Origin of the sequence: Bifidobacterium catenulatum subsp. kashiwanohense JCM 15439 = DSM 21854 (genome assembly GCF_001042615.1) — a bacterium.
Lineage (GTDB): Bacteria > Actinomycetota > Actinomycetes > Actinomycetales > Bifidobacteriaceae > Bifidobacterium > Bifidobacterium catenulatum.
The window spans coordinates 2,249,183-2,306,853 of record NZ_AP012327.1 but is presented as its reverse complement, the minus strand read 5'-3'; the positions used below and the strand labels follow the sequence as shown (position 1 = coordinate 2,306,853).

The following is a 57,671-nucleotide window of genomic DNA, read 5'->3' as shown; positions in this document are numbered from 1 at the left end:
CGTGCGGCCGTTCGGAGGCCGTTTTCGACACGCCGAGGGATTGTTGTGTTTCCAACGTTTCCCGGCGGTTTCCGCATGCCCGGGTTGCGTGGGTGGCCGGTTTCGTGTAAATTGACTCTTCGCTGCCGCTCGGCGAGTGGTTCCCTGGTTGGGGTTCCGTGAGGTGGGTGAGTGGTGGTGGTTTGAGAACTCAAGAGCGTATTTGTACTACTTCTTTATAGTCAATGATTGCCAGTCCGTCTTACGGCCCGCGCGTGTTGTTCGCGTGTGGGTGCCGGGAGGCCGGTCAAACGGGACGGGGTTTTTGCGGACAGTCCGTTTTCCTTATAAACGGATGTCAATTTTCTTATTTGAGAGTCACATGTTGGTTCTCTTCATGAAAGGTTTTTTGTGGAGGGTTCGATTCTGGCTCAGGATGAACGCTGGCGGCGTGCTTAACACATGCAAGTCGAACGGGATCCCAGGAGCTTGCTCCTGGGTGAGAGTGGCGAACGGGTGAGTAATGCGTGACCGACCTGCCCCATGCACCGGAATAGCTCCTGGAAACGGGTGGTAATGCCGGATGCTCCATCACACTGCATGGTGTGTTGGGAAAGCCTTTGCGGCATGGGATGGGGTCGCGTCCTATCAGCTTGATGGCGGGGTAACGGCCCACCATGGCTTCGACGGGTAGCCGGCCTGAGAGGGCGACCGGCCACATTGGGACTGAGATACGGCCCAGACTCCTACGGGAGGCAGCAGTGGGGAATATTGCACAATGGGCGCAAGCCTGATGCAGCGACGCCGCGTGCGGGATGACGGCCTTCGGGTTGTAAACCGCTTTTGATCGGGAGCAAGCCTTCGGGTGAGTGTACCTTTCGAATAAGCACCGGCTAACTACGTGCCAGCAGCCGCGGTAATACGTAGGGTGCAAGCGTTATCCGGAATTATTGGGCGTAAAGGGCTCGTAGGCGGTTCGTCGCGTCCGGTGTGAAAGTCCATCGCTTAACGGTGGATCTGCGCCGGGTACGGGCGGGCTGGAGTGCGGTAGGGGAGACTGGAATTCCCGGTGTAACGGTGGAATGTGTAGATATCGGGAAGAACACCAATGGCGAAGGCAGGTCTCTGGGCCGTTACTGACGCTGAGGAGCGAAAGCGTGGGGAGCGAACAGGATTAGATACCCTGGTAGTCCACGCCGTAAACGGTGGATGCTGGATGTGGGGCCCGTTCCACGGGTTCCGTGTCGGAGCTAACGCGTTAAGCATCCCGCCTGGGGAGTACGGCCGCAAGGCTAAAACTCAAAGAAATTGACGGGGGCCCGCACAAGCGGCGGAGCATGCGGATTAATTCGATGCAACGCGAAGAACCTTACCTGGGCTTGACATGTTCCCGACCGTTCCAGAGATGGGGCTTCCCTTCGGGGCGGGTTCACAGGTGGTGCATGGTCGTCGTCAGCTCGTGTCGTGAGATGTTGGGTTAAGTCCCGCAACGAGCGCAACCCTCGCCCTGTGTTGCCAGCACGTCATGGTGGGAACTCACGGGGGACCGCCGGGGTCAACTCGGAGGAAGGTGGGGATGACGTCAGATCATCATGCCCCTTACGTCCAGGGCTTCACGCATGCTACAATGGCCGGTACAACGGGATGCGACACGGCGACGTGGAGCGGATCCCTGAAAACCGGTCTCAGTTCGGATTGGAGTCTGCAACCCGACTCCATGAAGGCGGAGTCGCTAGTAATCGCGGATCAGCAACGCCGCGGTGAATGCGTTCCCGGGCCTTGTACACACCGCCCGTCAAGTCATGAAAGTGGGTAGCACCCGAAGCCGGTGGCCTAACCCTTCGTGGGATGGAGCCGTCTAAGGTGAGACTCGTGATTGGGACTAAGTCGTAACAAGGTAGCCGTACCGGAAGGTGCGGCTGGATCACCTCCTTTCTACGGAGTTTTTTTTCAGGACGCCGGCTTGGCGTCCGTCGTGCGGCCCATGCGTCGGGAACGGTTCCCGGTTTCGCGTGGGCGTGCTGGTGTGGAAGAGATCGTTGGCTTCGCGGGTTCCTTTTGTGGGTCCGGGGAGTGGTGCGGATATGCTTTTGGGTTCCCGGACCGCCACCCGCGACTTGGTCGCGCGCGGTTTTCCGGGTGTCCCCTTGGGGCGGTCGGCCGGCCGGTGTGCCGTGTCCGGATCGTTTCTTGGGTGCGTGGTGGTTTGAGAACTGGATAGTGGACGCGAGCAATGCGATGGCATGTTTCTTGCCGTCGTTTGCTTTATCGCGATTTCGCCAGGCTCTTCTTTTTGGAGTCTGGTTTCGAGATCGATCGTTTTGTGATCATTGTTTACAGTGTGATGATCTGTCGTCTGGCGTGGAGAAGCTTATCATCAGGTTTTTTCGGGGCGTGTGCCGCCCTGAAGGGCGTATGGTGGATGCCTTGGCAGACAGTACCGATGAAGGACGTTTGAGGATGCGATAAGCCTCGGGGAGCCTCCAACATGGCTTCGATCCGAGGATTTCCGAATGGGGCAACCCGCCGGCCGTCATGGGCCGGCACGGAACCGTGTTGTTCCGGGGGTACGCAGGGAAGTGAAACATCTCAGTACCTGCAGGAAGGGATACTCCGTGAGTAGTGGCGAGCGAAAGCGGATCAGACCAAACCATGGGCGCGTGATACCCGTCGGGGGTTGCGTTCGTGGTGTTGTGGGAGCGTGTGTCCCGGTTCCGACGGACCGGGCGGGAGTCATAAAACGGCTTGCCAGGGGAACAGGCTTGAAGGCCTGGCCGCAGAGGGTGCCAGCCCCGTACCTGGAAGCTTGCCGTCTTCCGATCATGCGTCCCAAGTAGCGCGGGCCTCGTGGAATCCCGTGTGAATCGGCCCCGACCGTGGGGTAAGTCTAAGCATACCTGTCTGACCGATAGCGTACCAGTACCGTGAGGGAAAGGTGAAAAGCACCCCGGGAGGGGAGTGAAAGAGTTCCTGAAACCGTGCGCCTACAATCCGTCGGAGCCTCCTTGTGGGGTGACGGCGTGCCTATCGAAAAATGAGTCTGCGAGTCAGTGGTGCGTGGCGAGGCTAACCCGTCGTGGGGGAGCCGTAGCGAAGGCGAGTCTCAAAAGGCGTTTTGAGTCGCGTGCCCTGGACCCGAAGCGGGATGATCTAGCCCTGGGCAGGTTGAAGCGCGGGTAAGACCGCGTGGAGGACCGAACCCACCTGGGTTGAAAACCGGGGGGATGACTTGGGGCTAGGGGTGAAAGGCCAATCAAATTCCGTGATAGCTGGTTCTCTCCGAAATGCATTTAGGTGCAGCGTCGGTTGATTGCATCGCGGGGGTAGAGCTACTGGATGCTTGCGGGCCCGTGTGGGGTACCAATAGCAGCCAAACTCCGAATACCGTGGATGTGTATTCCGGCAGTGAGTCGGCGGGGGATAAGCTCCGTCGTCGAGAGGGAGACAGCCCAGATCGTCGTCTAAGGTCCCGAAGCGTGTGCTAAGTGGGAAAGGATGTGGAGTCGCATAGACAGCCAGGAGGTTGGCTCAGAAGCAGCCATCCTTGAAAGAGTGCGTAACAGCTCACTGGTCTAGTGGTTCCGCGCCGACAATGTAGCGGGGCTCAAGCACACCACCGAAGACGCGGCAACGGCCTTTGTGGCTGTTGGGTAGGAGAGCGTCCCCCGAGGGGCGAAGCGGCGGCGCAAGCCGGCCGTGGACTTCGGGGGAGTGAGAATGCAGACATGAGTAGCGAGAGACGGGTGAGGATCCCGTCCGCTGGATGACCAAGGGTTCCGGGGCCACGTTCGTCGTCCCCGGGTGAGTCGGGTCCTAAGGCGAGGCCGACAGGCGTAGTCGAATGGATGAACGGGTGGATATTCCCGTACCGGCAGCGAACCGCAAGAGCCGAACGGATGAGTACTAACCTCCGGTCGCGTGGCGTCGTTCCCTTCGGGGTTCGGGGCGCGCGGTCGTTGGGAATGTAGTCCTGGTAGGTTAGCGCACAGGGGTGACACGGAATGGGAGCCGGCCGCGGAGGTGGTTTTCCGTGGTCAAGCACGCAGCCCGTCCCATAGGCAAATCCGTGGGACATGTAGGGTGAGGTGCGATGATGGGCGCCTTTTTGGCGCGATATCCGGTGGTCCAGGCCGTCGAGAAAAGCCTCGGCGCGAGGGGCGTTGCCGCCCGTACCCCAAACCGACACTGGTGGTCAGGTAGAGAATACCAAGGCGATCGAGCGAATCCTGGTCAAGGAACTCGGCAAATCACTCCCGTGCCTTCGGTATAAGGGAGACCCCTGATGGTGATGGAACTCGCTTCCGGAGCTTTCGGGGGTGGCACAGACCAGGGGGTAGCGACTGTTTACCAAAAACACAGGTGCATGCGAAGGCGCAAGCCGCTGTATATGCACTGACGCCTGCCCGGTGCCGGAAGGTTAAGAGGATCCGTCAGCCCTCGGGCGAAGCGGTGAATTCAAGCCCCGGTAAACGGCGGTGGTAACTATAACCATCCTAAGGTAGCGAAATTCCTTGTCGGGTAAGTTCCGACCTGCACGAATGGCGTAACGACTTCCCCACTGTCTCGACCAGGAGCTCGGCGAAATTGCAGTACGAGTAAAGATGCTCGTTAAGCGCAGAAGGACGAAAAGACCCCGGGACCTTTACTATACCTTGGTATTGGCGTTAGGCGCGGATTGTGTAGCATAGGCGGGAGGCTTCGAAGCGGTGGCGCCAGCCATCGTGGAGCCGCAAGGTGAAATACCGCTCTGTTCTCGTTTGACGTCTCACCTCGAACAGTGATCCTGTTCAGGGACAGTGCCTGGCGGGTAGTTTAACTGGGGCGGTTGCCTCCCAAAGAGTAACGGAGGCGCTCAAAGGTCCGCTCAGCCCGGTTGGCAATCGGGTTTCGAGTGTAATCGCACAAGCGGGCTTGACTGCGAGGACGACGGTCCGGGCAGGGACGAAAGTCGGAGATAGTGATCCGGTGCCGGCGCACGGGCGCGGCATCGCTCAACGGATAAAAGGTACCCCGGGGATAACAGGCTGATCATTCCCAAGAGTCCATATCGACGGGATGGTTTGGCACCTCGATGTCGGCTCGTCGCATCCTGGGGCTGGAGCAGGTCCCAAGGGTTCGGCTGTTCGCCGATTAAAGCGGCACGCGAGCTGGGTTCAGAACGTCGTGAGACAGTTTGGTCTCTATCCTCTGCGCTCGTTGGAATCCTGAGGAGGCCTGCCCATAGTACGAGAGGACCTGGGTGGACGGACCTCTGGTATGCCGGTTGTCGCGCCAGCGGCATGGCCGGTTGGCTACGTTCGGGAGGGATAACCGCTGAAAGCATCTAAGCGGGAAGCCTGCTCCAAGATTAGGATTCCTTGACGCTCCTCGGAGCGTCCGAAGCCCGCATGTTGAACACGTGTTCGATAGGCCGGGGGTGGAAGTCCCGCGAGGGATGGAGCCGACCGGTACTAACGGGCGAACGCGGCACACTTTCCGATCCATGTCTGGTGGGTTGGGTCTCGTCCTGTGGTGGTTCTTCTCGTTGGATGGCGGGGAATGCTGTTTCCTGTGGTCACAATGACGATGATCGGTAAGGCGTTTGATTTGCTTCGCGTCCGTTGTCCGGTTCCCGGACCGCCACGATGGAATCGTGGTCGGTTCCGTTCCCGGCCGATCCGTGGGGTCGGCCGTTCAGAGTGGTTTTGCGGTGGTCATGGCCCAGGTGAGACGCCCGGTCCCTTTCCGAACCCGGAAGCTAAGGCCTGGCTGCGGCGATGGTACTGCACTCGAGAGGGTGTGGGAGAGTAGCGCGCCGCCGCATTGAATTTAGGAATATGAGGATCCCCGGTGGAGCTTGGCTCCCGGGGATCTTTTCGTATTTCCGGGCGGATGATCGCCATTCCAATTAACCGCCCGGCATGGCAGGACGGCGGCTTGGCAAAGCCGGACCAGAAAAGGGAAGGCCGGGAACGGCCGCGAATCCGTGCCATGGTCCATTGCACGAAACGATAGTACGGCAACGCAAGATGACGAGAACATCTCCATCAATCTTATTTTTTATCTGCTTGCGTTCCGGTCTTCGGGGTTACGGGCCTTCCCGGCGGGAGGATCGTTCTGGCCACTGAAAGTTCCAGTACGCCGACAGATCTCAGGAATGTTAAGGGACCTTCTTGCGCTTATCCGATGGTTGAATAGACTGAAGAACTATGCATTATTTCGTACCCAAACGCTGTGTCGAATCGAACAAAATCATGTATCACGACAAAGCAACAGCTCAGCAGGCCGCTGACCAAAGTTGGCGTGAACGCGGCACCGAACTTTGGGTATATCGGTGCGAATTCTGCGGAACCTGGCATCTCACGCATCGCGATCCACAATCCAGCTATACGTATGTTCCATTTAATCAGCAGATTAAACCGCATTCCCGCAAAAAAGGCTACAAACCACGTCGTAAGTAGCCGTACCGTCCCGATTCCTCCACTCGCTGGAGGAATCAGTCCTCTTGCACGTCTTTAAGCGTCTGAAAACCTCCACCCACTGGAAGAAAACCCCCGCCTACAAGCCTTGTAGCGTCCTAATCTTTCCACCGACTGGAGGTTTATGGACGTTTAGAGGTCTGTAGGCGGGGGTTTTCTTCCACCGACTGGAGGAATCACCCCGCTCGCCTGCTTCCTAGCGTCCCGATTTTTCCAGTGAGTGGGATTTTGGGACTCCCAGAGACTGTGAGCGGGATGATTGTTCCACTGACTGGAAGTTTTGCTCGGGCGGAGCGCATGGGGGCAGTTCGTCGAAGCCGTAGTTCTGTTAGCGTTCGAGGCGGAAGCCTTGGCGCTTGGCGTTTGGAGCCACGGTCTTGCTGGTCACACCGGAATCGACCGCATTTGATGCGATCTGATCGCTGAACGTATCAACCGGGCGTTCAGTATTGCGCAAATCGTAATACTGATGCACTTCCTCGTCGAAATCCCGCAAACCGGCAAGCAACGTCTCATTGTTCGACGGATACTCATTCTCAAAGAACTGCATGGAACGTGGCATACGCGGCTTGAGTGCAGGATCCTGATCGGGCTTGCCGATCGCAAGTCCCAGCACAGGGTACGTGTATTCCGGAAGATTCAGCAGATCAATCAAAGCTGAAACATCGTTAAGCAGCGAGCCGAGAATCACGCAACCAAGGCCGAGTGAATAAGCGGCAGTTTCCATTGCATGAAGTGCCAAAACTGCGTCATTCTGCGCCTGAGTGTAACGATAGCTGCCATTCAACGTAAACTCGTCGGAAGCGGTCTCAACGCCCTTGGAAGCTGCGATGGCCGCATTGCGATGCTCATCAAGCACAAACACGTACAGCAGTGGCGCGGTCGCGATATATGGCTGCCCACCGATTTCGGCAAGACGCTTCTTTGTGGCCGGATCGGTGATGCGGATTGCCGACCAGTCGTTCAGGAATTGGCTGCTTGCGGCGTGCTGGGCCACGGTTTCGAGCGTTTCGACGATATCGTTGCTCAGCGGCTTCGGCTTGAATTTACGGATTGAACGACGCTCCAGTAGAGTGTCAACGGTTGCATTATGCAGAATATTGCTCATGTTGCCTATTTTTATCCTATCCGCGTAATTACGCAAGCAATTTCGCCCACAAGCGCACTTCTTTCCAATCACAGTTTTGCGCAGTTTCGTGCAGTTCCAATCGTGGCTTCAATTACAGATTTGAATCGCAAACTGCGAAATGCGGAAGTTGGAGTGGATTGTTTGGGGATTCGGCGTGACTTGCTTTTATTTGCAAATCCAGCGGATTTCGCAGTTCTAGCGGATTTCGCGTGTTTGTCGTGAGTGTCGGCGGTCGACCAGCGCCTGTGATCCACGGTCGGACAGTTGCGACACTAGCGCGCCGAAACCTGCAGAAGCTACGCCGAATACTAGACTCAGTGCCAGTTCCTTGCGCTTGTCGGTGGTGCCGTCCGGTAACACGGCTTTGCGACCGACCGACTTGCGCCATGCCAGTTCGAACAGTTTGCCGAACACGAGTCCGGCTAGTGCGGGGGCGGCCGCCTTGAACATCTTGTCGCAAAGATCGTCGGGATCGTTGATTCGCTGTTCGCGCAAGGCGTTCACTTTCTCGTCGACGTTGTGCAGCGACGCTACGATGCGGTCTGCGCTGGATTCCTGGTCAGGCATTTCACTCATGGTTTCCAGTGTAAACCGTGCCGTCGGATTTCGGTTGGATTTCGTTGGCGCGTGCGTGCGTTGCGAAGCGCTTAAGACACATGGTGGAAGATTGCTGGTGAAACGCTTTTCGTCGGCTAGAGTAGGAGTATGACAGATACTCAAGTCGGAAGCAAGGATGCTTCTTCAATCGCGCCCGGCCGTCTGGTTCTGCTGCGTCATGGCCAGACTGTGTGGAGCGAATCGGGCCAGCATACTGGCCGCACCAATATTCCGTTGACCGATACCGGTTGCGAGCAGGCCCGTGCGGCGGGCGAGCGTCTTCGTGAGGCGTTCCCTCAAGGGTTCGAGCCGGGCTGCATGTTCGCAAGCCCCCTGCGCCGCGCCCAGCAGACTGCGCAACTGGCTGGTTATGGCGATTTCAAAGTGCTTGACGAGATCGCGGAATGGGATTACGGCCGTGCCGAAGGGCGTACACGCCAGGAGGTGAGCGAGGCCGGTGGGTTTCAATGGGATGTATGGCGTGACGGTCCGCGTTCTCTTCCTGAATCGTTGGAAGGTGACTGGGTTGAGACGTTGCCAAGCGGCGAGCAGGTTCCGGTGCACAATGGCCCGGGCGAGACGGTTGAGGAGGCTGCCGCGCGCACCCGCGATGCGATCGACGCGGTGATGCCGCTGCTCAATGCCGGTCATGACGTGCTGTTGGTGGCGCACGCGCATGTGTTGCGCATCCTCACCTCGCAGTGGCTGGACGTCGATCCGCATTTCGCGCGTTTGCTGCGTCTCGACACCGCGCATTATTGCGTGCTGAGCCAATATAAGGGAGACAATGTTATCGAGCATTGGAATTGCTAGGCGCATTGCGCTGGGCTGAACGTCGGTAGTTTGACATCGTTTACAAACTGCCGACGTTTTTTGTTGCCGTAAGGCGTCAAGTTTGCGATCTACTGCGATTGTTGCCGTATGATATGGAGGGTGTGTCGCAAACGGTTTCATAAAGATGATATGGTGAAAACCGTTGAAAATAAAGGTTTTTGAGAAAAACTTGCGATCGTGAAATCGCCCTAAAAATTGTTTTTTCTGCTTACGTTTGCAAAAATGGGAGAAATGCGGCACAATAGTGCATGTCAGGAATCGTGAGGAAGCGATTTCACAGGATGTTGACCAGCGAGGTGCTGGGAAACAGGAATGGAAGAGAAAGGTTCGATGATGAATCGTACTATCAAGGCAGCAGTTGGAATGGTCGCCATCGCGGCAATGTCCGTAGGCACGTTGGGTGCTTGCGGATCGAGCTCCAGCTCCGACAACGGCAAGGGCAAGGTCTATTACCTGAACTTCAAGCCGGAATCCAACGACGAATGGCAGAAGCTGGCCAAGGATTACACCAAGGAAACCGGTGTCGAGGTCAAGGTTCAGACTGCTGCTTCCGGCACCTACGAGCAGACTCTGAAGTCCGAGATTGCCAAGTCCGAAGCCCCGACCCTGTTCCAGGTCAACGGTCCGGTCGGCTATCAGAACTGGAAGTCCTACACTGATGACATGACGGACACCGAGCCGTACATGCAGCTCATCAACAAGGACGTCGCCCTCAAGGATGGGAGCAAGGTCGTTGGCGTTCCATACGCTATGGAGACCTATGGCCTGATTTACAACAAGGATCTGCTGGCCAAGTACATCGCTACCGATGGTGCCAAGATCAAGGACGTCAAGGATATCGACAATTTCGATACCCTGAAGGCTGTGGCTGATGACATCCAGGCCAAGAAGGACCAGCTCGGCGTCAAGGGCGCATTCACTTCCGCTGGTTTCGATTCCAGCTCCGATTGGCGTTTCAAGACCCATCTGGCCAACCTGCCGCTGTACTACGAGTTCAAGGATGACAACATCACCAAGCAGCCGGAGACCGTCAAGGGTACCTATCTGCCGGAGTATAAGAACATCTTCGACCTGTACCTGAAGGATTCCACCACCGAACCGACCCAGCTGAGCTCCAAGACCGGTGATGACGCCACCTCCGAGTTCTCCCTTGGCGAGGCCGTGTTCTATCAGAACGGCACTTGGGCATGGACCGATCTGCAGAAGAACGGCATGAAGGCCGAGTCCGTAGGCATGCTCCCGATCTACATGGGCGCCAAGGGCGAGGAGAACCAGGGCCTGGCCACTGGCTCCGAGAACTACTGGTGCATCAACTCCAAGGCCTCCGACGCCGATAAGAAGGCCACCAAGGACTTCCTGAAGTGGGTCGTCACCAGCAAGACCGGCATCAAGGCCCTGTCCAGCGCCATGGGCTTCACCACTCCGTTCAAGTCCTTCAGCGATGTCAAGTCCGACAATCCGCTGGTGCAGGCCGCTGTTGAAGATCAGAACTCCGGCAAGACCGCAGTCTCCTGGAACTTCACCATGATGCCGTCCGAAGAGTGGAAGAACAAGCTTGGTTCCGCCCTCCTTGAGTACGCTCAGGGCACCGGAGATTGGAATGCTGTCAAGACCGCATTCGTGGACGGTTGGAAGACCGAATACGACGCCGCTCACTGATCTCGCATCAGCAGGCTGACGAAATTCGGCCAATTCGGCAAAAGCAAAATCCAACAAACGACATGTATTGCGAATACGGTTCGAACATCGCATAGTGCGGCTGTTACGATCGCAATCAGCATGTCAATCGAATAACTCAATAACCGAATAAACAGCGAGCTGCAATCGGAAGTCCTCTTCTCCTTTCCTGATTGCAGCTCGTTTTTTTTCTTTAAAAACAAAAGATGACGGCGAATCAGTGGACACGCCGTGTGTGGCGAGATTGCGCCGCAATAATGAAAGCGCTATCATATTAACAACAAACAGAGAAGATGTTGATTTAAAAATGTTCTTATCTGCAGTTTGGGAAAATGTAACCGCTGTCATTTTGCGACGATGCGAACGAAAGTGAAAACATATGATGCAACAAGAAATTGATACTTCAGATCCGGCTCTATGGTGGAAGCAGGCTGTGGTCTACCAGGTGTACCCGCGTTCTTTCAAGGACTCCCGTGGTTCTGGCCTGGGTAGCATCGCCGGTGTCACCGAGAAGATCGACTATCTCGCCGAACTCGGTGTGGATGCCATCTGGCTGAGCCCGTTCTACCCGTCCCAGCTCGCCGATGGCGGCTACGACGTGGATGACTACCGCAACGTCGACCCGAAGCTCGGCACCATGGACGACTTCGACGAGCTCTCCAGGGCCGCCCACGAGCGGGGCATCAAGGTTGTGGTCGACATCGTGCCGAATCACAGCTCCAACCTGCACGAATGGTTCAAGGCCGCCCTCGCCGCCGCCCCAGGCTCCCCGGAGCGCGACCGCTACATCTTCCGCGACGGCAAGGGGCCGAACGGCGACCAGCCGCCGACTGATTGGATCGCAAGCTTCGGTGGCTCTGCGTGGACGCGCGTGCCCGATGGCCAGTGGTACCTGCACATGTTCACCAAGGAGCAGCCCGACTGGAACTGGAAGAACCCCGAGGTGCGTGCCGACTTCATCAAGACGCTGCGTTTCTGGCTCGACCATGGTGCGGACGGCTTCCGCGTGGACGTGGCGCACGGCCTCGCCAAGGACCTCGACCGCGACAATCTTGAAAGCTACAAGGTCTGCGAGCATCTGCTTCCCTCGGATGGGTCGCACCCGTTGTATGACCGTGATGAGGTGCACGACATCTACCGCGAGTGGCGCAAGGTGTTCAACGAGTACAATCCGCCGGCATTCGCTGTGGCCGAAGCGTGGGTCAATCCGGATCGCCAGCATCTGTACGCATCGACCGAAGAGCTCGGGCAGGTGTTCAACTTCGAGTTCGCCAAAAAGGATTGGATCCGCGATGACATGCATCTGGCCATCGAGGAAGGTTTGGAAAGCGCGGAACGTTCCGGTTCCTCGGCAACCTGGGTGATGAGCAACCACGACGTGCCCCGCCACGCCAGCCGTTATGGATTGCCGCAGGTTCCAGCCTTGTCGCACCATCAGTTGGCCAAGGATTGGCTGCTTCGCGACGGCACCACCTATGAGGAGAACCGCGAACTGGGCGCCAAGCGCGCTCGTGCCGCGATTCTTATGGAACTTGCCTTGCCTGGATCCACCTACATCTACCAGGGAGAAGAACTGGGATTGCCGGAAGTCGCGGATATTCCCTGGGATGAGCTGGAGGATCCCACCGCGTTCAACAGCGTGCGCGGGCAAATCGAAAAAGGCCGTGACGGCTGCCGTGTGCCGCTGCCTTGGGTTGCTGCCGATGCGCCGAAGCTCGATAATCCCGATGACGAATTCGGCCATGGTGGCTCCTTCAGTTTCTCTCCTGCGGGCGCCGAGCATGATCCGCACCTTCCACAGCCGAAGTGGTACAAGGATTTCGCCGTCGACGTGGAGGACGCCGACCCGAATTCCATGCTGAACCTGTATCGCAAGGCGCTGTCGTTGAGGCATAACCTGATGCCGCAGGACACCGTGCTGCAGTGGCTGGACGAGGACCGCCCCTCCGATATGCGTGACGGCGCGGATGGGCAGCGTGGTGGAGTCATTGCCTACCGTCGTTCCAATGGTTGGGCGAACATCACCAATTTCAGCGAACGTCCAGCCGAACTGCCGCAAGGCGAAGTCATCCTCGTATCGGGCGAACTCACTGCGGACGGGCGTTTGCCGCAGGACACCACCGCTTGGCTCCAGCTATAACGCGGCGACCAGAGGCGCTACCAATACCAGCGCACATAGGAATAACAACAAATCCAACGAAGGAGATAAGCAATGAGGCAGGGAATCATCACCAAAACGTGCGCGGTCGCCGCGGCGTTGGCCATGGGTGTATCGTTGGCGGCTTGCGGCGGCGGCAGCGCCGATTCCGACAAGGGCCATGTGTATTTCATGAACAACAAGTCGGAAGTCGTGGACCAATACAAGCAGCTCGCCGAAATGTATACCGAAAAAACCGGTGTGCAGGTGGACGTGCAGACCGGTGCGTCCGGCACATACGATGCGACCATGAGCTCGGAACTGGCCAAATCCAACGCGCCGACCATGTTCAACATCTCCGGTTTCGACCAGTTCGCAAAATATCAGAAGTATTGCGAGCCATTGCAGGACACCGAAGTGTACAAACTGCTCACCGATGACGGCAAGGCCTACTCCTACACCATTGATGGCGATTCGTTCACGCTGCCATACGCGGCTGAATGGTACGGCATCATCTACAACAAGAAGATCATCAACGATTACGCCAGCAAGAATTACGCGGTAATCAAGAGCGCCGACGACATCAAGGATTACAAGACGCTCAAGGCCGTGGCCGAGTCCATCAACGAGCACAAGGACGATCTCGGCGTTGACGGCGCGTTCGCGACGCCAGGTCTGGATGCCTCCGACACATACCGTTTCGCCGCGCATATGGGGCGCATCCCGCTGTACTACGAATACAAGGATATGAACACCACGTTCTCCAAGACCATCAAGGGCACCTACTTGGATAACTACAAGGATTTGTTCGATCTCGAGCTGGAGACCAGCCCGACCGATCCGAGCCTGGTCAGCTCGAAGACGTACGATGACGTCACTTCCGAATTCGCGCTTGGCCAGGTGGCGTTCTACCCGAACGGCGTCTGGGCTTACACGCAGATCAAGGGTAACGAGGTGGCGGATGACGATCTTGGCATGCTGCCGTATTACATGGGATCAAGGGTGAGGAAGAGACCGGTCCTGCGGGCGTGTATGACGCCAGCTGGGCGGTGAACAAGAACGCTTCCGACAAAGACAAGCAGGCCACGCTCGATTTCATCAAGTGGATGGTCACCGATGACGAGGCCAAGAAGATCCTCTCTCAGGATATGGGCTTCTCCGTGCCGTTCACCACATTCGATGGCGATGAGTTCCAGCCGGATAATCCGCTGACCAAGATCGCCCGTTCCTACTCTGCCGACGGCAAGACCGAGGTACGCAGCTTCACCGTTCCGGATCAGCAGTGGCAGGACGACGTGGCTGCGGCGCTTATCGAATACGCGCAGGGCACTGGCGATTGGAGCAAGGTGAAGAGCGCCTACGTCGACGGTTGGTCCACCGAATGGAACAACAACGAGGAATCGCTGGGATCCATTCCTCAAGCGCAGAAATTCGATCAGCAGGGGTGAGATCGCACCGCTGATTGAAGCCCTACAAGGTTTGCGATGAAAAGAGCGGCCTGTGTGCATGATTTGGTTCATGCATACAGGCCGCTTTCGTGTTTTGGCGGCTTTACGTTTTTCCGCTGCCTCTCGATTTATTCAGCTGCCGTCGATTTATGACGCCGATTTATTCCGACGTCGCCGCCCCGCTGTCAATGCGGCTTGTAGTGTTGCGCAACACCAGCAAAGGATCCTGCAGTTCATGCGGATGTTCAAGAGGTTCGTTACGTAGGAGCTGCAGCACTTTTCTACCGGCTATGCGCCCTAGCTCGATTGGCTCCTGACGGATGGTGGAAAGGTCTGCGGCCTGCGCGATTTCGGCGTCGTCAAAGCCGAGCACCGAAATGTCTTCCGGCACATTCAACTGCTGTTTGCGTAGTTCCTTGATCAGTGCGATGGCGACCTGGTCGGTTTCCACGCAGACGGCGGTGGGGCGTTCCGGAAGTGACAGCAGTTTCGCGGTCAGTTGTGAGGCGAGGTCGGATTTGCTCAGCGGCGCATCGTGCGCGTCGGCTGTGAGCAGGCTGAACATGATTCCATCGGTGGCGTTGGCCTGTGCGGCATCCGCGAACGCCTGGGTGCGTTGGCTGGTGTTGTAAATCATGTCGGCCGGAATGTAGTCGCTGCAGAACGCGATATTGGTATGCCCTAAGGAACGCAGCAGTCGTACGGCCATGGTCATCGCACTGTAGTTGTCGATGCTGATGGAGGCGTCGAAATAGCCTGATTCCGCAGGGACATTGACGCCTACCGTTGGCAGGTCGATGGCTTGGAGCTGCTCCCGCATGGCGGGCATGAGCTGGAATGAGGAGATGATGATGGCGTCCGAGTTGCGGCTTTTTGGCAGCTGGGAGAAGAACCGGTCCAGTTCGCTGCGGTCGGTGATGAAGGCCGGTGTGACGTCATAGCCGAACGGCGCGAGCTCCTCGTAGACTCCTTGGAGCACTCCGGAATTGAACCACTCGTTGAGTTTGCCCGAAACCAAGAGGATGACACGCATGGTTTTTCCGGATGCCAGGGCGGAAGCGCTTTTGGATAGCGTGAAATTGAGCTGATCCGCTGCCTGCCGAACTTTGTTGCGGGTTGCTTCTGTGACGTTGGTCGCGCCACGGAGTGCTCGGGAAACGGTGGCTTGCGACACTCCTGCCAATTGGGCCACGTTGGCGATGGTCGGTTTGTCCATGTGTCTCCTTCGATGAAAATGATTAACGCTTCCATGATACTAAAAGCCCTGATTTGCGACGAAAACACGCTGTAGATTGGTGAATTTGTACAACAGAAATGAAAGCGCTATCATTTACAATAGTCGAAAAACGAATATAAAGATTCGATTACAAGATAGCGTAAAGCAGCGGTAGCCTGTAAGCGCTGTCACGAAGTGGTGAAGTTCAACATGGCAGCAAAAAACAGACGCTATGCGAACGGTGCTCGTTCGGAACGTTTAGCGATGCAGATGAGCCGTAGTGGAACGTACGATCAGCTGTGCCGGGAACGTTTTGAACGGCTGCTCCAGCGGGCGTCCCTCAATCAGGTCGAGCGTCATGCGGGCCGCTTCCTGCGCCATTTCGATGGGCTTCTGGCGCACGGTGGTCAGTCCGAGATCACGTGCGTAGATGCTATCGTCGTAACCGATGATGGAAACGTCGTTCGGCACGGTGAATCCGTTGCGTTCCAGCTGGAACAGCAGCGGCACGGCGATGCCGTCTTCCTGGCAGGCGATCGCGGTCGGCATGTGGTCGAGGCTGAGCAGCTGCGTCACGACTTTGCTGATGTTGTTCTTGCTCTCGTCGGTAACGAGCACGCGCGGCGTGACGCCGTTCTCTTTGCAGCGGGCCATGAACGATTCGAAACGCCCCTGTACGCTGAAGTGGAGCGTTACGTCGCGATTGGTGCGAATGTAGGCGATGTCGCGGTGGCCGAGAGCCATGAGATGGCGTGCGGCAAGCTCGGATCCCTGCTTGTCGTCGATGCGCACGGCCGCGCTGAAGCCGCGCTCTTCCGGCAGGCTCGAGTTGATGCCGATGATCGGCACATTGACGGACCTGAGCTGCTCGATCTCATTGGCGTCGATGTCGAAGGAAATGACGATCACCGCGTCGACATTGCGGCGCACCGGCAGCATGTCGAAGAATTCGCGGCGCTCCTCGGTGCTCGACATCTGGTAGATGGAGATGTCGTAGCCTTCATCATGGAATATCTCGTTGAGTCCTTCGATGATGGATGAGCTGAACCACAGGTTGAGCCTTCCGGAAACCAGTACTGCAATGCGTAGCGCGCGGCCGGTTTTCAACGCGGCTGCGGAGCGTGAGATGGAGAAGTTCAGCTCGTCGGCTGCTTTCATCACCTTGTCTCGGGTGGCTTTCGACACGAGGTCGGGGCGTGTGAACGAACGCGAAACCGTCGAGATGGACACGTGCGCAAGCTGCGCTACATCTTGAATACTGCTTTTCATTTTCTTCCCTTGTAACTGCGTACGTTCCAGCATACTGTATTGCAACACGTTTGCAATACATACATTACAAACGTTTTCATCATAGCAGGAAAAGTGTAAAAGTGTTTGATATGACAACAATTTTAGAGGGTCACAAAATATGACAACGTTGGTAAAATCACGTCTTGAGACATGCGAAAATGACAACGTTTGACATCTTGTGTCATGCCGTTTATCATGACGAATGTAAGCACCGGAAAGGTGGAGAACAGAGCAGTGATCCGCTGATTCGGTTAAAAATGCAAGATTCCGCACCGCGTTGTCGCGGTGCTCGGAATGGAGAAGGAAGAAAGCAGGCAAGCTATGATCAGCATGGCTGGCAAGGCGATACGCAAATGGTGGGCGCTGTTCGCGCTACCGACGTTCGCCGCATTCATTATTGGATTTGTCGTTCCATTCATCATGGGCGTCTATCTGAGCTTTTGCAAGTTCACTACGGTTACCGACGCTGAATTTGTAGGGCTTAAGAACTACACCCGCGCACTGCAGGATAAGGAATTCCTTCGCGCGCTGGGCTTCTCTACGTTGCTGACTATCGTTACCACGATTGTGATCAACGTGGTCGCGTTCTTCATCGCGTACATGCTTACCAAGGCGATCAAGGGATCGAACATTTTCCGTTCGGTGTTCTTCATGCCGAACCTTATTGGTGGCATCATTCTGGGCTACATTTGGATGCTGCTGCTCAACGGCATTCTCGCGCACTGGGCGCGCTCGCTGACCTATAGCGCAACGTATGGCTTCTGGGGTCTGGTCGTGCTGGTGTGTTGGCAGCAGATCGGCTACATGATGATCATCTACATCGCCGGCATGCAGTCGCTGCCGACCGACGTGCTCGAAGCGGCTTCCGTGGATGGTGCGAATGGCACGCAGACCATGTTCAAGATCATCATTCCGCTGATGATGCCGTCGATCACCGTGTGCTCGTTCCTGTGCGTTACCAACGGTTTCAAGCTCTATGACCAGAACCTCGCATTGACGAACGGCGCTCCGTCGAACATGTCTGAAGGCCTGGCGCTGAACATCACCCGCACCTTCTATGGCCGTGTCGGCTGGGAAGGCGTGGGACAGGCCAAGGCAGTGCTGTTCTTTGTGCTTGTCGCGATTGTTGCGCTGATTCAGAACAAGCTGACGACTTCCAAGGAGGTGGAAGCATGATTTCCGGAGAAAAGGTCAAGCACGGCGGATTGTGGACCGTACTGTTTTCCTTGGTGTCGCTGGCATGGGTTTTCCCGATCGTGCTGGTGATTATCAACTCCTTCAAGCAGAAGGCGTACATTTCGCGTAACGCGTTCTCCATTCCGACCGGCAAGGCGTTCGTTGGATTGGAAAACTATACCCGTGGCATTGAAACCACGAATTTCTTCGCCAGCTTCGGTTGGACCCTGCTGATCACGGTCGGCTCGGTGTTTTTGATCCTGGTGTGCACCTCGATGTGCGCATGGTGGATCGTGCGTGTGAACAATTGGGTTGCGAAGCTGCTGTACACGTTGTTCCTGTTCAACATGATCGTGCCGTTCCAGATGGTGATGTTCACACTTTCGAAGCTTGCTGACACGTTGAAGCTCAACACTCCGTGGGGCTTGTGCATTATGTATTTGGGATTTGGTGCAGGCCTGGCCGTGTTTATCTTCACCGGTGTGATCAAGGGCATTCCGCAGTCGTTGGAAGAGTCCGCGATGATTGATGGCGCTTCCGTGCCCCGCATTTTCTTCCAGATTGTAGTGCCGATTATGAAGCCGTCGATCGTGTCTGTTGCGATTCTGCAGGCAATGTGGATTTGGAACGACTACCTGCTGCCATACTTGACGCTCGACTTGGGCAAGTACAAGACCATTTCCGTGGCCATTCAGTACCTCAAGGGCGGTTATGGTTCCGTTGATATGGGTGCCATGATGGCCTGCCTGGTGATGGCCATCATCCCGATCATTGTTTTCTATCTCATCTGCCAGAAGCACATCGTCAAGGGTGTAATGGCTGGTGCAGTCAAGGGATGATCGAAGATCATCCCTTGTGGGACAGCGCAGTGCGCTGTCCCATGCACCAGCCTGAGCGAGGCCGATAGACCTCGCGAAGGTAGCATTGAGCCCGGCCGAAGGCCGGTCCTTAATTGCAGGTCCGAAGGCGGAGCCGTCAAGGATGATCCTTCGATCAGCCACGGAAAAACGCCGCTGCCTCGCAAAAAAGAGTCCGAACGAGAGAAATCTCGCTCGGACTCTTTCATATCCGAATCAGAAAACTACTTCATATATTTGCGGAACACGTGCTCGAAAATCGGCACGTGAATCATAATCATGGTGCCGTAACCCAAAATGAGTAACAGGAACAGGCCTTGCGGCATGTAAAACCAGCTGCCGACCAAAAGCGCGATGTAAATCGCGTCGATGGCGGCCATGCCGAGCGTGTACCCGATATTGCTCACGCCGAATACGAAGGCGTTGCCGAGTGTGCGCCAGAACGAGTTTTCGAAGCGTGACTGCAATGCCCAGATCCATTCGAATCCGATGACCCATACGATGCTCAACGCGAATTTCGGAATCAGCAGCGGCGTGATTTGCAGCACGATCCATGAGTACACGCTGATCGCCCCTGCAATGCCGAAAATCAGCCAATAGCCGGTTGCTTTTACGAAGTTTGACCGGAATGCGGCGAAATAATTGCGGGTGACGGTGCCTTCGCCTGCGAGCGAGCGTCGTGCCGCATCGTGACCGGCGGTTAAGGCCGCGCCGATGGTGATGATCGGAATGCTGGTGACCAACATGAGGAGGTTGATCCAAATCGCGTCGACGGCGTCGCTGAGGCCGCGCATAAAGCCGGAGTCGGGTGATAGGAACTTCATGCGCACCAGTTTACTCGGCAGCACGGCAATCGTTGTCATACATAAAACCGTTTAGCGCATACTATTTCTTGCAAAAAACTCCTGTTATCGTTGTCATTGAACGGAGCATTGAATGCAGATAAAGAAAAGTCCCGTCACATATTTCGTTTGACGGGACTTTGTGGTGATGTGTGAGGAGATCCTACTTTCGGGAAATCACCACCGGAGGGGGCTTACTTTTCGCCGTTCATGATGGCGGAAAGCGACTTCACGCGCGGCAAGTCGAACACTTCGTCGGTGTGCACCGCCTTGTGGTCGGGGCCTGCCAGCGGCACGCGCCAGTTGCAGTATTCACTGGACGTGCCCGGCTGGTTCTGCGAGCGGGTTTCGCCGACGCCGTCCACCAGCGCTGCCTGCAGAAGCACGGATGGCGAGCAGAGCAGCATTTTGTGCATCGCTTCGACGATTTCCTGAATATGATTGTCGACGTCCGCGGCGATTTCCGGTGTGATCAGTCCGCTTTCGACCAGTCGGTCAAGCATGGCCTGACGTTCCGCGGTTGCGGAAGCCTGGAATTCCTCGACCGGACCGGTAAGCAAGTGCAGCTGCTCACGCAGCTTTACATGCTCGAACTGCAGGTAGCCTGCGGTTGGCGGCAGATCGTGCGTGGTGACGGAAGCCAGCGCATACTTGCGGTAGTCGGCCGGGTCGGCGTACGGATCGCCGGCGTTGGGGGAGTCGTCCACGCGGGCGAACCATTCCACCATGCAGCCGAGCAGGCCGTGTTCGGCAAGCACGGTGCGCACGTAATCGGGCACGGTGCCGAGATCTTCGCCCACCACCAGGCCGTTCACGCGGGAGGCTTCGATCGTGAGGATCGCGATCATCGCCTCATAGTCGTACGTGACGTACGCGCCGCCTCGTGCGCCTTCGCTCTGCGGAATCCACCACAGGCGAAACAGGCCGAGCACATGGTCGATGCGCACCGCGCCCGCGTGCGAGAACATGTTGTGCACCATTTCGCGGTATACGCCGTAACCGGTTTTGGCGAGATAATTCGGATTGAACGGCGGCTGACCCCAATCCTGGCCCTGCTGGTTGTAGAAGTCCGGCGGGCAGCCTACGGTGACGCTGCCGACGGCGAAACGTTCCGGATTCCACCACACGTCGGCGCCCAGCGAATGCACGCCCACGGCCATGTCTTGCATGAGGCCCAATGCCATGCCGCTTTCGCGCGCGGCGGTCTGTGCGGCGGTCACCTGTTCGTCGGCGATCCACTGCAGCCAGCATTCGAAGTCGACCATATCGGCATGATCGCGCATGAGTTCGGCCACTTCCGGCGAATCGCGGTTCGTCTCCGCAAACCATGTGCCCTCCCGCGGAGCGCCCCATACTTGGAATGCCACCGACCATGCGGCGAATGCGCGCAGATCGGGGCCGGCCGCTTCCTTGAACGCTTCGAACGCGGCCTGGCGTTCGGTGGAACGTGGCACCTTAAACACGAGCTGCAGTGCTTGGCGCTTGTGCCACCATGCGGAGTTGATGTCGAGTTCGTCGGCGTTGTCGTTGTCGGAGGACACTTCGGCGTGTAGACGCTCGACCTCGGCCTTCGCCTCCTCGTCAAGCCCTGCATATTCCTCAATATCCTGCGGGCGAATGTATGTGACGTTCATGAATCGGCGTGATTCCGGCAGGTACGGCGACGGTTCGAGTGGCTCGACCGGCGCGGTCGCGTGAATCGGGTTGATGAGCATGAAGTCAGCATGCGACTTTTCGGCGGCGTCGGTGAGCAGTAGCTTCAGATCGCCATAATCGCCTACGCCCCACGATTCAGCGGAGCGGATGGAATACATTTGCGCCATCCATCCCCAACGCTGCTTTTCGGCGATCGCCGGCGGCAGGGGCACGCGTGCCGGGGCGCAGATCAATCGTGCCTCGCCGTGCAGTGGGCCCGCGTTGACGCGCAACGTGTGGTAGCCGGCGGGAATGTCGTCGGGCAGGGTGAACGTAAGCGAGTCGTCGTCCTGCGGGGTCAGGTACATGCACAGGTTGCCCTCGTACTGCGTGCCGTCTTCGAGTAGCAGACGCAGCGTCACGTCATGGCCTTTCGCGCGGATTAGCGTGGTTGATTCCTTGCCGATGAACTTCACGATGGTCGGTTCCACGAGCGTGTCTGCAATGCGCTGCTTGGTGAGTTCGTACGATGTTTCGATCGCCTCGTCGCTGGACGCGTCCACGCCGAGCGCCGCAAGCACGGAGACGAGCACTTCGTCGCGGATTTCCACGTAGGTGCCGAGCTGGTCGATATACGACGTTGAGATGCCGTTGAGTTTGGCGAGTTGGATAAGCGGTCGTGCGATGCGTTCCGCGCTTTCGGTTTGCTGGGTTTCCGTCATAGGTTCCTTCTTCCCTGGACCGTTGATGGCCAATCATGCTGCATTGCCGCGCGATTGGCACGCTTCGGTGCGTATGTCAATCGTTCTGCTATGTACTGTAGCATATGATGACATCGTTTTCAATAGGCGTGTTATTAGGTGCAAACGTTGCAGTATTGCGATTTCTTGACTGTCTTGCGGATGAGAAACAAGAAAAATGCTTTTTCTGTTTGACTATCGTTTGCAGGGTGTTTGAAAGCGAATATGGCTGCGGTTGCGCCAGTTTCGATGCGTCTCGCGTGTGGTGCGGCATGGGTTCGTCTACGGGCGCGTCTGCATCGAGTATCAGCGCAGGGAATGGTGACTATCTTATCGTGGCACCGCATACGTTTGCAATCTGGCGGTTGGGGTAACCTCGTGTATAACGCATGTAACGCATTGGTTTGCGATGGCGGCGGCTGCAAAGCGGCAATCGCCGCCGCCGGTAAAGCGGCGACGATGCCAACGAAAGGACCTGTTATGGCAAACGTGACGCATACCCCCAAATATGAGGTTGTGTTCTTCGATTTGTATGGAACGCTTATCGACATACGTACCGACGAACAGTGCGACGCGGCCTGGCAGGCCTTGTATGACGCCGCTTGCGAATTAGGTGCGCAATACGATTCGGTCGAGGCGTTGCGTGAACGTTTCGAAAAACTTGAGGCGCGCGAAATAGCGCATCAGTCGAATCGTGCCATCGTTCGCAATGGGTGGGGCGAGTTCGACATACTACCCGTGTACCGCTCACTGCTTATGAATCGCAGCGAGGAGGCGGAACGCTTGCTGGCATTGCCACAGGCCGCTCAAAAGGCTGCATGGGCGTTCCGGCAGGGCAGCACCAGTATGATCCGCCTGTATCCTGGGGCGCTGGAAATGATCGAAAAACTGCAGGAAGCCGGCATTGTCGTGGCGCTGCTGAGCAACGCGCAATCCTGCTACACCCGCGCCGAACTGGAAATGACGGGACTTGCCAGCCTGCTTGACGACGTGATCATCTCCAGTGAGGAGAAGATCCGCAAGCCTGCGCGCGACTTGTACATGCTGGCGCTCGACCGCGAATTCGTGACCGCCAAGCATGCGCTGATGGTGGGCAATGATGAGCAGAACGATATTGTTGGCGCTCGCACCGCGGGCATTGACGGCGTGTATTTCCGCACGGAGATTTCTCCGGCAGATGATCCGGAAACGTCGAGTTATGCGATTCGTTCGTTTACCGGCACCGATTATGAGGGATTGCTGGATTACGTGCTGAATGCATAAGCTTGCGTGGTGCATGGGTTTTGACAACGTTTGCAGTATAATAAAAACAGATTGAGAGGGCGTCGTCGCTCCAAATACCCTCGTACTTGCCATTTTTGATTCACGGTACTAGTGCAGGGGTATTGCATATGCAGCCCGCTGCTGTCTGCTGTCGCCGTCTGCGCGAATCCCGTTCCGCGCCTGCATCACCCCGGAATCGCTCCCAAATCCGACTTGTACAGACGGAGGGTCTGAATTGTGTGGACGTGAGGAAGTCTTGGAATGGCGTTACTTTCCGAGCATCCAGTCGATTGCGTTGGCAACGGTCACGCCGTCGCTTTTGCCGAGTCCGAAACGATCTAGCGTTAGCACCATTCTTTTCGCAGACAAATCGCGTGCATTCAGCAGTGGTGACAGTTCGCGCTCGCGAGTGTGCTCATCCAATATGCTGGCGCTCACCTGGATATACAGTTTCTCTTCCGTAAGATCTGCACGCTGCCGAGTCGCAACAAAATCATTTTCAGCTTTACCGATTTTCCCGACGCGAATCTGATACCCGCGAATCTTAAGCTCATTATGTACGGCATTTTCCAGAAGAAATTCGAAATCTTCTGTGGAATATCCGAGCAGCATATTGCGAATTCCTAAATCTGCTGGATAATACTTAGCTAATCCTTGTAAATATGCGCCACCTTTAACGTTAATTCGTTGCGCATTGTAGAAAAGAAAAGCATTGAGAAGTCCGCTAATATATCGTTCGATGGTCTCATTTGAAGCTGGTCGATGCGCGCTTCTCAATCGATTTTCTATCTTCGAAGTTGAGACTGGAGATCCTGCAGTATCTGCCAAATATCGTGCGACATCGTTGAAAACCAGTGGATTTCTTACTTGCAGAAATTGCGAAATATCTCGCACCAAAATAGTGTTGTAAATTCCGGAAAGCACGGTGTGTGCCAGGTTTTGATCGGTGCCTTGATTCACGACCGGCGGCAATCCTCCATATCTTGTGTACCTTTCGAAAGCCGCGTTCTCGTCGGTCAGATCGGCGTACGCCATGAATTCCGCGAAAGAAAGCGGAAACACATTGATCTCCATGTATCTGCCGGAAAGCAGCGTCGCCAGCTGGCTGGAAAGCAGGTAGGCGTTCGATCCAGTGATGGTGATGTCCACGTCGGCATCCGTGTGGAGCGCGTTCACGGCTCGCTCCCACTTGTCCACCAGTTGCACCTCGTCGAGCAGCAGATAATAGTGGCCGTCTTGCTGCATACGGTCGGCGATCGCGTTGTGCAGGTCTTCGAAGGTGAATGACGAGTATTGGAACGATTCCAGGTTCATCATGATGATGTGGTCTTCGGCGACGCCCTGCTGCAGAAGATGCTGGCGGAAGAGTGTGAGTAGTGATGATTTTCCGCAGCGGCGCATGCCCGTGATGACTTTGATGAGGCCGTTGTCTTGCGCCGCGACGAGTTTGCTGAGGTACTGCGGCCTAGGTTTAAGTTTCATGATGTTCAACTTTTGCTAGTGTATCCGGAAAAGTATGTATTCTAATGCGACTTTCACTAGTATACCTTTAAAAGTGTGCTCTGAGATACGACTTTTACTAGTATGGTCGGAAAAGTATGTGCCATGATATGACTTTTGCCGGTATGGCTGGAAAAGTATGGCCGTACGGTTATGGGCTGTGGGGGAAATTAGGGTGAACTCGCGCAGGCTGCCCATGCGCGGGCATCGCATACCGAATCCGAAGCAATGTGCGCGTGCAAACGGGTGCATGTAACGTTGGGCAAATCTTGGCATGTGAGGGGGCTTTTTCTCTTCTTGCTTTCTCGCAATGTGCCGGGTTTGCGGCGCTGAAATATGCGGGAATGTACTATCGCAACTATCGCAAGAAGGAAGAAATACGATGGTATGGGGAGAGATGAAGAAATCGGATATTTCCAATATTTCGAATGCTGAAAGCGTTGAACGCGCTGAAGATAGCGGGCAGATGAGTGAGCGGTTCAGCAAGAAAGCGAATCGGCTATTTGGTGCAGATCCTGTGGGACTCGACGAATCCGCGCGAGGCATTGTAGTGCTGATGATCGTCGGCGTGGCCGTGGGGCTATTATCCGGCATGTTCGGCATTGGTGGCGGCACGGTGATTGTGCCCGCGCTGGTATGGCTCGGACTGACGCAACGTAATGCGGCAGCGACGTCAATGCTTGCGATCGTACCAACCTCGATTTCCGGCGTCATTTCTTACGCGACTCGTGGCAACGTGGACTGGCTCGCCGCGCTGTTGCTGTTTTGCGGCATGTTTGTAGGCGGGCAGATTGGCAGTTGGCTGCTTTCGCGCTTGCCGGAACTTGTATTGCGATGGATTTTCGTAGTGTTCCTCGTGTTTGTGGTGTTCAATCAGATTAGTTTCGTGCCGTCGCGAGACCAGCATATTGCGATGAGTGCGCTGACCGGAGTTTGCCTGGTGCTGCTGGGCGTGGTGATTGGCATATTGGCGGGACTGCTGGGAATTGGAGGTGGGGCGCTCGCCGTGCCCGCACTATCGATGCTGTTTGACGCTTCCGATCTGATTGCGCGTGGCACGTCGCTGCTGGCCATGTTTCCGAACTCGATTACCACAAGCGTGGCAAACCTGAAACGAAGGCTGGTGCATGTAAAGGCCGCGCTGATTATTGGCTTGGTGGCTGCCGTTGCCGCGCCATTCGGTACGTGGATAGCGGACGCAGTCTCGCCCCGCGTCGGCTCGATTCTGTTCGCCTGCTACCTGTGCGTGCTGCTGGTGCGGTCCATGTTTGTGGCTGTGAAAGCCACCCGCTCCGCCCACATCGGCCAAGTCTCCGCCTGACTGTTTGCACATCATACAGCAAAAGCATGAGTCATGATTCAGCCTTGAGGGGGTATTGAGGATGATGGTTGACGGAAAGAGGATTTGAGATAAGTATTCACTTTGTGAAGACGAGAGTTCACGTTTTGTTCGTCTAAAACGTCGCGGAAGTTGGTTTACGAAACCTAGCGTGGAGATTGCAATACAGCACAGACTGAAGAAAGAAGAAACATGAGCAAGCGTAAAGCTTTGAAGGGCGCAATCGCGGCGGTCGCATCCGTAGCGACGCTCGGCGCACTCGCCGCACCGGCACTCGCCAACGAAACTTCCACTTACAATCTGAACGGCAAGTCCGTTGCGGAACTGGCTCAGCACGGCGGCGCACAGCGCATTGCGGCCATCGGCAATGGCAACGCCAAGAACGTCATCCTGTTCATCGGTGACGGCATGGGCGATTCCGAAATCACCGTCGCACGTGATTACCTGAAGGGTGCAAACGGCCACTTCGAAGGACTCGACGCAGTCGGCCAGCCGGCAGAGCTCGGCGACACCAATGCCGGCACCGGCCAGTACACCACCTTCTCGCTGGGTGGCAACAGCGGCGACAGCGCGGTCAGCAAAGATGACAAGGGCAACCTCAACACCAATCCGAACCCGGGCAAGCTCACCGAAGTGACCGATTCCTCCGCATCCGGCTCCGCATGGGCAACCGGCACTAAGACTTACAACAACGCGGTCGATGTAGACGTTTATGGCAATCCGCAGCTCAACCTATTCGAACTCGCCAAGGCGGCAGGCAAGGCTACCGGCAATGTGACCACCGCCGAAATCCAGGACGCCACCCCGGCCGTGCTCGAATCGCACTCCACCGAGCGTGGCTGCTACGGTCCACAAGGCAAGACCGACGGCCGCACCAACGACGCGCTCAAGCGCTGCCTCGCCAACCAGCTCAAGGAAAATGGCGGCATCGGCTCCATCTCCGAGCAGCTGCTCGACACCCGCGCCGACGTGACCATCGGCGGCGGTTCCAAGTACTTCCGCCAGACCGTGCAGGGCGGCGAATATGCTGGCAAGACCGTGTGGGAGCAGGCTCAGGCCATGGGCTACCAGACCGTCGAGAACGATCCGGCTGCCATGAACGCGCTCGAATACAAGGAAGGACAGCCGGTGCTCGCCCTGATGAGCGACGGCAACATGCCTACCAAGTTCAACCCGTCCAAGGCCACCGCCAAGGACCCGGACAAAGACGCCAAACCGACCGTATGCACCCCGAACGCCGACTGGCTCGGCAACCAGGGCTCCTCGCTCGCTGACATGACCAAGAAGGCGCTCGATCTGCTCGAAGCCAACCCAGCCGGCAACACGAACGGCTACTTCCTGCAGGTTGAAGGCGCTTCCATCGACAAGCAGGATCACGCAGGCAACGCTTGCGGCCAGATCGGTGAAACCGACGATTTCGATCAGGCCGTCGCCTACGCCATGAAGAACGTTGACCTGAGCAACACCCTCGTGATCGTCACCGCCGACCACGCCCACACCTCCCAGATCCTCAACGCTCAGCCAGCTTACGCGCTCTCCACCGTGCTCAAGACCGCTGACGGCAACAACATGGTCGTCTCCTACGGCACCGCCGAAGCTGACTCCCGCGACGAGGACGGCGGCTACAACGGTGGCGACATGGCTCACACCGGCACCCAACTGCGCATCGCCGCTTCCGGCCCCGGCGCCCAGCGCGTGATCGGCCTGACCGACCAGACCGACAACTTCTACACCATCGCCAACACCCTCGGCCTTGCCTCCACCTCCGATGCTCAGCAGTCGCTCTCCAACGACGCCAAGACCGAAGTCAAGTTCACCGATGGCAAGTATGTGGCCGAATCCACCGGATTCAACGGCGACGCGGTGCTCTCCTACGAGCTCAAGGACAAGTCCGGCAACGTGGTCGTCGCTTCCGACAGCTCCACTCCGGTCTCCGGCGTGCGCGTCAAGACCGCTCAGACCACCGGCATCATGCTCGACAAGGTCACTGAAGGCAACGAGTACACGCTCACCGTCACCGGCCGCCAGTCTGGCAAGACCGTGACCGTCGACTTCCAGGCTCCGGCCCGCGATTCCTCGGATGAGAAGCCGGGCGACGGTAAGAATGACGTGATCGCTTCCGGCAAGGTGAACAACAATCCGAAATCCGGCGTGCTCGGCAACACCGGTACCGCAATCACCATTGCCGCGCTTGCGATCGCCATGCTGGCCGCAATCGCGATGATCGTCAAGACCGCCAAGATCAGCCGCTGAAGGTCTGAAGTGATCTGAAGATCGCAGATTGGAGCCGGATCGCACACATCACAGTGTGTTCCGGATCTTATCTGCGTTTTTCGGTTGCGCTGGAAATTACGTCTGGCAAAAAGTTGAGCGAAGAGAGCTCAACTTTTTTGTAGATTTGGGAATAATCGCTTGCGATTCAAAGTTGAGTGGTGTAGGCTCAAGTTTTGGAAAGTCCGAGAGACGGCAAACCGAAACTCGGGCGAAAGAACGAACAGAACAGAAAACGCATAGCGAACCTATCTACAAAGGAGACAAGTTATGGGACGCGCAGTTGGCATCGATCTGGGTACTACCAATTCCTGCATCGCAACTCTTGAAGGTGGCCAGCCCACCGTTATCGTGAACGCTGAAGGCGCTCGCACCACACCGTCCGTCGTGGCGTTCAGCAAGTCCGGTGAAATCCTCGTCGGCGAAGTCGCCAAGCGTCAGGCCGTGACTAACGTCGATCGCACCATCAGCTCCGTCAAGCGCCACATGGGCACCGACTGGACCGTTGAAATCGACGGCAAGAAGTGGACTCCGCAGGAGATTTCCGCACAGGTGCTGATGAAGCTGAAGCGCGATGCCGAAGCCTACCTCGGCGAGCCGGTCACCGACGCCGTGATCACCTGCCCGGCATACTTCAACGACGCTCAGCGTCAGGCCACCAAGGACGCCGGCACCATCGCAGGCCTGAACGTGCTGCGTATCATCAACGAGCCGACCGCGGCCGCACTGGCTTATGGCCTCGAAAAGGGCAAGGAAGACGAAACCATTCTGGTCTTCGACCTCGGTGGCGGCACCTTCGATGTGTCCCTGCTGGAGATCGGCAAGGATGATGACGGCTTCTCCACCATTCAGGTGCAGGCCACCAACGGCGACAACCATCTGGGCGGCGACGATTGGGATCAGAAGATCATCGACTGGCTCGTCGGCGAAGTCAAGAATAAGTACGGCATCGACCTGAGCAAGGACAAGATCGCCCTGCAGCGCCTGAAGGAAGCTGCAGAACAGGCCAAGAAGGAGCTGAGCTCCTCTTCGAGCACCTCCATCTCCATGCAGTACCTGGCCATGACCCCTGACGGCACTCCGGTGCACCTGGACGAAACCCTGACCCGCGCCCACTTCGAGAGCATGACCTCCGACCTGCTGGGCCGCTGCCGCACCCCGTTCAACAACGTGCTGCACGACGCTGGCATCGGTGTTTCCGACATCGACCACGTGGTACTCGTCGGCGGTTCCACCCGTATGCCGGCCGTCAAGGAGCTCGTCAAGGAGCTTACCGGCGGTAAGGAAGCCAACCAGTCCGTGAACCCGGATGAAGTCGTGGCAGTCGGCGCAGCCGTGCAGTCCGGCGTCATCAAGGGCGACCGCAAGGACGTGCTGCTCATCGACGTGACCCCGCTGTCCCTCGGCATCGAAACCAAGGGTGGCATCATGACCAAGCTCATCGACCGTAACACCGCCATTCCGACCAAGCGTTCCGAAGTCTTCTCCACTGCTGAAGACAACCAGCCGTCCGTGCTTATTCAGGTTTATCAGGGTGAGCGTGAGTTCGCTCGCGACAACAAGCCGCTGGGCACCTTCGAACTGACCGGCATCGCTCCGGCTCCGCGTGGCGTTCCGCAGATTGAAGTCACCTTCGATATCGACGCTAACGGTATCGTGCACGTGTCTGCCAAGGACAAGGGCACTGGCAAGGAACAGTCCATGACCATCACCGGCGGTTCCGGTCTGGGCAAGGACGAGATCGACCGCATGGTCAAGGAAGCCGAAGCTCACGAAGCCGAAGACAAGAAGCGCAAGGAAGACGCCGAAACCCGCAACCAGGCTGAATCCTTCGCCTATCAGACCGAGAAGCTCGTCAACGACAATAAGGACAAGCTCTCCGACGATGTGGCCAAGGAAGTCACCGACAAGGTCAACGAGCTCAAGGAAGCCCTGAAGGGTGAGGACATTGAGAAGATCAAGTCCGCCCAGAGCGAGCTGATGACCTCCGCACAGAAGATCGGCCAGGCCCTCTACGCACAGCAGGGTGCCGCCGACGCTGCGGGCGCCGCTGGTGCCGCAGGTGCTGCCGGTTCCGCTCCCGCTGACGACGACGTGGTTGACGCCGAAGTCGTGGACGATGACGACAAGGACAACAAGTAATCATGTCCGACTTCAACAAGGACGAATATCTGAACGACCTGCCCGACATGGACGACCTGTCCGGGCAGGCCGGCCCTGCAGCCGGTGCATCGCAGGAGTCGCAGAATAATGTCGATTCTGCAGCAGCTGCATCTGCTGATTCCGCAGCTTCTGAAACTGCATCAACGGCCGCGAATGTAGCATCTTCCGAATCTCAAGAGAACGGCGATGCTGCGGATAGTGCAACGCAAGATGGTGGAGATACGCTGACTCCGCTTGGCCAGGCCAAGAAGGAAGCGGCGGAATATCTTGAAGCGCTCCAGCGCGAACGTGCAGAATTCATCAACTTCCGCAATCGTTCGCAGAAGGAACAGGAACGCTTCCGCCAGCACGGCATTATCGATGTGTTGACCGCGCTGCTGCCGGCACTTGATGACATCGATCGCATTCGCGAACACAGCGAAATGGACGAGTCCTTCAAGGCCGTTTCCACCAAAATCGACAAGGCGTTCGAGAAGTTCGGCGTCGAGAAGTTCGGTGAAAAAGGTGAGGATTTCGACCCGACCAAGCATGACGCGATCCTGCACAAGCCGGATTCGCAGGCCGAGAAGGAAACCGTCGACACCGTGGTGGAAGCCGGCTATCGCATTGGAGATCGTGTGATTCGCGCGGCTCGTGTGGTCGTGGCATCCCCGCAGAACTGAACGCAGTGACATTCACGATTTCGACACCAACAACCGCAAAACAACACGTAGTGACATCAGCGACCTCGTGAAAGGAGGCACATCATGGCTGAGAATGAATGGCTGAGCAAGGATTTCTACAAGGTCCTCGGTGTCTCCAAAGACGCCACGGACGATGAGATCACCAAGGCGTACCGCAAGCTGGCACGTAAATACCATCCTGATCTGAACAAGACCAAGGAGGCCGAAGAGAAGTTCAAAGACATTTCCGAAGCGTACGACGTGCTCAGCAACAAAGATAACCGTCAGAAGTACGACGCCATCCGCCAGTTCGGCATGGGTGGCGCGCGCTTCGCCGGCGGTTCCGGCGCGGGCGGATTCGATGCGGGGGCGTTCTCCGACATCTTCGGATCGATGTTCGGCGGTGGCGCTGGCGCTGGAGCGTATGGCGCGGGCGGCAATGGTTCGCGCATCCGCTTCCAGAGCGGCGGCGGCAACCCGAATATCAACGATATTTTCTCGATGTTCGGTGGCGGCGCTGGCGGACCTGCCGGGGCTGGCGCTGGAAGCCCTTACGGGGGCGGCTACGAGCAGGCTGCGCAACCGGAAGACGGCGAGGACCGCAACTCCAAGATCAACTTAACCTTCCGCCAGTCGGTCAAGGGGGCAACGGTTTCGCTGTCTGCCGATGGCAAGAAGTTCAAAACGCATGTTCCAGCAGGCGTGCATGACGGGCAGAAGATTCGCATTCCAGGCAAGGGCAAGCCGGGTCGAAACGGCGGCAAAAACGGTGACCTGTACCTGCAGATCAGCGTTGCCGAAGATCCTAAATTTAGCCTGCGTAAGCGTGACATCATCATGGATTTGCCAATCACCGTCGGCCAGGCCGTAGCGGGCGCGAAAGTGACCGCGAAAGACGTCGACGGCAACGAAGTCACCTTTAAAGTGCCGGCGGGCTCATCTAGCGGTACGGAAGTGCGTATTTCCGGCAAAGGTGTGGCCAACAGGCAGGGTGACGGCGATCTGGTCGGGCGCGTGCAGATCCGCATCCCCGACAAGCCAAGCCTGAAAGTCAAGCATGCGGCGAAGGAATTCGACAAGGAGTGCGGCGACTTCGCCGACGAACTTGCCAAGGAGCGCTGATCGTCATGGCGCGCGCATCTCGGACCTCCCAAGCCCGCGCGGCGCGGCAGGCCAAAATGCTGTACGACATGTGTGCGATGGCGATTGTGGCAGGCAGGGCCGATCTTGATGGGGCGGACGAAGTCGGTTTCGATATCGAACTGCCGATGTTCACGGTCGGCCGTGCCGGCGAACTCGCCAACGTACACCCCCAAACCCTTCGCCAATACGATCGGCTTGGGCTTGTGGTGCCGCAGCGCACGGATGGCGGTGCCCGCCGCTACTCGCTGCGAGATATCGCCCGCCTTGCGAAAGCGCAGCAGCTGAGCCAGGAAGAGGGCATCAATCTGGCCGGCATCGCGCGGATTCTTTCCTTGGAGGAGGAGAACCGCGAGCTGCGCCGCCAGATCGAGCGTTTGCGCAAGCCGGCCGGTTCCAGCGTGTTCGCAGCCGATACAGACGGCGACATTGTGGAAATCGAACGTTCTCGCCGTGCCCGCATGTGGCGTAGGCAGATTCAAGTCAATGCCCGGCAGTTGCCGTCGCGTGAGTCCTTGGAATCCGCGCGTGTCGCGGCCGACGCGTACGACACGCCCAATGGAGGTGCCGCGCGCGAAAACGAGGGTGTTCGGAGGGACAAACCCGCTTCAGATCCCGTTTCCAGGTCAATCGTGCTTTGGGGGATTGACTGATTTTCGGAAAAAATACTGAAAATATTTAAAAACAGGCACATCTTGCAACAGATGCGCCTGTTTTGTTATATAGTTTTGCCAAATGCATTGCTTTCTGTGACGATGTCGTCGTTGTGGGAAATAATGTCGAGTATCCGCGTTCTAACTGTCATTCTTCCGTTCATTAAGGTGCTTCGGTGAAAGATGGGTCTTCTTTTCTATGAGAAATCATGGGGGGGGGGGTAAGATATGCGGCGAGAACAGGAAAGGTTAGGAGCGTACAGTGCCAAGAGTTGCGTTCACCGCTAAGACCCGTAAGTATCTCGGGTCTCTGGATGCCGTGGAATCGGTCACCCAATATCGTATTTGCTACTCCAAGGAGTTTCGTGACGACTGCATGCGCAGGTATGCCGAAGGTGGCTCGCCTGCCGCGATCTTCCGCGAGGCAGGGCTTGATCCGAAGATCATCGGCTACAAGCGCGTGGAACGTTGCATTGCCCGCTGGAAGGCGGAAAATGCGGAAAAGGCCGCGGAAGCCGCTGGGGAAAACAAGGAGAATCAGGGAGAGTAGATTTCGAATCTTCCGATAGAGGCGATTTTTTCGAATGTCATGGGTTGCAGCAATGGGGGTTGCCCGTAGTACATGAAACGGATGATTTCGCAGACGTGAGTTATTGCGTTGATGTGGGAAGCGCTCGGATGGAAGAACGTCCGGGCGCTTTTCGTTTGCCGTTGTGCTGCTGCCTTGTTTGTTGTTTCGCTTGTTGTTTTGCTGCAGCGTTTGCAAACGTTGCATCTGTTTGCAAATTTGCCGTCTTGCCGCTCTGCTGAAATGGCAGTGGAAATCGCGATGGACGGCGCCGCACGCAAATCCGGTGCTCCGAGTCCGACGGTCGTAAGGAAGGAACATCATGACCGAGTCGAACCTGATGGTTAAGGCTGTGTTTTGGGATATGGACGGCACTCTGATCGATTCCGAACCGTACTGGCATGAGGGGGAGATGAAAATCGCAGCCGCGCATGGCGGGTATTGGGATGAGGAGCTTGCCTGGCAAGGTTCGGGCACGCCGGTTCCGGATGTGGCTCGCCGTATGGTGGAGCATGGTTGCCAGCTGTCGGTCGAGGAGATTGGCCAAGGCATGATTGATTATGTAGCCCGGAAGGAATTCGAGCGCATTCCATGGATCGAAGGCGTGGAAGACGTGCTTGTTGCGTTGCGTGATGCGGGTGTCCCTTCAATGCTGGTCACCACGTCGCCGCGTCATCTTGCGGAGAATCTGGTTGCGCAGGCTCCGGCCGGTGCGTTCGCGGGCTACGTGTGCGGCGACGACGATGTTGAGAAGAAGCCGTCTCCGGCTCCGTATTTGGAGGCTGGCCGCCGCTTGGGCATTGCTCCGGAAGATATGAAGTACTGCATTGCGGTCGAAGATTCCATGTCTGGTTTGCGTTCGGCTGTCGCTTCCGGTGCGACGACGATTGGTCAGACCGGATTCATGCAGATCGACAATTCTAACGGCCCACAGTTCGCCTCGATTAAGGGGTATGAGGGCATCGACGCGGCCTCGCTTGACGCATTCGTACGCCGGCGCGCGTCTCAAGCCTAAATTTGCGCCCCTATCTCGCTTATATATGGCAGATATATGAGTTCGGGGGTGTTTGGCGAGGATTGGCTGGTTGGTGACCAGCATGTATGGATCGTGCATGGGTAAAGAAAAAGCCCGCTGCGGTGGAATGAATGCAGCGGGCTTAGTGGAGCCGACGGTAGTCGAAACCGCGACCTCTTCGATGCGAACGAAGCGCTCTACCAACTGAGCTACGGCCCCATGTCTTAAGACAACTCTCGTGATTCTAGTACGAGGTCTGTACTAATGCAATTCCTAATGGTCGCGTGTTGTCATGATTTCTATGAAGATCATACGAAAATGGCGTCTTCCGAATGATCGAAAGACGCCATTTTCACCAAGAAAAGGAGAGAAACGAAAGATCAGGCTTCTACGGTTTCGGTGGAAGCTTTCTTCTTGCCGAACTTAGCCTTGAGTAGGCCGACGATCGTAGGAATCAGCGACAGTACGAGAATCGCAATGATGACCAGTTCGAAATGCTTTTGTACGGCCGGGATGCCGCCGAAGAAGTAGCCGAGCAGCGTGAACAGGGTGGACCAGCACAGGCCGCCGAGTACGGAGAACGGGGTGAAACGGCTCCAACGCATGCCGGAAATGCCGGAAATGAACGGCATGAACGTGCGGATGAACGGGAAGAAACGGCCGAGAAACACGGCGAGCGGGCCCCATTTTTCGATCATGCCTTCGGTTTTGGCGAGGCGTTCGGGGGTCATGGCCTTGACTTTGCCGGATTCGATGATGCGACGGCCGAAGAAGTGGCCGATCCAGTAGTTGCACTGGTCGCCGATGATCGGAGCGCACCACACCACGGGCAGCAGCGCGAACAGCGGCAGCGCGGAAACGCCGGTCTGGGCGTCGGGCGCGGCGAAGAAGCCGGCGGCGAACAGTAGGGAGTCGCCCGGTAGGAACGGGAAGAACACGATGCCGGTTTCGACGAACACGATCAGGAAGATGAAACCAAGTGTGGGGGCGACGCCCATGGAAATCCAGCCGGCGATTGCGGTGCGTGGATCCTTGAGCAGGTTAATGAAGAAGTTGATAATTCCCATGGAATGCTCTCTGTGAGTACCTTACATCTAAACGTTCAAAATTACGTGGTTCAGGCTGCCTTTGGTGGTTGGCCTGAACTTCCGCACGCTTGCGGAACCAATGTCAGCCTACCAGCGCCCTGCTAATGCAGCGCCTAGTAACGCCCGACGGGTGGCAAATCTGCACAAACAGGCGCAAAGTGTCAACTGTGGTCGGCATTTGTTTCTTTTGATGGCTGGTTTTGGGTGGCTGTGTTGCACGACTGGGAGATTTTGCCTTGGTGGCCGCACGATTTAAAAGGGGCAGATTTTCAAATGAACTGCCTCCCATTTTTTGGAGCAACAGAAAGTGGGAGGCAGTTCATTTTCCTTTGTGTTGGATAGGCTGAAGGCATGGAACGCATGAATGAGCGCGAATGCGAAGACAAGCGCGAACGTGAAGATGAAAACGCAGACGGCGATGTGGGACTTGACGCTCTCGTGAGCGGAGCCAACATTCCGCACGGCACGGTCGTGCTGGCGGCCACGCCGATCGGCAATACTGCCGACGCATCCGCACGCCTCATTGCGCTGCTGGAGCGCGCCGACATCGTCGCAGCCGAAGACACCCGCCGCCTCTATGCGCTCGCCAACCGTCTCGGCGTGCATGTGAACGGCCGCGTGGTGGCCTACCACGATCATAACGAGCGAGACAAGTCCGATGGCCTGCTTGACCAGGTGGAAACCGGTGCGACCGTGCTGGTCGTGTCCGACGCGGGCATGCCGACCATCAACGATCCAGGCTTGGCGATCGTGCGTCGCGCCATCGAACGCGGCCTGCCCGTCACCTGCGCCCCCGGCCCGTCCGCCGTACTGGACGCGCTGTGCCTGTCAGGTCTGCCGACAGACCGTTTCTGTTATGAGGGATTCCTGCCGCGCAAGCATTCCGAACGCGTGCAATACTTGCGCACGTTGCGTTCGGAGCGCCGCACCATTGTGTTTTACGAGACGTTGCATCGTATCGACGAGGCTATGGCCGACCTGCTTGACGTGTTCGGTCCGAACCGCAAGATGGCGCTTTGCCGCGAACTTACCAAGGATTTCGAGCAGATTCGCCGCGGAACCATCGCGCAGATTCGCCAAAGTGTGATCGACGAGCCTCCGCGCGGTGAAATGGTGTTGGTCGTCGCCGGCGCTTCCGAAGAAGAGGCCGATGCCGCGGTCCCCGCGTCGCTGAGCATAGAAGACTTGGCGGTACTGTCGATCGACCGTGCGCGGGAAGACAATCTGCGCATCAAAGACGCGATTTCGCAAGTCATTGCCGAGCACCCCCTTGCGGACGGCTCGCTCGCCAATCGCAAGCAGGTCTACAACACGGTTCTTGCCATGAAAGAGTAAGCTTTTCGCATTGCCTGCCGTTTAGCGATCGCTTGCCACACGATCGCTTGTCGCGCGATTGCCCGTTGCGTACCTCGATTGCGCTATTGCGTTGCAATCGCTTGCGATCGTGCTCCTTTAACCATCATGCGCAATCGCATCTAATGCGCGCGATTCCAACGATTCCAGCAGTATTTGCAGGGAACGTGCCACATCCGGTCCACCGACTTGCGCAAGATATTCCAGCATCGCAGGTGTTGCGGAAGGATTGGCAATCAGCCATTTGCGCAGTCGAGGCGCGTATTCCGCGATATGCCAGAGCACGTCCTGCGCAGTGCCGGGACTGCATGCCACCAGCGGCGTCAACAAAATCGGGGGAGATGGCGGCTCGATCAGCGGTTTCGGTCGTGGCTTGGGCTGGTATGGCGGTACTTTGCGCCTGCCGTGCGCCTTATGCCTGCTATGCGCCGCGCACATATTCGGCATCCTTACGGTTCTTACGGTCTTCGCAATCCTTACGGTTCCCGTGTTCGTAGCTGCTGCCGTCAATCGCAAGAATGTAATTCCGTGCCTGCGGAGCGTTGCGAATATGCTTCGCATCTTCCATGATTTGCATGCAATCGTTGGAACGAAAATGAAATTCCTGCATAAGCATGCAGATGATTTCAGAAACCTTCGATTCTGTTGCGGGGACGCAGTTCAGCGCCAGATCACATGCGGTGCGAACGGGTGTGGTCACGGTGATCGGACCGACCTTAATGGTGTGCTCAGATGGTGCGACGCGATTGAAAACGTTGATTTTCCGCCCGTATCGCAGTGTTCTGTAGTGGGCTTTCGCGATGATGTCTATGGAGTCGGGGAACGTGCCTCCCAGCCAGACCCATGCGGCGGTGCGCGCACATGCCACGGAACGGCTTGGCAATAGTGTTGCGATGATGCATGCCCGCCCGTACAACGTGTCCGAATCATGGCTTGAGTAGGCGTTCGCGCTGTCGAGCTTGCACAGCGCGCCAGATGAGGCCAACAGGTTCAGGCACATCGGTCCCGGAAGGTCGGCGTTGCCCAGAAGGGGTGGTGAAGTGTCCATGGCGGTACAGTAGCGGATTCGATTCCTTCCTCGCCACTTTCCCCGAAAATCTGTGGATATGTGGAAAATGATTGTCGCGCAATGCAACAATGTGAATAAATCGGCAGATATTCAAACAATCGAAAACAACGATCGCGCGTCAGTCCTCCAATAAAAAACCGACTACCGAAATACATTGAAAATGCGGGATATGGCGGTTTGTATAATCAGGCACCATGAGTCATATTTTGGTGAATGTTGCTTGGCCGTATGCTAACGGCCCCCGTCATATCGGTCACGTCGCCGGCTTCGGCGTGCCCTCCGACGTGTACGCGCGCTACGAGCGCATGAAGGGCAATGACGTGCTGATGGTGTCTGGCACCGACGAGCACGGCACCCCGATTCTGGTAGAAGCCGACAAGGAAGGCGTCAGCGCACAGGAGCTCGCCAACCGTTACAACCGCGTGATCGCCAAGGATCTGTGCGATCTTGGCCTGAGCTATGACCTATTCACGCGCACCACCACCGGCAACCACGAGCAGGTGGTGCAGGAACTGTTCAAGCAGTGCCTTGCCAACGGCTACATCTACAAGGGCACCCAGAAGGTCGCCATCTCGCCGTCCACTGGCCGCACCCTGCCTGATCGTTACATCGAAGGCACCTGCCCGATCTGCGGTGCAGACGGCGCCCGCGGCGACCAGTGCGACGCCTGCGGCAACGAACTCGACCCAGACGAGCTGCTCAACCCCGTTTCCAAAATCAACGGCGAAACCCCGCGTTTTGAGGAAACCGAACACTTCTTCCTCGACCTGCCGGCGCTCGCCGAAGCCAATCTCGCATGGCTGAAGACCCGCGAAGGCTGGCGTACCAACGTCATCAACTTCTCCATCGGTTTGTTCAAGGAAGTCAAGCCGCGTGCCATCACGCGTGACATCGACTGGGGTATTCCTGTTCCGGTTGCCGGCTGGATTGACAATCCGAACAAGAAGCTGTACGTGTGGTTCGACGCCGTGATCGGCTACCTGTCGGCATCCATCGAATGGGCTCGCCGCAAGGGCGATCCGGAAGCGTGGCGCGCATGGTGGAACGATCCGGAAACCCCGGGCTACTACTTCATGGGCAAAGACAACATCACGTTCCACTCCCAGATCTGGCCGTCCGAAATGCTCGGCTACAACGGTCAGGGATCCAAGGGCGGCGAAACGGGCAAGCTTGGCCCGTTGAACATGCCGGAGCAGGTTGTGGCTTCTGAATTCATGACCATGGAAGGCAAGAAGTTCTCGTCTTCTCGTGGCATTGTCATTTATGTGAAGGATATTCTCGCCCGCTACCCTGTGGATGCCGTGCGCTACTACATTTCCGTGGCCGGTCCGGAAAGCTCCGATTCCGACTTCACGTGGGCTGAATTCGTGCGCCACAACAACGAGGAGCTTGCCGCTTCCTGGGGCAACCTCGTTAACCGTGTGGCCAACCTGATGAACAAGAACTTCGGTGAGATTCCGGCGCTCGACGAGAACGAACTGACCGATGAGGATCGCGCTCTGCTGAGCGAAACCAAGGCCGCGTTCAACACGGTCGGTTCACTGATCGAGAACCATCGTCAGAAGAACGCGTTGAGCGAAGCCATGCGCGTGGTCGGCGATATCAACAAGTACATTTCCGCCACTGAACCTTGGAAGATCAAGGACAATCCGGCTCGCCTCGGCACCGTGCTGCACGTTGCCGCCCAGGCCGTGTCTGACGCGAACCACCTGCTGGCCCCGTTCCTGCCGCATTCCGCGCAGAAGGTGTGGGAGGCTCTTGGTGGCACGGGCACGTTCTCGCCGCTGCCGCGTTTGGAAGAGGTTGAGGATCTCGACAAGCCGGGCTTCATGTACCCGATCATCACCGGCGACTACAAGCTGGGTGAAACTGTGCATCCGTGGGCTTCCGAGCCGATCGTGGCTGGCGCTCCGGTGCCGAAGCCGCATCCGATTTTCGCGAAGATTCCGCCGGAGGCCGTTGAAGAGGAGCTTGCCCGCTTCGATTCCGAACTGAAGGCTCGTCGTGAGGCTGAAGCGGCTCGTCTTGCCGCTGAAAAGGCCAAGCTGGAAGGCTGATTCAGCTGATATATTTCAGATGATTTGCTTGATTGCCGGTGCGGGAACTTACGAAGTTCTTGCACCGGCTTTTTATATCTGATGGTGCATATCTGACGGTGCAATACAGATTGCATCGATTTCAAAATCCGTAATAATCGCCATTTCTCTTTGCCATTCCTCTCGTTACAATGAGGAAGTTGAGGGAAATGCGATGCTGCAGGGAGGACTCTTATGTTGGACGTCAAACGAGTGCTGAAAGCCGCGCCTACGAAAATGCGTTCTCAGGAGCCACTGCAGCAGTTGTGGACGCCGTGGGGTGAGCAGATCGCCAGCGAATGGCTGTCTTCCAACGCGGCACACAAAGCGTTCTGCCCTGCGAAAGATGGCGAACGCAAACTGAAAAACGGCCGCACGCCAATCCTGAACGAACATCCGCGCCCAACCATGATGCGCAGCAATCACACTATGCTCAACGGATTCTGGGATTACGCGATCGTATCCATTCCCGAAAGCGACAATGGCCCGAAATGTCGCAAATCCGCGACTGCACTCACCCGTGACGAAGCGGTGCAGGCAGTGAAGGAAACGGCCATTCCCGAAACGTTCGACGGTAAGATTTTGGTGCCCTTTTCGCCGGAATCCGCGCTTTCCGGCGTACATCAAACGATTTATCCCGACAATATGATCTGGTATCGCACGATTGTGCACCCTGTCACGCTTGGGGGAGAGGAAGCGGTTCGGCAGATCGGGGATGCGAATCGTTTGATTCTGCATTTCGAAGCGGTTGATTACGTGTGTGCCTGCTTTATCAACGGGCAGTTTGCAGGGGTGCATGTCGGGGGCTATCTGCCGTTCGATGTTGATATTTCGGCATTCGTCGATCCCGATGATGATTTCGAGATTGCGTTGTGCGTGTATGATCCGAACGATTCGGGCACGCAGATGCGCGGCAAACAGAAGATCGAGCGCGAGGGTATTTGGTACACCGCGCAAAGCGGCATTTGGCAGAGCGTGTGGATGGAGATCGTGCCGGAGGCGTACATACAGACGCTCACGCTGAAGGGCGCTGCGGACGGCCGACTGTTCATTCGCGCGGAAATCGGCGGAGACAAGCCGAACGCCAAACTGCATATCGTCGTAACGGATTCTGCGGATGGCACGATTGTTGCGGACGAGCGGTTTGCGGCCGGCATGCGCAAGGTGCGTACGGAAATCGCAACGCGGGCCGAGCACTTATGGTCGCCTGAAGATCCGTATTTGTATGACGTGACGGCGATGTTGGAATTTGGCGCTGCGAAATCGCAAGAAAAGCAGGATGTTGTGCGCTCGTATTGCGCATTCCGCACGGTTGAAATCAAGCCTGATTTGAAGGGTGTTGCGCGATTCCATCTCAACGGCAAACCGCTGTTTCTCAAGGGTGTGCTCGACCAGGGGTATTGGCCGGACGGCTTGCTGACCGCGCCGAGCGACGAAGCGCTGATTCATGACATAACCGCCATGAAGGAATCTGGCTTCAATATGCTGCGTAAGCATATCAAAATTGAGTCCGCACGCTGGTACTACCACTGTGACCGCCTCGGCATGCTCGTATGGCAGGACGCGGTGTCGGGCGGCGGCGAATATAACGCGTGGACCACGAATCGCAAGCCGACGCTCGTGCGCACCACGTGGAACAAGTACCGCGACGACACAGCGAAGCATTTCGCGGCGCTTGGTGCCGACGATTCGACGTACCGCCGTGACTGGTCGCGCACTTGCGATGCCATGGTGCACATGCTTGCCGGCCACCCGTCGATTGCTGCGTGGGTGCTTTTCAACGAGGGTTGGGGACAGTTCAATGCATGTGATGCGGCAGAACGCATTCACGCGCTTGACCCGACGCGCCCGATTGACGCCACAAGCGGTTGGTACGACCAGCGTTGCGGCGACTTCCATAGTGTGCACAACTATTTCCGTCCGCTGGAAATCTACCCTGATAAGGGGCCGTTGCGCGGGTATGTGGCCGAATATGAGAAGAGGCACAAAAGGCGTCGCCGTGCCGCGCATTATGCGGTGTTGCCGGTGGCGCAGCATGGCGTTCGTGCGTTCATGATTTCGGAATTCGGGGGATTAGCGCAGTTGGTTGCCGATCATGCCGCGGTTTCGCGAGCTTACGGTTATGGTGAATACGATTCGATTGAGGATTGGCGCGCTGCCGTCCGTTCCGTGCTTGCTTCGGCGGAATCGCTGGAATCACGCGGATTGGCGGGCTACGTGTACACGCAGGTTTCCGATGTCGAAGAAGAGCTCAACGGTCTCCTGACCTACGATCGCCGTCTCAACAAATTCGTGCAATGATTTGCCAAGATTGAGCGTGCGGTCATGGCGGTCATGGAAGTGGTCTGCCTCTTGCGTTTCGGCGGCGCGTTCGGTACGTTGAAAACGGCGGTCGTTATGACTGCGCTATGCAAAGCAATCCAGAGCGGGGCGTGGTAAGGCTGCGTTGGCCGCGCTAATCGAAAGGGGTCTTATGACCGTGAATCATGTTCCAGAAGCGCCACAGTCCGCAAGCGGCGATTATGCATGGCTGGGGGCTGAACCTGGTTCTGTGGCCGATCAGCTGTACATGTCGGCTGCTGATGAATGGAATCAGGCCATCAATTCACGTTTTGTGAATGAAATGCTGGATGATACGCTTCCGGAATCGATTTTGAAGTCCTATTTAATTCAGGATTTCAAATTCTTTAATCAAGGCATTATGTCGCATGCAATTGAACTTGCGCCACGTCAGGAAACCAAAGATATGCTGGCAAAACAATCGCAATGGTTTGCTGATAATGAGGCAACATACTTTACGGGATTCCTTAAGGAATATGGAATTACTGACGAAGAATATAATAATTCCGAGCAAACTCCGGCAAATCGCGAGTATTGCGAATATCTCACCAAACTGGTTCAGGGAACGTGGGAAGAGCTGATCACCGCGCTGTGCTGCATGGAATGGATCTATCTCGCTTGGGCCAAGCGCACCATTGATGCGGGTGTTATTCAGCAGATTCCGGCGCACAAAGGCTGGGTTGATTTGCATGAAGGCGATCATTTCCGTGCTTGGACGGGTCGCCTGATCGCGCTCGTCAACGAGTATGCATCGGTGGACGGCTCGGAAGCCGAAGTGTTCCGCACCATCGTGCATCTCGAGCGCCGTTTCTTTGAGGATTCCTACCCGCAGCAGTGAGCGGTGGCCGGGGCTATGCGTCGCCGATGAGGGAGCCGCGTTCGTGGATTGTCGGAACTAGTGTGCGGATTACGATGGTGGCTTGGCCTCGCAATGTGAGATCCTCGCCTTGCCTGCAACGGTGAATTTGCGGCGCTTTCTGATAATCCGTGGTCATGGTGCGCCTGATTTCATCTTCCATTGCGTCGATGAATTGAGCATTGACGATTTCCGGCGCCCCGTATATCGAAATGTCACGCAGATCCAGCAGTCCGGTCGGTATGGCCATGACGCGACCGAGCAGAGCGCCCGCTTCGGCGAGAATGCGTGTACGTGAGGCGGGATCCTGCGCGATGCGTTCTTGCAATCTGTCGTCGGAAACCAACGATTCAAGGCAGCCTCGTTTGCCGCATTCGCAGGTCGGTCCATTCGGATCGACCACCACATGCGCGATTTCTCCGGCCGTGGAGGAGCTGCCTTCGATGATGACGTCGTTGAGGCATAGTGCGGCACCGACGCCTCGTCCGATGGAGATGAGCATGGAATTGGGGGAGCAGTCGCCGAAGAATCGTTCTGCCACAAGCGCCGCGTTGGTGTCGTTGCCTACTAGTGTGGGCACTCCAGTGGCGTTTTCCACTTCGGCTTTCAGTGGCAGTTCGTTCCACTCCAAGTGCACGGATTTGCGCACTACGCCGTCGGGTTCCACGATGCCAGTCACGGCGATGCCGATGCCGAGAATCGGCAGTGGCGTTGAGGCGATGAGCTGCTTGCACAGGCCGATCACGTCATCGACGCTGCAACCGTTGTCTGCAGGAAGTTCGGTGCGGTCCACGATTCTGCCGGAAAGATCCGCCAGCGCTCCTTTGGCGAGTTTCGGATTCGACAGGTCGATGGAAACGATTCGCCAGAAATCAGTGTCGATGGCGAGTACTTGCGAACGTTTGCCACGCCCCTCGCGATTGTCTGGTCCGAGTTCGCGCAGAATGCGATTGTCGACCATTTCGCCGGTCACTTCGCTGGTGGTGAAGCGTGAAAGTCCGATGAGTTTGCCGATATTGGCTCGCGACATTTGCGTTGCGGGGAACAGTTGCTCGAATGCGGCGGTGATATTGCTGATTCGAATATCGGAAGGTGAAGCCTTTGCCTGAGTGCCGCTCATGGTGTCCTCGCTTTCCTGTGTGGGGCTGATACATATTGTAGTTTGCCGCGATGCAAGCGTGTCATGTAATTTTTATTGTCAATAAAGATTACTAAACAAGTAGTATACGTCATTTTTCTCAAATTGAGATGTGCTTACGATTGTCTTAGAATGGCGTAATATCAGCTTTCTTGCGCAATCTCAATCATGCTTCTGATTTAAATGTAAGGAAACTTGACAAAAAAGAATTATGAGGATATGCTGTGACTATCCGGTGCAAGAAGGTGCCGGAATAATCTCACGAAGGAGAGAGATATGCGATCCCACACTCAGCGTTTGATGGTTTGCGCAGCTTCTTTCGCGGCTCTGTGCATGGGTCTTGCAGGATGCGGTTCCAATATCCATCTAACTCCGTGCGTGGCGTAAACGCTGCGCACGGGTGCCCGGAGCAACGGAACAACCGCAATCCGGGCACCTATCCTATTCCAGGCAGGTATATGCAATGAACGCAAGACTGCACCACAACAATCGTCCGCAAGGATGCATCGGTATCGACATCGGCGGCACAAAAATCGAAGGCGTGCTGCTTGACGCAACAGACCGCGTCGTCGACGTTTGCCGTATGCCATCGCATTCCGGCGAAAACAACGTTGTAACCGACATCGTACGCGTCGCACGTACACTCTCCAACGAACCGTTGCCCATCGGCATTGGCATTCCAGGACAGGTGAACTGCGCAACCGGGCAGGTGCGCAACGTTGTCAATCTCGGCATCGAAACCTTAGAACTCGGCGAACGCATTAGTGAGATTATGCACGTTCCGGTTCACGTGGAAAACGATGTGAACGCGGCTGCGGTCGGAGCCACGGAATTCGTGGAGCACGTAGACGGCAACGCAACCGTGGTGTTCCTCAACTTCGGCACCGGCCTGGCCGCAGGGCTCGTACGCGACGGGCAAGCCGAACACGGGTACAGCGGATGCATCGGCGAAATCGGGCACCTTCCCGTCGACCCGAACGGATTCGCATGCCCCTGCGGGCAACGAGGATGCTTGGAAACCGTGGCATCCGGTGGAGCTGTGGCAAAACTCTGGCCCTCCGCAAACCCACCCATGCCTGACCTCATCCGCAAAGCACGGCAAGGAGACGAGCATGCCAACGACGTGCTCGGCAAAGTGGCGCACGGCATGGGGGACGTCATCCAAATCGTCGCCCAAGCCTATGATCCGCAACGCATCATCATCGGCGGAGGCATGGCGAAAACCGGCAATGATCTCATCGAAGTCATTCAAGCCGAACTGAGCCGCAGGGCAGAAGGTTGCCGATTCCTGAACACACTCGACATCGCATCGAAAATCAGAATCGCAGCGGTCGATAAACCAATCGGCGCAATCGGTGCTGCGCTCGCAGCAAAACGAGCACAGCTGGGAAACCAAACAATGTAAGCGACGTGCAACAAGTCGCAGGTAATCGCACGATAATCCGCGTAAAACGGCGCATTTAGAAAGCTGAAAGGCAAATCGATGACAAACGAGAATACCCGTGAATGGGCGATTATTCCCGAACCGAACAGCATGACGGTCGGCGAAGGCGCGGTATCGCTGCCTTACGCGGGTCGTGTGAACGAATCCATTGCAATTGGTGATGGCGATTATCTGCTTGCACGTCAGCTTGTTGCCGGCATACGTTCCACAACAGGGCTTGATTGGGATTACGCGACGGGTTGTATGTGGCCTGGATTCATCAGCTTGCATATTGCGGATTCGGACGCGTCGGAAGAATCTGGCACTCCCGGTGCATACACGCTGACTATCGATACTGACGGTATTGCGATTACCGGTTACGATTTCGAAGGTGTGCGCAACGGTGTGCAGACTCTGCGTCAACTCATAGGGCAAAACGGTGCCGTGCTGCCAGTACTGCAGATCGAAGATGCTCCCGCATATCAGATCAGGGGATATTACTTGGACGCGACGCGCGGTCGTGTACCAACGCTCGCATGGCTCAAACAGTGGGCCGACAAACTATGCCTCTACAAATACAACCAATTGCAGCTCTACATCGAGCATACGTTCGCATTCGACGGCATGAGTGAAACGTGGCGTGGTTCAAGCCCGCTCACGCCGGCAGACATACTTGAATTCGACCAATACTGTGCGAACCTTGGCATCGAACTCGTGCCGTCAGTCTCCACGTTCGGTCACCAATACGTTGCGATGCGCACGCAGGAACTGCGCGAACTTGGCGAATTTCCCGAAGACGCCGACCGGCCGTTCAGCTTCATCGAACGCATGAGGCACCACACACTCAACGTCGCCGACGATCGATCGTTCGCATTCTCCACGCAACTGGTCGACTCGTATCTGCAACTCTTCCGCACGAAACGATTTAATATCTGCGCAGACGAAACCTTCGACCTCGGCAAAGGCCAATCGAAGCAGGAAGCACAACGCGTGGGCGTCGCAACGCTGTACGCAACATACGTGGGCAAACTCTGCGAACACCTTTCCCAGCAAGGCCATGAGCCCATGTTTTGGGGAGACATCGCCATCGAAATGCCGGAAATTCTCGAAACCCTGCCAAACAACGTCACCCTGCTGAACTGGCAGTACGAACCGAAAGCGACCGACGAGAAAATCCAACTTGTGGCGAAAGCCGGAGCCAAACAAATCGTATGCCCGGCCGTATGGGGGTGGAATGCGCTGCTCCCTCGCGTCGACGACGCGTGGAACAACATTGCACGCATCGCACGATACGGCCGCGACTGCGGTGCGGAAGGCATGCTCGTCACCGATTGGGGCGATTTTGGGCATGTCAACGATCCGCGCATGGCCGTGCCTGGCATGATATTCGGTGCGCAATATGCGTGGAATCCAACAGAAAATATTGCTGGAGATACTGACGAAAATAGTGCCGAAAATGATTTGCTCGCGCGTATTTCGCGCGTCGAATATGACGATTGCAGCGCACGGTTCGTCACATTGCTCCGTAGCGCTTCCGCGCAAGCCGTATTCACTTGGCGTGAGCTTGTGGAATATCTCGAATTGGATGATGGTACGGGAAATTGCAATACCGATGTTGCGCAAACTATCCCATGCTTGACCGAGCGTCTTGCCAATCCGGGAAACGCATTGACTTTGCGTGAGGCGCGCGATCGCATGATGCGCAATATGGCAACGACAATCGAACGAATTCCGCAAGCCAATCGTAAGCTGCAGCAATGCATGGTTGAAATTGCGCCGATTATGGCGCATATAGGAAAGCCGGGCATTGCAGCTGCCGTGCGTATCGCCATGGAAGGCCAGCTGTTGCTCAATCGAGTGGGATTCGCGCTCGCCGGCGCGCATGACGTGCGTGATGCGCATGACGTTGACGATCAGCAGCCCTCCGACTGCTGCGCGCTGGCACGCGATCTCGAATGCTGGTGCGAGGCCTATGCGAAGGAATGGGCTGTGACGAGTCAACCATCGGAACTGCATCGCATTCAGGAAACCGTGTGGAAAGCGGCCGACGAGTTGCGGCGAATCAGCAAATAAATCATCAAACAAATTCTCAAGTAATCAGCAAACGAAAACGTCAATCCAAGTTCAATGAAAGGAACATCATGACCGAAGTCATCATCGTGAAAAACGAGCGCGAAGCGGGCGATATTTACGGCCGTTCAGTCGCCGATCTCATCAAAACCAAGCCGAATGCGGTATTGGGTCTGGCAACCGGATCCAGTCCGCTCGCCGCATACCAGTCGCTCGCACGCATTGTACACAGCGAGCATATTGACGTATCGCAGGTGCGCGGTTTCGCATTGGACGAATACTTGGGATTGCCGCTTGATCACCCGCAGTCGTACCATTCCACCATTCACCGCACTGTTGTGGAACCGCTTGGACTGAACCCTGATTTGGTGCACGTGCCTAGTGACGTGCTTGACGGGGCGCCGCTGAGCGACGGCGAACGCATTGCGGCTGCCGGACCCGCCTACGACAGGGCAATTGAAGAGGCTGGTGGCATCGACGTGCAGATTCTGGGCATTGGTACGGATGGGCATGTCGGTTTTAACGAGCCGGGATCATCGCTTGCTTCTGGCACGCGTGTCAAAACGCTGGTTGAACAGACACGCATCGACAACGCCCGATTCTTTGACGACGACATCAACAAGGTGCCTACGCATTGCATCACGCAGGGCATTGGTACGATTCTCAAGGCTCGTCACTTGGTGCTGCTTGCCTTCGGATCAGGCAAGGCTGAAGCTGTGGCCGAAACGGTGGAGGGTGGTGTGAGCGCGTTCTGCCCGGCGTCCGCGTTGCAAATGCATCCGCACGCCACCATTATTGTGGACGAAGAGGCTGCGAGCCGCCTACGTCACAAGGACTATTACCGTTACGCCTACGCTCACAAGCCCTCTTGGCAGCACATCTGATTGCTGCTCTGCAGTCGGTGTCCGCTAGCGTCCGGATTCTTCCATTCGCTGGAACATTCTGGACGTTTTTCGGCCTGTCAGCGGGAAGATTCCTCCACTCGCTGGAAGGTTTTGGGCAGTACGGGGGTATTTTCCAGTCCAGATTCCTCCACTGACTGGAGGAATCTGGACTCTGAGGTGGCTGTTAGCGGGAGAATTTCTCCACTGACTGGAGGAATTGGGTTGTTGATGGGCTTGTCAGCGGGGTAATTCTTCCACTGACTGGAAGAATTGGATGCTAATTGAGGAATATGGCTGTGAGTGAGTCGGAAGGTTTGAATATGGAACAGTCTCGGGAGTGGTTTGCGAATGAGGTGGACGTTGCGTTAGCGCAGTCGGCCCGTCCGTTTGCGATTCACAATGCGCGTAAAGTCGATGCGCGAGGTGTTGCGGAACATTATTGGCTGGTTTCCGATGGTAGCGCGATTATTGCGACTGGGAATCGGGACGATGACTTTGCTACGGCTTGTGCAAGCGTCGGTTTAGATGCCGATGCTGATTCCGATTCGGTCAGTTCGGTCGGTTCCGGCGATTCCATGACCGGTTCGGTCGGTTCCGTGACCAACGCTGCAGGCCGCATGATGACTCCCGGTTACGTCGACATTCATGCGCACGGTTCGTGGGGGAGTTCCTTTGATGATGGTGTGCAAGGCATACGCACGGCTCGCGCAGGTCATATGATGCACGGCACCACCCGCCAAGTGCTCAGTTTGATCACCAATCCGCTTGATGTGATGTGCGCCAATCTTCAAACCGTGCGTGGCATGATGAATGCTCGCCCTGACATTCTTGGCGCGCATTTGGAAGGTCCGTTCCTCGCGTTGTCTCGCAAAGGTGCGCATGATCCGGAATGCTTGAAGGATCCGGTTCCCGAATATGTTGATCGTCTTTTGCAAGCGGCAGACGGCTGTTTGCGGCAGATTACCATTGCGCCCGAATTGCCTCACGGTATTTATGCGATTCGTCGTTTTGCTGCGGCTGGAGTGGTTCCTGCGGTGGGACATTGCGATGCCGATTATGCAACCGCTCGCAAGGGTTTTAATGCGGGTGCTGGCATTATGACGCACATGTTCAATGCGATGAATGGTTTGCATCATCGTGAGCCTGGTCCGATTCCGGCTGCTGTTGAGGACCCGCGCGTCACTGTTGAGTTGATTAATGATGGTTTTCATGTGCAGGATCCGATGGTGCGTTTGGGATTTGGCTTCGCCCCGCATCGCATTGCGTTTGTGACCGACGCTATGGCTGCCACCGATTGCCCGGATGGTCATTATTTGCTGGGTGCGTTGGATGTGAATGTGATTGACGGTCATGCTCGTCTTGCATCGAATGGTGCGATAGCCGGTTCCACGTTGACGTTGGAAAAGGCTGTTCAGCGCGCGGTGCTCGAATTAGGATTCACGCCTACCGACGCGGTGGAAGCCGCCACGTTGACTCCGGCCAAAGCATTCGGTTTCGATCGTGCGAACCCGGTCACCAAGCAGCCGCTCGGCCTGCTTGCCCCCGGCTATGCTGCCGACGTGCTTCTGCTCAACCCCGCCACTTGGGCTGTCGAGCACGTCTGGTGCGACGCCCACCTCCTTCGTTGAGGCGCGATTGCTGAAACGTAATTGCAGGACCGGCTCCGTAACAGGATGCCGGTCCTTGCTGTATCTCGAGTTTTTGTTTTCAGTCTTGCGGGGTGAAGCTGTCGCGGACGACGAGACTGGTGGAGATTCGCATATGCTGGCTGATTTTGCGGTTGGCGGTCAGTGCTTCGGCAAGCATGAGTACTGCGGCTTTCGCAAGCTCGTCCTGGCTGATGTCGTACGACGATAATGCGGGAGACGTGTATTCCGCGATCTCCTGATTGTTGATGCTGATTACTTTGATATCTCGCGGTACCATCACATTTTCGGTGGCAAACGCCTGTAGCACGCCAACAGCCAACGGATCGGCGGCAACGATCACTGCATCTGGCAAATCGTCAGCATGATCCTGCACTAACTGACGCCCCTGCAAACGGCCGTTTTCCACAGTGAACGGGCCATCCGCATACACCAATCCCTTCACATCCAAACCCAAACGCAGCGCCCAATTGCGAAATGCGAACGTACGAACGTCTTCCGGATATTCATGCTCGCCCATAATGTTGCCCAAGCCGCCAATAAAGCCGATTCGTGAGTAGCCGGACGCCATAAGCGCGTCAATCGCATCCAAGATCGTCTGTTCCAAATCGGGTTGCACCGAATCGAACAATGCCGGCGCAGGATTGATGTCGATGAAGACGCCGTGGGGAAGTTTCTTATGCAGACGGTGCAACGTCTTACGATCCAACGGCGACGGGCCAATCGAAATGAAGCCCGCGTATTTGTCGGCGTTGGCGATCAGCGAATCTACGTCCTTCTGCATGGTCACGTTCATGAGCTGCTCTTCGGCATGCTTGACGAGCACTTCGCGCAACTCGTCGAAATACGCGTCCTGCAAACCCTCGTCGGGAACGACATTGTCGAGAATCGCAACATTTTGCGGAATGGTGATGCGTTGGTATTGCGGTACGTTCTTGTACCCCATTTCCAGACTGGCGTTTAGGATTTTCTCGCGGGTGGAATCCTTCACCGAAAAGGTGGGATCGTCCTTCAAAACCCTCGAAACAGTGGCTTGGGAGAAACCTACCCGTTTTGCTATCTCTCTGATAGTGGACATTCGAATCCTCCTCAAAGCCATCATTGGCTAAACAAGTTTACTAATTAATTTAGCACATATGATTCCATTCTGCCGTATTTCCTCCAAGCATTTCACGAGATAAAGCAGTCGTGCGGCAAACGAGAATCCTCTTTACTCAGCTTGCCTCGGAGCGGCTTCGGGCAATGCAGTGCCCATGGTTTCGAGGCGCATGAGGAACTCGTTGGCGCTCATGGCGTTGCTCAACAGCGTGCCCTCCGCAAGCGTGCCTCCGATGGAACGGATGAACTCAACCTGATCCAAAGTCTCCACGCCATCGAACACCACATGGAACGCATCATTATCGCGCGAAATATCGAGCGTGCGCTGCATGATCTGCTTCGCGCGAGGCGTACGGAAATCACGGACTACCGTCTTGTCGAATCGTACGAAATCCAACGGCAGATGCGCGAACGCAGCAACCTCCGAATACGTGGTGCCAGCATTGGTCAAACCCAACTCGACGTTCGGCAAAGCGGCAAGATCGGCAACCTCATCATCAACTTCATCATGCGCCACATGAATGGCATGCGATCCCAACTGCAAACCGAAACGCAGCTGTGGCTGCTCATGAGTCAACTGCTCCATGCGCTCGTGGAAGATGGACGCGCCTAATTCCGAACCATTCATGCAAATGTCCACAATATCCAATTCGGGTGCCACCTGGCGGAATGCGGTCATGTCTTTCACGCAGGTTTCCAGCACGTCAAGCGTCAGCTGCACGCTCATGTTGAGGCGATGCGCTTCGGCTGTTACGAAATATGGTGCCAGCGTACGGCCCTTCGCGTCATGCACGCGCACAATCGTATCCAGCGAAGTGATGCGCTTCGTATTCACATCGAAAATCGGCTGGTAGAGCACGGAAATCGTATTGTCTTCGATCGCATGGCGAAGCACATCGGACGCGTTGACGTAATCGTCTGAACTATTTTGCGCGGCGAGTGTGGCCGTCGTGCCGTCGACCGCCGGCAGATTGGAACTTTCCAACGCGTAAATATGCGCGCTCGCATCAGCAAGTAGCACGGCGAAACCGTCCGTCGCATTCGAGAACGAAATACTGCTCGACACGTCCACGGAAACCTCACCCTCTTCGGTGTGTACCGGCATGACGGCAAGATTGCGCATGCGTGTGGCCAACTCCTCCACATCACTGGTTGACGTCACATCGGTTACGATCATGGCGAATTCCGCGCCGTTCACGCGATACAATGTGACATTATTCGGCAGCAGCTGGCTTAAACGCATGCCCACGGATCGCAGCACGGCATTGCCGATCTTGCGTCCATAATGTTCGTTGACGGTGCGCAAATGCTCCACGCTGAAATACACCACGGCAACCAGATTATGCACATTCTCGGTTTGCAGGCTCTTCAAATGCCCGATGAACGCACGATACGTGAGTGCTCCAGTCAGCGTATCCGTTTCCGATTCGGTGCGCAGCAGCGTCACTTCCTTGTTCACGCGTAACGATTCAGTAAGTATTTCGCCGCAGGTGAGCAATATCGTCTCGTCGGTCGACATGAACGGACGATTCCAAATACTGCGTTCCGTCGCGAGATAATACTGTCGCGAGCCGGTGGAAATAGGCGCGGAATAGCGGTAGGAATACCCTCTTTTATCAAGATTGTTTGCATTGCTGATGAAACAGCGCATGCGGGTGAGACCACGATTAATGCGTCTTACCACGGTCTCTTCCGGAACTTGATTCGGCAACGGCAGCGCGTCACTCACATTCGCTATGCATTTCAACGCACTTCGGGATCGCGCGAGCCGGCTCATCGTATCGACCGTCATCAGCAACAGCGAGCAGGCGATCAGTGCCAGCATGAACACGGAAAGCACGGTGGCAGTATCCGAGCCAATATTGGCGAACTCCAGAATTTCGGGAATCCACACAATCGCCATCAAATCAGCCAAAGCCATGGCAAGAATGTGAGACAGCGAATACTCGTGCATGGCTTTACGAATCGGAATTTGTACAAAAAAGAACGTTACAATATCACAAATCAATCGAATAATCGGCACTGCAGCAGTTATAATCAGTAATGGCAGCAACCAATGCTGAAATTGATAAGGATTAATCGCAGCATTGACGGAATTCTGTCTGATAATAATCGACAGTACGTGAGAAGTATTCGCAAATAATATTTTGATCAGTGGGATTGGCGCAAGTGTGGTTCCGGCGTGAAGAATGCCGATTTTCAGACTGCGTGCGGTGATGATCGACGTGATGATGGTAACGATGATCAGGAACATGGCCACGTTGGGGAAATAGCCGGTTACCAGCAGTATGACGGTCAACGGTGGCAGCACGGTGTGTTCGGCGGCAACGCGATACGACGAACGCTTTTTGTGGTAGATCAGGCACAGCAGAAAACACAGCGACCATATGCAGATGCGCGCAGGGGCTTCCATAAGTCGCTGCACGCCTTCCTGCGCATGGAATGCGATTGCGACCGCGAGAAACAGCGTGTAGATAACGGCCAGAATGGTGAGTCTGACTGGCTTTCTGATGCCGTCTCTTGAGTGGCTGCCGGTGGTTGCCTGATGTTTCGATTGCTTCGATGCCATGATTGTTTTTCGTTCCCTTGTTGCGCGCCACTTTTGCTGAAAAGTAGCGACTGTCTTGTGTTACCGCCTTGTATTGTGTCTATGATTGTGCCTCGCTGCGGCAAGCGTTTATAGCACCGGTCCGATGATGCGCCACGGTGCGTTGGTGCCTTCCTCGGCGCTGTCTGGCTGCTCGTTTTCGTTGTTGCCCAGCGATTCGTAGATATTGCCGTTCCAGATCACCTTGTCGCCTTGCTTGTACAGTACGTCTGGCTCCCATGTGGGGTAGGCCTGCTGAGAGGAATTCCAGCTTGTGTTGTCGAAATCGACGAGCGTGCCCGGTGTGCCTCGGAATCCTGATCCCAGAGTGGTGGCGAATTCGCCGTCCGTCTGTTTCCTGCCGCTGCAGAACGTTTTGAGCGTGTTTGTGTTCGTATAGTTTTCGCCGCATTGCTGGTCGCGGTTCAACGACCACATGCTTAAGTGTCCCAGGCTTGTTTCCAGCGCGAACGTGTTGATCTCGCGCGCATTGTCGAGCGTGAAATACTCGTTTTTGGTGTCATTCTGGCCGATGAGCACGGTGGCTCCCAGCAGTTCCCAGATCTGATGGTCGCTGAAGAGTCTGCCGCGACTGTACAGTAAGGTTTTGTATTGCGCGTGGGCCGCGTTCAATGAGCTTTTAATCAGGGTGGATTGTGTGATCGACGTGGATGCCACGTTGAAATCCATGGTCATGAGATTCACGGTGGAGAGTGTCACGCCAGCATCCAGAAACGCATTCACGGTTTGCATTCCTTGCGCTGTAAGGCCTTTCGCGTCGGCTGGAAGCGTCAGGCTGATGATCAGATCGTGACTGGTGTCGTCTTTTCCTTTGTTTTTCGCTTTTTCATTGGCGATGAGTTTTACCACGGCTTGCGCTCGCCGGGTTGCGGTTTCACTGTAGCCGTCGAGATTCGTGTTTTCGATATCGAAGTCGAGCGAGGTGATGTGATAGCGGTCGATCACCTGCTGGTATGCGTTGGCAAGTGCGTCGACGTCGGTGCATGCGGCGGCCAGTTCGGTGCCGTTCTGCCCGCCGAAGCTGACGGTTACCGTGCGGTCGGTTTTGTAGGTTTGCGCGATGCGACTGTCAAGATCAAGTGTGGAGGCCGCTTCATCAAGCGTGTAATAGCCGCCCCAGCTTGGCTGGCAGCCGTCGCCGGCAGTGACGAATCCGAGAATCACATTCCGGTAGACATTGCCCACCTTGGATTCGAACTCGTATGAGGGGGTTGTGGTCACGTCCACATAGCCGCCGAACCAGGGCTCCGGCAATTTCTTAGCCGCCGTTCGCGTGAACGTGATCCACGACCATGTGCCGGCCGCGACGAGCGCGATGCATAGTATTGCTATGAACAATCGGAGGAAGGAAAAACGCCTTCCTGGAAACAAGGGTTTCATTATTCCCTTTCATCAAGAATCGTCAAGCTGCTATGCCGATGGGGGTCATCGGATGGTCAAACAGGCTGTGCCCCCCGCTTGGCTTCAGTGCGCAGGCGGGGGATTTTACGGGGATTGGGTATTTCTCTCGTGCGCTGGCTCTCTTATATCTCGCTAACAGTAAGGGAGTGTAGTATATGGCTGGTACGACGATTTAGGCAGTGATGTATTTTTTGCGCCGGTGAGGCGGCGCCGGCAATTCAAAGGGGTTTGAGGCAGTGAAAATAGGGGGTAATGAAGGCGGTGATCGCAAGCATCAATGGGGAGCGGAAACCTCCACACAACCGCTTGCCATCATGCATGCTAAGCCTTCTCCAACACGCGTTGTGCTCGGTTATGTTGCGATTGCATGCACGGTTATTTCATGGCTTGTCTACATGATCACGATGATCCTGTCGTTGTTCGTCAACAATCCCTCACTCACATTACGTTTCGTGGTTGAAGGCGTGCTGTACATGACGATTGTGACCACGCTGATTTTCAGTGCGCTCGTCTACTTGACGACACGGCAAGCGGCGCTATATCGCTTCATTCGGCATGAACGCGTACCTCGAGCCATGCTCGACGACCATTTCGCACACAACTACAGCAAAGGCATCACCGTACTCATCCCATCGTATGTGGAACAGCCAAAAGTCGTCGAAAAAACAATCTGGTCAGCCGCACTGCAAGAATTTCCCGACCTTGCAGTCGTACTCTTAATCGACGATCCTCCGCATTCCAAAAATGACGAAGCGCGTGCGATCCTCAAAGCAAGCCGCGAACTCATGCCAAAAGTGCTCGCCGAATTGGCGGCACCAGCCGAACGTTTCACCAAAGCGCGCGACGAAACCGCAGCGACGCTCGCCAACCAGATGAGCGCAAGACGTAGCGTGGTCGCACACTGTGCGGAAGACTACCGTGCGGCAGCGCAATGGCTGGAACACAAAGCCGATATGTGGCTGATCGAAGATCATACCGACGATTTCTTCTGCGATCAGGTATTGCGCGGTCTTGCGCGAGACTTGCGTTTGACGGAACAGGCGTTGAACGAGTCGATCACATTGCAGCAGCATGTCGACGCGAATCGCATTCTGCAACTGTATGAACGTTTGGTACGTATCTTCACCGCAAAAGGATGGTCTTTCGAGCGCAAACTGTACGCATCGACCTCCCGTGAAGGCAACAAAGCCATGAATCTGAATTCGTTCATCGGATTGATGGGTCACTCGCTGAAGCGTGTGGAAACGTCGGATGGCGTGATTTTGCGTGACGTGCGCGAGGACGAATCTCCCGATTTTGTGATGCGTAATTCCGAATATGTGCTGACGTTGGATGCCGATTCCATGCTGCTGCGCGATTACTGCCTGCGTTTGGTGTATCAGATGGAACAGCCCGGCAATGAGCGCGTGGCCGTGATCCAAACCCCGTATTCCTCGTATCGTGGAGCGCCGACGCGAATCGAACGTATCGCGGCCGCCACCACCGACATTCAGCACATGCTGCATCAGGGCATGACGTACTATGACGCCACGTTCTGGGTAGGTGCGAACGCGGTGATCCGCAAGGCCGCGCTTGACGACATTTGCGTGGTCTCAACTGAGGGCACGCGCACGGTGAAAACGTATATTCAGGACCGCACGGTGATCGAAGATACCGAATCCAGCATTGATTTGGGCTATTTCGGCTGGCATCTGGTTAATTATCCAGAGAGGTTGAGTTATAGTGCCACACCGCCGGATTTCGGCTCATTGGTGGTGCAGCGACGACGTTGGGCGAATGGTGGTCTGCTGATTATCGGCAAATTCTTCCGTATTGTGCATGCGCGGCATCAACAAGGCAATGATGTGACGTTGGGCGAGTGGGCGTTGCGCGTGAACTATATGGCGTCCATCGCATGGTCGAGTTTCGGCTTGATGTTCCTGTTGGCGTATCCGTTCGATCAGCGGCTGCTCAGCCCGTGGGTGGTGTTCGCTTCGTTGCCGTATTTTGCCACCATGTCTAGCGATTTGAAACGCAACGGATATAAGCGTTCC

Annotated in this window: 41 protein-coding genes, 1 tRNA gene and 3 rRNA genes (1 of these 45 cut by a window edge); 29 read left to right on the top strand and 16 right to left on the bottom strand. The window is 56.2% G+C overall.

Going from position 1 to position 57,671, the window contains the following annotated elements:
• The first annotated feature begins 387 nt into the window (after nt 1-387).
• The 4 genes from BBKW_RS09700 to BBKW_RS09685 all read left to right on the top strand — a co-directional run bounded on the left by BBKW_RS09700 (nt 388) and on the right by BBKW_RS09685 (nt 6,419).
• A 16S ribosomal RNA gene (locus BBKW_RS09700) occupies nt 388-1,914 on the top strand.
• 460 nt (nt 1,915-2,374) lie between these two features.
• Nucleotides 2,375-5,452: ribosomal RNA gene (locus BBKW_RS09695) — 23S ribosomal RNA — on the top strand.
• A gap of 212 nt (nt 5,453-5,664) precedes the next feature.
• Nucleotides 5,665-5,782: ribosomal RNA gene (rrf, locus tag BBKW_RS09690) — 5S ribosomal RNA — on the top strand.
• The 16S, 23S and 5S rRNA genes sit together here, the layout of an rRNA operon.
• 385 nt (nt 5,783-6,167) lie before the next feature.
• Nucleotides 6,168-6,419, top strand: a complete 252-nt coding sequence (locus BBKW_RS09685; RefSeq protein WP_003835954.1) for a hypothetical protein — start codon at nt 6,168-6,170, stop codon at nt 6,417-6,419.
• Nucleotides 6,420-6,765: 346 nt separating this feature from the next.
• Here the strand turns inward: BBKW_RS09685 and BBKW_RS09680 are convergent, their stop codons facing one another.
• The gene (locus BBKW_RS09680; RefSeq protein ID WP_193786603.1) at nt 6,766-7,536 is read right to left on the bottom strand and encodes a nitroreductase family protein; all 771 of its coding nucleotides are present in this window, start codon (nt 7,534-7,536) and stop codon (nt 6,766-6,768) included.
• A gap of 225 nt (nt 7,537-7,761) precedes the next feature.
• The gene (locus BBKW_RS09675) at nt 7,762-8,142 is read right to left on the bottom strand and encodes a DUF4235 domain-containing protein (RefSeq protein WP_033501758.1); all 381 of its coding nucleotides are present in this window, start codon (nt 8,140-8,142) and stop codon (nt 7,762-7,764) included.
• A gap of 129 nt (nt 8,143-8,271) precedes the next feature.
• Here BBKW_RS09675 and BBKW_RS09670 point away from each other — a divergent pair, with 129 nt between their 5' ends.
• A complete protein-coding gene (locus BBKW_RS09670) occupies nt 8,272-8,976 on the top strand; it encodes a histidine phosphatase family protein (RefSeq protein WP_033501759.1) in 705 nt (234 codons plus the stop codon).
• 333 nt (nt 8,977-9,309) lie between these two features.
• Entirely contained in the window at nt 9,310-10,656 is a 1,347-nt protein-coding gene (locus tag BBKW_RS09665; RefSeq protein WP_033501760.1) for an ABC transporter substrate-binding protein, read from the top strand.
• A 123-nt stretch (nt 10,657-10,779) separates the two neighbouring features.
• Here the strand turns inward: BBKW_RS09665 and BBKW_RS10780 are convergent, their stop codons facing one another.
• Nucleotides 10,780-11,022, bottom strand: coding sequence for a hypothetical protein (locus tag BBKW_RS10780; protein WP_144314084.1), 243 nt, complete (start codon nt 11,020-11,022; stop codon nt 10,780-10,782).
• Nucleotides 11,023-11,053: 31 nt separating this feature from the next.
• Here BBKW_RS10780 and BBKW_RS09660 point away from each other — a divergent pair, with 31 nt between their 5' ends.
• The 3 genes from BBKW_RS09660 (at nt 11,054) to BBKW_RS11175 (ending at nt 14,259) form a co-directional block, all read left to right on the top strand.
• Entirely contained in the window at nt 11,054-12,814 is a 1,761-nt protein-coding gene (locus BBKW_RS09660; RefSeq protein WP_128832408.1) for a glycoside hydrolase family 13 protein, read from the top strand.
• Between the two features lie 72 nt (nt 12,815-12,886).
• Nucleotides 12,887-13,864 (top strand): ABC transporter substrate-binding protein, encoded by a 978-nt coding sequence (locus BBKW_RS11180; RefSeq protein WP_269446984.1) that lies wholly within the window; start codon nt 12,887-12,889, stop codon nt 13,862-13,864.
• Nucleotides 13,840-14,259: a type 2 periplasmic-binding domain-containing protein gene (locus tag BBKW_RS11175; RefSeq protein ID WP_269446983.1), complete on the top strand. Its 420-nt coding sequence runs from the start codon at nt 13,840-13,842 to the stop codon at nt 14,257-14,259. The genes BBKW_RS11180 and BBKW_RS11175 overlap by 25 nt, the downstream gene beginning before the upstream one ends.
• A 160-nt stretch (nt 14,260-14,419) precedes the next feature.
• Here the strand turns inward: BBKW_RS11175 and BBKW_RS09650 are convergent, their stop codons facing one another.
• Together BBKW_RS09650 and BBKW_RS09645 are read right to left on the bottom strand one after the other, a co-directional pair.
• The gene (locus tag BBKW_RS09650; protein ID WP_033501761.1) at nt 14,420-15,475 is read right to left on the bottom strand and encodes a LacI family DNA-binding transcriptional regulator; all 1,056 of its coding nucleotides are present in this window, start codon (nt 15,473-15,475) and stop codon (nt 14,420-14,422) included.
• 258 nt (nt 15,476-15,733) lie between these two features.
• Nucleotides 15,734-16,744 carry a LacI family DNA-binding transcriptional regulator gene (locus BBKW_RS09645; RefSeq protein ID WP_033501762.1) on the bottom strand — a complete coding sequence of 337 codons (1,011 nt, stop codon included), beginning with the start codon at nt 16,742-16,744 and terminating at the stop codon, nt 15,734-15,736.
• A 342-nt stretch (nt 16,745-17,086) separates the two neighbouring features.
• Here BBKW_RS09645 and BBKW_RS09640 point away from each other — a divergent pair, with 342 nt between their 5' ends.
• Together BBKW_RS09640 and BBKW_RS09635 are read left to right on the top strand one after the other, a co-directional pair.
• Nucleotides 17,087-17,941: a carbohydrate ABC transporter permease gene (locus BBKW_RS09640; RefSeq protein WP_033501763.1), complete on the top strand. Its 855-nt coding sequence runs from the start codon at nt 17,087-17,089 to the stop codon at nt 17,939-17,941.
• Nucleotides 17,938-18,780 (top strand): carbohydrate ABC transporter permease, encoded by an 843-nt coding sequence (locus BBKW_RS09635; RefSeq protein WP_033501764.1) that lies wholly within the window; start codon nt 17,938-17,940, stop codon nt 18,778-18,780. Before BBKW_RS09640 ends, BBKW_RS09635 begins: the two co-directional genes overlap by 4 nt.
• A 242-nt stretch (nt 18,781-19,022) precedes the next feature.
• On the opposite strand, the gene BBKW_RS09630 is transcribed toward BBKW_RS09635, so the two are convergent.
• The gene (locus BBKW_RS09630) at nt 19,023-19,622 is read right to left on the bottom strand and encodes a YesL family protein (RefSeq protein WP_033501811.1); all 600 of its coding nucleotides are present in this window, start codon (nt 19,620-19,622) and stop codon (nt 19,023-19,025) included.
• A 212-nt stretch (nt 19,623-19,834) separates the two neighbouring features.
• A complete protein-coding gene (malQ, locus tag BBKW_RS09625) occupies nt 19,835-21,997 on the bottom strand; it encodes a 4-alpha-glucanotransferase (RefSeq protein WP_033501765.1) in 2,163 nt (720 codons plus the stop codon).
• Between the two features lie 498 nt (nt 21,998-22,495).
• On the opposite strand from malQ, the gene BBKW_RS09620 reads away from it, so the two are divergent.
• Nucleotides 22,496-23,278 carry an HAD family hydrolase gene (locus tag BBKW_RS09620; RefSeq protein ID WP_231858494.1) on the top strand — a complete coding sequence of 261 codons (783 nt, stop codon included), beginning with the start codon at nt 22,496-22,498 and terminating at the stop codon, nt 23,276-23,278.
• Nucleotides 23,279-23,545: 267 nt separating this feature from the next.
• Here the strand turns inward: BBKW_RS09620 and BBKW_RS09615 are convergent, their stop codons facing one another.
• On the bottom strand, nt 23,546-24,760 hold the full coding sequence (locus BBKW_RS09615) for an ATP-binding protein (RefSeq protein ID WP_033501766.1): 1,215 nt from the start codon (nt 24,758-24,760) through the stop codon (nt 23,546-23,548).
• A gap of 484 nt (nt 24,761-25,244) precedes the next feature.
• On the opposite strand from BBKW_RS09615, the gene BBKW_RS09610 reads away from it, so the two are divergent.
• From BBKW_RS09610 to BBKW_RS09570, 8 genes are all read left to right on the top strand, one after another.
• Nucleotides 25,245-26,099, top strand: a complete 855-nt coding sequence (locus tag BBKW_RS09610) for a sulfite exporter TauE/SafE family protein (protein WP_048349592.1) — start codon at nt 25,245-25,247, stop codon at nt 26,097-26,099.
• Nucleotides 26,100-26,309: 210 nt separating this feature from the next.
• Entirely contained in the window at nt 26,310-28,370 is a 2,061-nt protein-coding gene (gene phoA, locus BBKW_RS09605; RefSeq protein WP_033501767.1) for an alkaline phosphatase, read from the top strand.
• Between the two features lie 288 nt (nt 28,371-28,658).
• The gene (dnaK, locus tag BBKW_RS09600; RefSeq protein ID WP_033501768.1) at nt 28,659-30,530 is read left to right on the top strand and encodes a molecular chaperone DnaK; all 1,872 of its coding nucleotides are present in this window, start codon (nt 28,659-28,661) and stop codon (nt 30,528-30,530) included.
• 2 nt (nt 30,531-30,532) lie between these two features.
• Nucleotides 30,533-31,213 carry a nucleotide exchange factor GrpE gene (gene grpE / locus BBKW_RS09595; protein ID WP_033501769.1) on the top strand — a complete coding sequence of 227 codons (681 nt, stop codon included), beginning with the start codon at nt 30,533-30,535 and terminating at the stop codon, nt 31,211-31,213.
• An 84-nt stretch (nt 31,214-31,297) separates the two neighbouring features.
• Nucleotides 31,298-32,335 carry a DnaJ C-terminal domain-containing protein gene (locus BBKW_RS09590; RefSeq protein WP_033501770.1) on the top strand — a complete coding sequence of 346 codons (1,038 nt, stop codon included), beginning with the start codon at nt 31,298-31,300 and terminating at the stop codon, nt 32,333-32,335.
• A 5-nt stretch (nt 32,336-32,340) separates the two neighbouring features.
• Nucleotides 32,341-33,006, top strand: coding sequence for a heat shock protein transcriptional repressor HspR (locus BBKW_RS09585; RefSeq protein ID WP_033501771.1), 666 nt, complete (start codon nt 32,341-32,343; stop codon nt 33,004-33,006).
• Between the two features lie 262 nt (nt 33,007-33,268).
• Nucleotides 33,269-33,556, top strand: coding sequence for a hypothetical protein (locus tag BBKW_RS09580; protein ID WP_033501772.1), 288 nt, complete (start codon nt 33,269-33,271; stop codon nt 33,554-33,556).
• A 340-nt stretch (nt 33,557-33,896) separates the two neighbouring features.
• Nucleotides 33,897-34,589: an HAD family hydrolase gene (locus BBKW_RS09570; protein ID WP_033501774.1), complete on the top strand. Its 693-nt coding sequence runs from the start codon at nt 33,897-33,899 to the stop codon at nt 34,587-34,589.
• A 146-nt stretch (nt 34,590-34,735) separates the two neighbouring features.
• Here BBKW_RS09570 and BBKW_RS09565 read toward each other — a convergent pair.
• Nucleotides 34,736-34,808, bottom strand: a tRNA-Ala gene (locus BBKW_RS09565).
• A gap of 161 nt (nt 34,809-34,969) precedes the next feature.
• Nucleotides 34,970-35,656, bottom strand: coding sequence for a DedA family protein (locus BBKW_RS09560; RefSeq protein WP_033501775.1), 687 nt, complete (start codon nt 35,654-35,656; stop codon nt 34,970-34,972).
• A gap of 381 nt (nt 35,657-36,037) precedes the next feature.
• Here BBKW_RS09560 and rsmI point away from each other — a divergent pair, with 381 nt between their 5' ends.
• Nucleotides 36,038-37,012 carry a 16S rRNA (cytidine(1402)-2'-O)-methyltransferase gene (rsmI, locus tag BBKW_RS09555; protein ID WP_231858540.1) on the top strand — a complete coding sequence of 325 codons (975 nt, stop codon included), beginning with the start codon at nt 36,038-36,040 and terminating at the stop codon, nt 37,010-37,012.
• Nucleotides 37,013-37,129: 117 nt separating this feature from the next.
• Here the strand turns inward: rsmI and BBKW_RS09550 are convergent, their stop codons facing one another.
• Nucleotides 37,130-37,468 carry a variant leucine-rich repeat-containing protein gene (locus tag BBKW_RS09550; protein WP_231858493.1) on the bottom strand — a complete coding sequence of 113 codons (339 nt, stop codon included), beginning with the start codon at nt 37,466-37,468 and terminating at the stop codon, nt 37,130-37,132.
• Nucleotides 37,452-38,078: a hypothetical protein gene (locus tag BBKW_RS09545; protein WP_033501777.1), complete on the bottom strand. Its 627-nt coding sequence runs from the start codon at nt 38,076-38,078 to the stop codon at nt 37,452-37,454. Before BBKW_RS09545 ends, BBKW_RS09550 begins: the two co-directional genes overlap by 17 nt.
• Nucleotides 38,079-38,293: 215 nt before the next feature.
• Here BBKW_RS09545 and metG point away from each other — a divergent pair, with 215 nt between their 5' ends.
• The 3 genes from metG (at nt 38,294) to BBKW_RS09530 (ending at nt 43,352) form a co-directional block, all read left to right on the top strand.
• Nucleotides 38,294-40,156, top strand: coding sequence for a methionine--tRNA ligase (gene metG, locus BBKW_RS09540; RefSeq protein WP_033501778.1), 1,863 nt, complete (start codon nt 38,294-38,296; stop codon nt 40,154-40,156).
• A 213-nt stretch (nt 40,157-40,369) separates the two neighbouring features.
• On the top strand, nt 40,370-42,475 hold the full coding sequence (locus BBKW_RS09535) for a glycoside hydrolase family 2 protein (RefSeq protein ID WP_033501780.1): 2,106 nt from the start codon (nt 40,370-40,372) through the stop codon (nt 42,473-42,475).
• Between the two features lie 172 nt (nt 42,476-42,647).
• Nucleotides 42,648-43,352, top strand: coding sequence for a TenA family protein (locus BBKW_RS09530; protein WP_033501781.1), 705 nt, complete (start codon nt 42,648-42,650; stop codon nt 43,350-43,352).
• 13 nt (nt 43,353-43,365) lie between these two features.
• On the opposite strand, the gene BBKW_RS09525 is transcribed toward BBKW_RS09530, so the two are convergent.
• The gene (locus BBKW_RS09525; RefSeq protein ID WP_033501782.1) at nt 43,366-44,490 is read right to left on the bottom strand and encodes an ROK family protein; all 1,125 of its coding nucleotides are present in this window, start codon (nt 44,488-44,490) and stop codon (nt 43,366-43,368) included.
• A gap of 481 nt (nt 44,491-44,971) precedes the next feature.
• Here BBKW_RS09525 and BBKW_RS09520 point away from each other — a divergent pair, with 481 nt between their 5' ends.
• The 4 genes from BBKW_RS09520 (at nt 44,972) to BBKW_RS09505 (ending at nt 50,513) form a co-directional block, all read left to right on the top strand.
• Complete coding sequence (locus BBKW_RS09520; protein WP_048349553.1) at nt 44,972-45,913, top strand: ROK family protein; 942 nt, start codon at nt 44,972-44,974, stop codon at nt 45,911-45,913.
• 78 nt (nt 45,914-45,991) lie between these two features.
• Nucleotides 45,992-48,004: a beta-N-acetylhexosaminidase gene (locus BBKW_RS09515; protein ID WP_033501783.1), complete on the top strand. Its 2,013-nt coding sequence runs from the start codon at nt 45,992-45,994 to the stop codon at nt 48,002-48,004.
• Between the two features lie 68 nt (nt 48,005-48,072).
• Entirely contained in the window at nt 48,073-48,885 is an 813-nt protein-coding gene (gene nagB / locus BBKW_RS09510) for a glucosamine-6-phosphate deaminase (protein WP_033501784.1), read from the top strand.
• 320 nt (nt 48,886-49,205) lie between these two features.
• Nucleotides 49,206-50,513 carry an N-acetylglucosamine-6-phosphate deacetylase gene (locus BBKW_RS09505; protein ID WP_033501816.1) on the top strand — a complete coding sequence of 436 codons (1,308 nt, stop codon included), beginning with the start codon at nt 49,206-49,208 and terminating at the stop codon, nt 50,511-50,513.
• Nucleotides 50,514-50,592: 79 nt separating this feature from the next.
• On the opposite strand, the gene BBKW_RS09500 is transcribed toward BBKW_RS09505, so the two are convergent.
• The 3 genes from BBKW_RS09500 to BBKW_RS09490 all read right to left on the bottom strand — a co-directional run bounded on the left by BBKW_RS09500 (nt 50,593) and on the right by BBKW_RS09490 (nt 55,575).
• Nucleotides 50,593-51,609, bottom strand: a complete 1,017-nt coding sequence (locus BBKW_RS09500) for a LacI family DNA-binding transcriptional regulator (protein WP_033501785.1) — start codon at nt 51,607-51,609, stop codon at nt 50,593-50,595.
• Nucleotides 51,610-51,741: 132 nt separating this feature from the next.
• The gene (locus BBKW_RS09495; protein ID WP_033501786.1) at nt 51,742-54,198 is read right to left on the bottom strand and encodes an EAL domain-containing protein; all 2,457 of its coding nucleotides are present in this window, start codon (nt 54,196-54,198) and stop codon (nt 51,742-51,744) included.
• 108 nt (nt 54,199-54,306) lie between these two features.
• A complete protein-coding gene (locus tag BBKW_RS09490) occupies nt 54,307-55,575 on the bottom strand; it encodes a chitinase (protein ID WP_231858491.1) in 1,269 nt (422 codons plus the stop codon).
• Between the two features lie 458 nt (nt 55,576-56,033).
• Between BBKW_RS09490 and BBKW_RS09485 the strand changes: the two genes are divergently transcribed.
• Nucleotides 56,034-57,671 carry the 5' portion of a glycosyltransferase family 2 protein gene (locus BBKW_RS09485; RefSeq protein WP_231858490.1) on the top strand. 450 nt of this gene lie beyond the right edge of the window, so the window shows 1,638 of its 2,088 coding nt (coding positions 1-1,638); its start codon is at nt 56,034-56,036; its stop codon lies off the right edge, out of view.

Coding starts and splice junctions, on each gene's coding strand:
- BBKW_RS09495 (WP_033501786.1), bottom strand. CDS start 54,198: ATGGCATCGAAGCAATCGAAACATCAGGCAACCACCGGCAGCCACTCA.
- BBKW_RS09515 (WP_033501783.1), top strand. CDS start 45,992: ATGACAAACGAGAATACCCGTGAATGGGCGATTATTCCCGAACCGAAC.
- malQ (WP_033501765.1), bottom strand. CDS start 21,997: ATGACGGAAACCCAGCAAACCGAAAGCGCGGAACGCATCGCACGACCG.
- BBKW_RS09670 (WP_033501759.1), top strand. CDS start 8,272: ATGACAGATACTCAAGTCGGAAGCAAGGATGCTTCTTCAATCGCGCCC.
- BBKW_RS09560 (WP_033501775.1), bottom strand. CDS start 35,656: ATGGGAATTATCAACTTCTTCATTAACCTGCTCAAGGATCCACGCACC.
- BBKW_RS09530 (WP_033501781.1), top strand. CDS start 42,648: ATGACCGTGAATCATGTTCCAGAAGCGCCACAGTCCGCAAGCGGCGAT.
- rsmI (WP_231858540.1), top strand. CDS start 36,038: ATGAATGAGCGCGAATGCGAAGACAAGCGCGAACGTGAAGATGAAAAC.
- BBKW_RS09525 (WP_033501782.1), bottom strand. CDS start 44,490: ATGAGCGGCACTCAGGCAAAGGCTTCACCTTCCGATATTCGAATCAGC.
- BBKW_RS11180 (WP_269446984.1), top strand. CDS start 12,887: ATGAGGCAGGGAATCATCACCAAAACGTGCGCGGTCGCCGCGGCGTTG.
- BBKW_RS09635 (WP_033501764.1), top strand. CDS start 17,938: ATGATTTCCGGAGAAAAGGTCAAGCACGGCGGATTGTGGACCGTACTG.
- BBKW_RS09660 (WP_128832408.1), top strand. CDS start 11,054: ATGATGCAACAAGAAATTGATACTTCAGATCCGGCTCTATGGTGGAAG.
- BBKW_RS09665 (WP_033501760.1), top strand. CDS start 9,310: ATGGAAGAGAAAGGTTCGATGATGAATCGTACTATCAAGGCAGCAGTT.
- BBKW_RS09620 (WP_231858494.1), top strand. CDS start 22,496: ATGGCAAACGTGACGCATACCCCCAAATATGAGGTTGTGTTCTTCGAT.
- BBKW_RS09570 (WP_033501774.1), top strand. CDS start 33,897: ATGACCGAGTCGAACCTGATGGTTAAGGCTGTGTTTTGGGATATGGAC.
- BBKW_RS09650 (WP_033501761.1), bottom strand. CDS start 15,475: ATGGACAAACCGACCATCGCCAACGTGGCCCAATTGGCAGGAGTGTCG.
- BBKW_RS10780 (WP_144314084.1), bottom strand. CDS start 11,022: ATGACAGCGGTTACATTTTCCCAAACTGCAGATAAGAACATTTTTAAA.
- BBKW_RS09550 (WP_231858493.1), bottom strand. CDS start 37,468: ATGTGCGCGGCGCATAGCAGGCATAAGGCGCACGGCAGGCGCAAAGTA.
- BBKW_RS09610 (WP_048349592.1), top strand. CDS start 25,245: ATGAGTGAGCGGTTCAGCAAGAAAGCGAATCGGCTATTTGGTGCAGAT.
- BBKW_RS09520 (WP_048349553.1), top strand. CDS start 44,972: ATGAACGCAAGACTGCACCACAACAATCGTCCGCAAGGATGCATCGGT.
- BBKW_RS09500 (WP_033501785.1), bottom strand. CDS start 51,609: ATGTCCACTATCAGAGAGATAGCAAAACGGGTAGGTTTCTCCCAAGCC.
- phoA (WP_033501767.1), top strand. CDS start 26,310: ATGAGCAAGCGTAAAGCTTTGAAGGGCGCAATCGCGGCGGTCGCATCC.
- BBKW_RS09640 (WP_033501763.1), top strand. CDS start 17,087: ATGATCAGCATGGCTGGCAAGGCGATACGCAAATGGTGGGCGCTGTTC.
- BBKW_RS09645 (WP_033501762.1), bottom strand. CDS start 16,744: ATGAAAAGCAGTATTCAAGATGTAGCGCAGCTTGCGCACGTGTCCATC.
- grpE (WP_033501769.1), top strand. CDS start 30,533: ATGTCCGACTTCAACAAGGACGAATATCTGAACGACCTGCCCGACATG.
- BBKW_RS09615 (WP_033501766.1), bottom strand. CDS start 24,760: ATGAAACTTAAACCTAGGCCGCAGTACCTCAGCAAACTCGTCGCGGCG.
- BBKW_RS09545 (WP_033501777.1), bottom strand. CDS start 38,078: ATGGACACTTCACCACCCCTTCTGGGCAACGCCGACCTTCCGGGACCG.
- BBKW_RS09505 (WP_033501816.1), top strand. CDS start 49,206: ATGGAACAGTCTCGGGAGTGGTTTGCGAATGAGGTGGACGTTGCGTTA.
- BBKW_RS09675 (WP_033501758.1), bottom strand. CDS start 8,142: ATGAGTGAAATGCCTGACCAGGAATCCAGCGCAGACCGCATCGTAGCG.
- BBKW_RS09685 (WP_003835954.1), top strand. CDS start 6,168: ATGCATTATTTCGTACCCAAACGCTGTGTCGAATCGAACAAAATCATG.
- metG (WP_033501778.1), top strand. CDS start 38,294: ATGAGTCATATTTTGGTGAATGTTGCTTGGCCGTATGCTAACGGCCCC.
- nagB (WP_033501784.1), top strand. CDS start 48,073: ATGACCGAAGTCATCATCGTGAAAAACGAGCGCGAAGCGGGCGATATT.
- BBKW_RS09535 (WP_033501780.1), top strand. CDS start 40,370: ATGTTGGACGTCAAACGAGTGCTGAAAGCCGCGCCTACGAAAATGCGT.
- BBKW_RS09590 (WP_033501770.1), top strand. CDS start 31,298: ATGGCTGAGAATGAATGGCTGAGCAAGGATTTCTACAAGGTCCTCGGT.
- dnaK (WP_033501768.1), top strand. CDS start 28,659: ATGGGACGCGCAGTTGGCATCGATCTGGGTACTACCAATTCCTGCATC.
- BBKW_RS09585 (WP_033501771.1), top strand. CDS start 32,341: ATGGCGCGCGCATCTCGGACCTCCCAAGCCCGCGCGGCGCGGCAGGCC.
- BBKW_RS09630 (WP_033501811.1), bottom strand. CDS start 19,622: ATGAAGTTCCTATCACCCGACTCCGGCTTTATGCGCGGCCTCAGCGAC.